This is a genomic window from Flavobacterium sp. WG21 (genome assembly GCF_000335775.1).
Classification (GTDB): Bacteria; Bacteroidota; Bacteroidia; order Flavobacteriales; family Flavobacteriaceae; genus Flavobacterium; species Flavobacterium tructae.
In genome coordinates, this window is record NZ_AMYW01000032.1 from 1 (window position 1) to 57671 (window position 57671).

The window sequence follows — 57671 nt, forward strand, 5'->3', positions numbered from 1 at the left end:
TTTTATGTTTAAAGTAAAAGTAAAAGAATAAATAAGATTAGAAAAAATAATAGTATTCTGAATTTCTTTTGTTGTTCTGCTTTACGCAAATACCCCTCTTTTTCTAAATCCCAAGCGAATATAATTTCTATAAGTGTTTCTCCTAAATTAAATATAAAGTCAAAAATGCTATAACTTTCTTTGGAAATTTTTAATGCCTCAAGATTTTCCTTTTTCTTTTCTATATATTTAGCCTGATCTATTAATTTAAAATTGACTTTTCGGTTGTAGAGTTCGTCAATTGCCAATTTGTATGCCTGAGGATTCCACTTTTTTGGAGCTCCTGCTATCGCCAGTAATTTTTTCGTTGTTCTGGTTTTAATAGGTGGCTTAAAATCGTCTGTCATGTAAATCTAAAATTATTAATGTGCAGCGAGCCAGTCTTTACCCATTCCAAGTTCAACTTCTAAAGGAACTGCCATCGTAAAGGCGTTTTCCATTTCGTGTTTGATCATAGGCTGAATTTTTTCGAGTTCGTCATTGTGAACATCAAACACAAGCTCATCATGCACCTGAAGCAGCATTTTAGATTTCCAGTTTTCGTCTTTTAGTTTTTTATGAATGTTGATCATCGCGATTTTGATCACATCGGCAGCACTTCCCTGGATGGGTGCATTTACAGCATTTCGTTCAGCGGCACTTCTAACCACTGCATTTGCCGAGTTGATGTCTTTCAAATAACGACGACGGCCTAAAATGGTCTGCACATATCCTTTTTCGCGCGCAAATTCAATTTGTTCAGAAATATAAGATTTCAGTCTTGGATATGTTTTGTAGTACGCTTCGATCAAAGCGGCACTTTCACTGCGGGATAAAGAAGTCTGATTGCTCAGTCCAAAAGCAGAAACCCCATAGATAATTCCAAAGTTAACCGTTTTGGCATTGCTTCTTTGTTCGCGGGAAACTTCATCCAAAGGCACATCAAAAACTTTGGCGGCGGTTGCTTTGTGAATGTCTTCTCCGTTTTTAAAAGCGGCAATCATATTTTCTTCTCCGCTTAAAGCGGCAATAATTCTTAATTCTATCTGCGAGTAATCGGCAGAGATTAAAGTATAGTTTTCATCGCGTGCGACAAAAGCTTTACGAATCTGACGCCCTCTTTCGGTACGAATCGGGATGTTTTGTAAATTCGGATTGTTAGAACTCAAACGTCCTGTTGCGGCAACAGTCTGCATATAATCGGTATGAACACGCTGTGTCTTTTTGTCCACCTGTTCCGGTAAAGCCAGAATGTAAGTGCTTTGTAATTTCACCATTTGACGCCAATCCAGAATTTCTTTTACGATTGGATTGTCGTTGGCTAAATAAGTTAAAACTTCCTCGCCGGTTGCATACTGACCGGTTTTGGTTTTCTTCTGCTTTGCTCCGCCAATTTTAAGTTTGTCAAACAAAATGTCGCCCAGCTGTTTAGGAGAAGCCAGGTTGAATTTCTCTCCTGCAGTTTCGTATATCTTTTGTTCTAATGATTTGATTTCAACATCCATTTCTTTTGACATCGCCTTTAAGAATTCAACATCCAGACGAATTCCTTCCGTTTCCATGGCCGCTAAAACGCTTACTAGCGGAATCTCAATTTCGTCAAATAATTTCTTCGTTTCGGTTTTGTCTAATTCTGTAGTGAAAATTTCTTTCAGCTGTAAAGTGATATCAGCATCTTCGGCGGCATATTCCTTAATGTCTTCAAGGGCTACATCGCGCATTGAAATTTGATTTTTCCCTTTTTTGCCAATCAATTCCTCAATTGGTTTAGGAGCATATTTCAAATAAGTTTCCGATAAGATATCCATATTATGACGCATATCCGGATTGATCAGGTAGTGCGCAATCATGGTATCAAAAAGTTTTCCTTTTACAGTTATGTCATAATTAGAAAGAATTTTTAAATCGTATTTTAAATTCTGACCTATTTTCTCAATGTTTTCATTCTCAAAGAAAGGTCTGAATTTTTCAATTAAAACCTGAGCTTCTTCCTGACTTTCCGGAAACGGAACATAAAAAGCTTTTCCTTTTTCGTAAGAGAATGCAATACCAACCAATTCGGCGTGCAAAGCGTCTAAACCGGTAGTTTCGGTATCAAAACAAACAGCAGTCTGGTTCTGCAGGTTCTGTAAAAGTAATTTTATTCCCAGATCACCCTGAATCGCCTGATAGGAGTGAGGGGTATTTTCTAAAGTATTGTAAAAAGAAGTTCGGGTTGCTTCTGTATGTTCTTCGGTAGAGCCTCCTCCAAAGAGATCAAACTGATCTTCGTTTTTAGGCTGTGGTTTTTTATACAATTTAGCGTCAGAAACCGGAACTGAAGTTGTTTCATTCTCGCCTCCTGTTTTAAACAAATTATCGAATTGTTCCGCCATTCGTCTGAATTCCAATTCCTGGAAGATAGCTTCGGTTTTTTCAATATCAGGACGTGTTAATTCATAATCGTTTTCATCAAAAGTTACCGGGCAGTCTAATAAAATGGTAGCCAGTTTTTTAGATAACAATCCTTTCTCTTTATTGGCCTCAATATTCTCCTTCATTTTTCCTTTCAGCTTGTCTGTATTCGCTAATAGGTTTTCCATTGTTCCAAATTCCTTAAGAAGCTTTTTGGCAGTTACCTCGCCAACTCCCGGAAGTCCCGGAATATTATCGGCAGCGTCACCCATCATACCAAGAAAATCGATCACCTGTTCCGGACGTTCGATTTCGAATTTGGCTAAAACTTCAGGAACTCCCCAAATCTCAATCCCATTCCCCATACGGGCAGGCTTGTACATGAAGATATTCTCAGAAACCAATTGGGCAAAATCCTTATCGGGAGTTACCATAAAAACTTTATAATTCTGTTTTTCTGCTTGTTTGGCGATAGTTCCAATTAAATCATCGGCTTCAAAACCTGACTCTTCAATAATCGGAATGTGCATGGCTTTTAATAATTCACATATATAAGGAACTGCAATTTTTATGGCTTCCGGTGTTACATCACGATTGGCTTTGTATTCCGGGAATAATTCGTTTCGCAAGTCACTTCCACCTTTATCAAAAGCTACCGCCAGATGATCCGGTTTTTCACGTTTGATAACATCCAAAAGCGAATTCATGAATCCCATGATCGCCGATGTATCCATTCCTTTAGAGTTAATCCTTGGATTTTTTATGAAGGCGTAATAGCCACGAAATATTAAAGCGTAAGCATCAAGTAGAAAAAGGCGTTTTTGTGACGACATAAGTACAATTTATCAATTCAATTTTCAAAGTTACGAATATCACTATAATATTAGGGAAGAAAATGCTTTGTTATTTGTTTTTCAGAAATACCGGAAGATTTGATAACTATTTTGTGAAAACTTTGAAAAATTACAAACCAAAAGATTTTTTTTGCCGTAAGTAAATAAAAAACAATGCGTTATGAGAGAAAATTTATTTACACCGAGATCACTTTTTTTGATGGGATTAATGTCATTTTTAGGGGCATGTTCTAATGATGACGACAGAACTCCAATTCCTCAGCCAGAACCAGAACCAATGCCTAGTACTGCCCCTCCGGTAGACTTCACCGCATTAAGCAATGATAACAAAGTTTTCTACTTTAATGCCAAAGATTTAAAAACTCCTGTTCGTTCTTATTCGATAACAGGATTACAATCAGGCGAGAGTATCATTAGTATTGACTACAGACCTGCTACAGGCCAATTATACGGATTAGGCTCTACCAGCAGATTATATACCATAAATGAAAGTTCGGGATTGGCGACACCTTTAGGAACAGCATCTTTCTCTCCGGCAATTGAAGGAACATCGTCTTCTATAGATTTTAACCCCACAGTTGACAGGGTGCGCCTAGTGTCTAATAACGGAAAAAATCTGAGATTGCATCCCGAACTCGGAACTGTAGCTGCAACCGACGGAAATATTAATGGGGTAGCGAATGCTCAGGTAGGAGCGATTGCTTATACCAATAGTCTTTCAGGAAGTACGACGACACAGCTTTTCGATATTGATTATGCTACGGATAAATTGTACCTGCAAAATCCCCCAAATGATGGAGCTCTTCAGGAAGTAGGGAGCTTAAAAGTTGATTTTTCGGGAGTTGGAGGTTTTGACATACAGCCCGATTCGAATTTGGGAATAGCGGTAAACAATAAAAATAGCCAATCAAGATTGTATACAATTAATTTAACGAATGGAGAAGCGACCTGGGTCGGGGTTTTTACACAACAAATTGTTGAAGTAGCCTTTAAAACAAAACTTATCGCTTTCGCAACATCCGAAACAAACATTTTGTATCGATTTAATCCGGTTACAGGAACTTCAAATTCAGTTGCTCTTATGGGGATGAATTCAAGTGAGCAGGTAGTTGGTTTGGATTTCAGGCCAGCAAACGGAGCGCTTTATGCCCTGACCAATCAAAGTAGACTTTTAACGATTAATTCTTCAAACGGACAAGTCACCGCTGTTGGTGCTGGATTGTCGCCAACATTGTCCGGACAAAATTTTGGTTTTGATTTTAATCCCACGGTTGACAGAATACGTGTAGTAAGCAATACAGGACAAAATCTCCGACTGCATCCGGACACGGGGGTTGTTGCTGCTACAGATCTAAGTCTTAACCCAGGGACACCATCTGTTACAGCTGCCGCTTACACGAATAATTTTGCACAAGCTTCGACTACACAGTTATTTGTTATCGATTCCGGTACTAATAGTTTATATCTGCAAAATCCTCCAAACAACGGAACTTTAGTATTAGTAGGTAGTCTTGGAGTGACAGCCACAGGAATGAATGGTTTTGACATAGGAGGTAACAGTAATGAAGCCTTTGCAGTATTAACAGTTAGTGGTGTGCAGTCTGTTTATAAGATTAACCTAACTACCGGTACAGCAACAAAAACAGTTGATTTTTCTCCGGCAGTTACTTCGATGACTTTAGGATTGGGCTTTTAAAAAAGACAGAATTAAATAAACATGCGATAAAGCGACAGGATATTCCGGTCGCTTTTTTTATAAATTAAAGTTAAAATTTTAATAGGGCATGATTTCTTCATTTTGTCTTCATATTACGAGGGTAAATTTGATCTGTAAAATAAAAGGTATTAATATAAAAATGTAGAAATCATGAGAAATTTATTGATGTTATTAGTAGCAGTTTTAGGAACCAGTGTTATGGTACATGCATTTCCGGCTAAAAATATTAAAACGACTCCGGTCAAAGAAGTAAAAGCAACCAAACATCCTAAACACAAAGCGGATAAAAAAGTAAAATCAGCAAAAACAGAAGCTCCAAAAGCAAAAAAATAAAACTATAAAAGCAAAAAAAAGATAAATCAATTTAAATTAAAAGTTATGAAAAATCTAGTAATGTTACTCGTGGCAGTTTTAGGAACAAGTGTAATGGTTAGCGCACAAACAGCTCCGGCACAGACAGCTCCTGCAAAAGAAGTGAAAGCAACTAAACATCACAAAAACAAAGCCGATAAAAAAATGAAATCGCAAAAAAGCGAAGCTCCGAAAGCAGAAACAACTAAAATGAAGTAGGGAAAATTGTTTTCGTTTTGCTTTCAAAAATTGTACAGTGAGCAAAACAGAAGTAATGATTATGAGAATGCGGTTGAAGAGAGCCGGTAAAGAAATTTACTGGCTTTTTTTTATTCGTTAATTTTTTTAATAATGCGCAACAATACTTTTTATAATTGCTTAAATTTAGTTGCGTTTAAAAGTTGAATTATGAATATTTTGATTGTTGAAGATACGAAAGAACTTGCGGCAGAAGTTTATGATTTTCTGTGTAATGCAGGCTACATCTGTAAAATAGTTCACAACTGCAGTGATGCTCTTGAGGAGGTAAACAGTAATGATTATGATGCTATGCTGCTGGACCTTGGTCTGCCTGACGGAGATGGATTTGAAGTACTGAAAACAGTTCGCAAAACGAAATCGAAAATGGCCGTTATTGTACTTACAGCCCGTGGAGAACTGGATGACAGGGTAAATGGCTTGCATCTGGGGGCCGATGATTATCTGACCAAACCGTTTGCTCTCACAGAGCTTAGTGCACGATTGTTTGCGGTTATTCGCAGGATGCACGGTTTTACTTTGAATAATTTAAGCATTCATGGTTTTTTATTGCAACTTCAGGATTATAAGGTGAGTTATAATGAAACGCCCATTAATCTGACCAAAAAGGAATTTGATATTTTTCAGTATTTAGTCCTTAATAAAAACAGAGTAATTACGAGACTGCAATTGACAGAACATATTTGGGGAGACATTCTGGAAGTCAATTCCGACTCTAATTTTATTGATGTCCATGTTAGAAATCTTCGAAAAAAATTAGACAAGCATACAGAAATTGATTGGTTTGAAACCGTTAGAAATGTAGGATATCGTATAAACGAATAAATAATACAGGTTGTGAAGATAAAACATCAATTGGCTATTTTTAATGCGCTGACAAGACTGTTGGTTATTTTTATTTTATGGCTGATGCTGCCTATTTTGGTAGAAAATGTGGTGTACAGACATATCAATAACGGGCTGCTCGAAAAGAAGCAGAAGTTTATTGAACATCTGAATCAGAATGAAATCGATGACTTTATTGAAAATTCAGGTGATTCGACCGAAACCTATTCACAGTTTTCAACTCTTCACAGCGAGTTTTTGGTGCTCTCAAAATCTTCTCTAAAACACGATCAGAAAAAACCTGTTTTTAGTAATGACTACCGAATTATTGAAGGAGAAGAAAACGAATACAGAATCTTGCAGTATCATTTTACCTTCGGAAATCAGGGATACCAGCTCGAAATTGGAAGCAATTTGGGAGAAGTAAAAGACCTTACTTTTATCATTCGATTTTTTATTATTATCGTTTTTGTGGTGATATTATTGATTACTTTTTTGGCAGATACTTTTTATATCGAATACTTATTAAAGCCTTTTTATAAAATTATTGATACCAAGATAAGGCGGGTCAATGAACCTGAAGCTTTTGATCATACTCCAATCAAAGTCAGGTCTCATGATTTTAGAGAACTCGATTCTGTTTTAAACCAAATGATGGATCGTATTGCGGAGCTTTTTAAAAAGGAGAAACAGTTCATATCAAATGTTTCCCACGAGCTGTTAACGCCAATTGCATTGCTCAAAAGTAAATTTGAGAACTTATTGCAAAATGAATCTTTAGATGATAATGCCATTGATAAAATTGCAGGAGCATTGAAAACATTGGATATGCTCAAAAAAATCATTAATAATTTATTGTTGATTTCCAGAATAGAAAACAATCAATATGAAGCCAACGAGAATATAAATTTTCATGAAATGGTTACCGATTTGCAGGAAGACTTACAGGATCGTATCGACGACAGAGAAATTCAGTTTTGGAATAAGATGAACCATCATTATGCTTTTACAGGAAACAAAACGCTGATTCATATTCTTATTTATAATTTGGTTATCAATGCCATAAAATACAATAAACCTCAGGGCAGCATAAGTGTTGCGGATGGTTTTCAGGACTATAACTATTTTATTTCTATTGCCGATTCCGGTGTTGGGATGAATGATTTTCAAATAGAACAGATATTCAACAGATTTGCCAGACTTAGTTCAGATCAGGAAGGGCAGGGGTTAGGGCTTGCTATTGCAGAGAGTATTGCTTCTTTTCATCATATTGAAATTAAGGTCACGTCTGAGATTGATAAAGGAACCACCTTTACATTATTGTTTCCCGGAGAGCAAAAACATAATTAAAAGTTAATTTTTTCAGACAGGCCTAATCTTCATTTTATCTTCATTTTGTGAGAATATCTTTGGGGTATAATAAATGAAGATAATAATAATCATAAAAACTAAAATCATGAGAAAATTAGTAATGTTAGCAGTAGCTGTTTTAGGAACAGTTGCTATGGTGAACGCTCAAACAACTCCAGCAAAATCAGCCCCTGTAAAAGAAGCAAAAGCCCCTAAAAAAGAGAAAAAAGCAGATAAAAAAGCGAAAAAAGAAGCAGCCGCTAAACCGGAAGCAGCAAAAACACAAAAATAAAAAGGTATAGTTTACTTCGGTAAACACATGTTGTGGATTTTAAAAGGTTTTAAAAATTTGGTAGAAAAAAAGCTGATAGAGTAATCTGTCAGCTTTTTGTCATTAACAGCGTTAAATTTTTGATAATAAAAAGCCATAAGATTTTCATTCTTTGTTACTTTGCTTAAAACTAAAAATAATGATCCTTAAGTTTCTAATTCTTTGTGCTCTTCTATTGTTTATTGAGTACTATTCTTACCAGGCGTTTCGGGCCTTAATCAAGTTAAGATGGGTTTTGATTAGTTATCAGGTTATAAGTTTACTAATTCTAATTTTTATCATTTATTCTTTTTCGCAAATTGATCGGTCTGTTGGACAAACGAAACAATTTATGTTTACAACAGGATTAATGCTATTGGTTTATGTGCCAAAAATTGTTCTTACGCTTTTTATGTTTGGTGAGGATATTTTTAGAATAGGAGTAAGCATCGTCAATTATTTCGTGTATAATGTTCCAAAAAAGGAAATGATGCCCGAGAGGAGAAAATTTATCAGTCAGATTGCCTTAGGATTAGCAGCAGTTCCTTTTCTTTCCTTGATTTATGGAATATTTGAAGGGAAATACAATTTTAAGGTAATCAAGCAAACTGTCTTTTTTCCGGATCTTCCGGATGCTTTTGATGGTTTTAAAATTACTCAGATATCAGACGTTCACAGCGGAAGTTTTGACAATCCGGATAAAATAAACTATGCTATTGATCTGATTAATGCTCAGGAAGCCGATTTGATTTTGTTTACAGGAGATATTGTCAATACACATGCTAAAGAAATGCATCCGTGGCTGGAGACTTTTAAGAGAATAAAAAACTATAAATACGGGAAGTTTTCTGTTTTAGGCAACCATGACTATGGCGAATATGTAACCTGGCCTTCCGAAAAGGATAAAAAGGAAAATTTTGAAGAAATTAAAAGCCTTTATGGGCAAATTGGATTCGAGCTTCTGTTAAACGAGCACCGATACATTCAAAAAGGAGAAGACAAAATTGCACTGATTGGTGTAGAAAACTGGGGGAAGAATTTTGCGAAGTACGGAGATATAGATAAAGCCTCTCAGAATGTGTCTCAGGGCGATTTTAAAGTGGTCATGAGCCATGATCCGACACACTGGGAATACGTAATTAAAGATCATCCGAAAAATTTTCATTTAACCTTGTCAGGTCACACACATGGCATGCAATTTGGGATAGAAATTCCGGGTTATTTTAAATGGAGTCTGGCTCAGTATATTTATAAACAATGGGCAGGCTTATATGAAAATGTAAGTCGTTATGTTTATGTAAATCGTGGATTTGGTTTTCACGCATATCCGGGGCGTGTAGGGATTATGCCCGAAATAACCGTGATTGAACTAAAAAAGGGGAACAATGTGGCTTAATTCGTTAAAAATGCTACATTTGTATATAATTACCTCTTTTTAAAAGATTAAAAAAGAATTAAATTTTTGGTTTTATGTCAAAATTTGGAGAACTTATAAATGCTCAAGTTCCAGTGTTGATTGATTTTTACACCGATTGGAACGAATCATCTGTATCAATGCATCCTGTAATTAAGGATGTTGCGGCTGCACTTGGCGATAAAGCCAAGGTGATCAAAATTGATGTAGATAAAAATCAGGAATTAGCAGAAGCACTGCGTATTAAGGGACTTCCTACTTTAATGATTTATAAAGAAGGACAGATGATTTGGAGACAATCCGGCGAACTGGATGCGAATACAATTATAGGAATTGTTCAGGAACGATTTAATTTATAGAATACTACTTCTTAAGGATATTATTTAGTGAATAATATCAAATGTATACCCATTTTCTTTTAAAAAGTGTAAGGTTTTAGGCAAGGCAAATTTTAAATTTGGCGAGGCTTTTATGCTGTCGTGAAATACAATAACGCTTCCTGATTTTACATTTTTTGTTACGTTTTCAAGACATTTCTCAGGTGTGATGCTCTGGTCGAAATCAGCGCTTAAAACGTCCCACATGATGATTTTATATCCTAATTTTCGAAGGATTTTAGACTGCGCTTTTTTGATCTTTCCGTAAGGCGGACGAAAGATAAGGTTGCATGTTTTTTCCTCTTCCAGAACAGCGGCACAATTTTGTACATTTTTAATATAATCATCGGTATGGCTTTTCCAGCCATTAACGTGGTTCATGGTATGGTTGCCAATAGAATGTCCTTCTTTGATTAGTTTTTCAAACAAAGAAAGGTTAGCTTTTATGTTTTTCCCAATACAGAAGAAAGTGGCTTTTGCATCAAACTTTTTCAATTCAGACAGGACCCAGTCTGTAATCTCGGGAGTTGGGCCATCATCAAAGGTGAGGTATATTTTCTTTTCGTTGTTTGGAATGTCCCAACAATATTTAGAAAACACCTTTTTGATGAATGAATTTGTTTTTACCCAATAAAAGCTCATTTTGTTTTGGTTTACAGATATGTAAAATTAAAAAATGCAGCGCTACTAATCAAGCGGCGCTGCATTTTTTTAATTGCTATGTTTTTCGTATCTTATTATTCTTTTTCTCTTCCAAAACGTTCGAAAACATTTACATAAGTATTAAACGTTACTTTGTGCTTTTCGTAGAAAGTAAGATCGTTGTTTTCTTTCATCACTTGTAATAGACTTCTGTAACGTTCGATGTCAGTAATGATGTCAATCGCTAAGTCAGTTTGATCACCAGGAGTCAGAGTGGCATAATAGTTTAGTTCTTCTTTGTATTTCTGAACCAGTTTATTAAGCAAATCATGTGCTTTGGCAGTTTCTCCCACTTTGTAATATCCTCCTGCAAAAGGTTCTACTAAAGAGTAATAACCGAATTTGTCTACCGGCATTTTTGTTATTGCCAGTTCGATCACTTTTTTGGCTTTATCAGTTTTACCTTCGGCAATTAACTGATCCATTAAACGGGATAAATTCGTACGGTATGTGATACTGTTTCTTCTGGTTTCAGGATCGTGATAAATATTACCATTGCTATTGCCCCAGTCCCATTTCATTACAATATCGTACGATTTATCAGCATCCATTTGTCCCATATCCATAGGTCCTCCGTCTTTTGAAGGAACATTTTTAATAGGGACTAATTTGTAAACCATTCCGTCCAATTGCAAATAGTTTTTCAACCATAAGTAATCTTCATCGTCAAAAGCTCCTCCGCTAAAATAAATAGGTCTTTTCCAGTTATTGTTGGCTAGAATGTCAAGCATCATTAAGCGATTTTTGTATAAAGCACTTCCTTTGATGTCGATATCCATATAAGGAACAATAGAGTCGTTGTATTTCGGATTAACTACTTTATTTTTGATAATCACATTTTTGTCAATAGGAACTCTGATTTTGTTCGTAGGATAGAAATGGATTGTTTGTCCGTTTTGTAAGCCTACAGTTGATTTAGGATTTTTAATAAAATCAATAAAATCTTTAATGTTCCAGCGTGTTTCAATTTTAGGGATGTGAGCCACATAATCCAATTTGTCCCCCACATATTCATCATGGGTGAAGGATATTGGTAACGGATCAGATTCGTAAGCTTTCGCTTTCATTTGATCAATGTACCAATCGGTCATGAATAAGCTGGTGTTTACGATTTTAACATCAGTTCTGATGCCTTCAATTTCCTGAGCATACCAAAGCGGGAAGGTGTCATTGTCTCCAATGGTAAATAAAATAGCATCTTTATCGCACGAATTTAGGTATGCTTTTGCCATTGCCACTGCAGTATATCTTCCGGACCTGTCATGATCGTCCCAGTTTTGAGAAGCCATTAAAACAGGTGCGGCCAATAAACTTGCAGCAATAATAACCGGACCGGCAATTTTAGGAGCGATATATTTTTGGATGCTTTCGTAAAGTGAATAAACACCAAAACCAATCCAGATGGCAAACACATAAAATGATCCTACTAATGCATAATCTCTTTCACGAGGCTCAAAAGGTCTTTCGTTCAAGTATATTTTTAAAGCAATTCCGGTAAATAAGAATAGAGCCAATAATACATAAAAACTTTTTAAGTCCTTGTTGGCATGGTACATTAATCCGATAAGTCCAAGAATAAATGGCAGGAAGTAATAAACATTTCTTCCTTTGTTGTTGGTAACATCAGAAGGTAAATTGTCTTGTGAACCAAGGTGTAAAGAGTCAAGGGCTTTGATTCCGCTAATCCAGTTTCCGTCAATATTATCGTATTTTCCCTGAACGTCACTCTGGCGTCCAACGAAGTTCCACATTAAATATCTCCAGTACATATATCCGAATTGATATTCAAACATGAAACAGAAATTGTCTACAGCAGATGGTTTTTCGATAATCAGGTAATCACCATAGCTTTTTAAGAATTTCACATAACCTTCGTTATCAATTTGTTTTTGCGCGTAAGCTTTTCTGAATTCTGAAATTGTTTTTTCAACTTCATTTCGCAATTGAGCTGTAGCTTTGTTGTATTCTTCTTCAGTTAACTGACTGGCGTCAATTCCGTATTTTCCTAAATCCTGCTCGTAGTCATAATTAGGGTTTATTCTGAAGTTAGGCGGAGTTGTAAAGTTGATATAGTTCTGAATGTGCCCCATTTCGGTACTCCACATTCTTGGAAGAATCGTTTTTTGGTTATCGTCAGAGTTTTGCTGAGCGTTTTTGAAATTATTGGTAATGATGTATTTACCTGTTTTGTAATCTCTTTCGTAGTTAGGGGCTTTGTCTGAATAAGGATTTTTTGCATCAAGACCTGCGAAATACTCCGTGTACTGAGGTCCGTAAAAAAGAGGATTTACTCCATATTGTTCACGATTGTAGTACGCCAGTACTTCCGCGGCATCCGAAGGTTTGTTTTCGTTGATTACGGTGTTGGCATTGGCACGTACAGGCAGCATGATCCAGGTAGAGAATCCAATAAATATAAAAAGAACACAAAGAATAATAGTGTTGTAAAAAATCAATCCTTTTTGTTTGGTATATTTTAATCCAAAATAGAAGAAGGCAATTAGAAGCAGTGTTACGAAAATCGTTCCCGAGTTAAATGGTAATCCAAAGCTGTTTACCATAAAAACTTCAGTGTCAGCAAAGGCTTCCATTGTTAAAGGTAAAAGCAATTTGAAGATAAAGAGAAGAACACCAATTACAACAACATTGGCAATAAGAAAATTTTTGATGGTAACTTTTTCGTAATGTTTAAAGTAGTACAGAAAACCAATAGAAGGAATGGTTAACAAAGCCATAAAGTGAACTCCAAATGATAGTCCGATAACAAGAGAAATGATCAATAACCATTTGTTTCCTTTTGGTTTGTCCATGTCCTGTTCCCAGCGTAAACCAAGCCAGAAAAGCAAGGCGATTAAAAGAGAGGCCATGGCGTAAACTTCTGCCTCAACAGCATTAAACCAAAAACTGTCTGAGAAAGTGTAGGCAAGAGCTCCAACAAAAGAACTTCCTAAAATAACAATTGAATTGTTTTGGTCGATTTCGGCAAAACGTGCTATAATTTTTTTCAAAATCATAGAAGAAGACCAAAACATAAATAGAATGGTAAAGGCACTTGAAAAAACCGACATCATATTAACCATTACCGCTACATGTTGTGCATCTGTCGCAAACATCGCGAAAAAAGCCCCCATCATTTGAAATAAAGGAGCTCCGGGAGGGTGTCCTACTTCCAGTTTAGCGGCTGTAGCTATATATTCTCCACAGTCCCAAAAACTCATCGTAGGTTCAACAGTTAATGTATAAGTAATTAAAGCGATTGCAAATGCAAACCAACCAATAATAGTATTCCATTTATTGAAATTGAATTGTGCCATATTTAGGTGTTAAAATTTCGTATTTTTTATATCCTACAAAGAAAATGTTTTTTTGTTTAAAGAAACGAGCATTAACAAAAAAATCTATAAAAGTATTTGGTTGTATTAAGGTGTTGTTTGTGAAATACTTGTGGATTTGCTGGCGATTTTGAAGAGAAAAAAACAGTAAAAAATGATTTTTTTTGCTCAAAAAGTTTGCACAAACTAAATAAAGCTCTAAATTTGCACTCGCTTAACAGCGCTGCTGGTCTATGGTGTAATGGTAACACAACTGTTTTTGGTGCAGTCTTTCTAGGTTCGAGTCCTAGTAGACCAACATAAGAAGTCTCTCAATCGAGAGGCTTTTTTTATGCGCTGATGTTTCGGTTAGTATAAGATTTTGTTGGGGATTTAATAGATTTTAAGTTTTTTTGTGTTGACGAGATAGTGGTTGGTTAAGTGTGTTTAGGTTTAAAAATAGAAAATTTAGTACATACTGATTGTTGTTTGTAAGTTTTTTTGTGTATATTTGATGGTAGAATAAGTTTTTTGTTATAGCTAATTAATAATTCTAAAAAATTAAAATTATGAAAACTATTAAAGAAATGAATTTTACAGAGTTGGATTCTACTCAAATGAAACAAGTAAAAGGCGGAGGCCTTTTGAGTGATGCTTTAGCCTTGCTGAATGAGGGTAAGACAATATGGGAGGTAGCACGAATTCTAGGTGTAACTGTTCAGCAATTACTTGCCGTACTTGTCTAGTTTTGTGAAAAAAAAAGAAACGTTGTTGAATTTTTAAGTTCAAAAATGTTTGAAAATAAAAAGAGAAAGTTTTGCGTTGTGAAACTTTCTCTTTTTTTGTTTTTATGGTGTTTTAAAGTGGGTGTTTGTTGTTTTGTTAATAGTGTTTCAGGTGTTATATGTGCTTCTCAGAACAAGGAGTAATGTGGTTGAAGTTTCTGAAATTCCATTTGTGATTTTCTTGATTTTCGGTCTTTATGAATGGGTGTTGTTCAAATGCGGTATCTGCTGAGAAAAAAAATACTGGAGTGTGTGAAAAAAAAATCAAAAAATTTGTGCTTCGTTTTTTTTGGAATTAATAACTGGTTTTGTGAGGTTTGTGTGGTGTTTTAGGGTTGGGAAAACGGTTTGAGGGTAGGAAGGCTGGGGGGTTACGATTTATTAATTCTGAAATATTGATATTTTTGTTGAGAAAAAGTTTGTGTAAACTAAAAAAAGGTTTAAATTTGCACTCGCTTAACAGCACTGCTGGTCTATGGTGTAATGGTAACACAACTGTTTTTGGTGCAGTCTTTCTAGGTTCGAGTCCTAGTAGACCAACATAGAAAGCCTCTCAATCGAGAGGCTTTTTTTTATGCGTTTTATTTTTTTTTAAATTTTAAAGGTAAGTACCGGTCTGATGGCATGATTTACAAGTCCTTCGCTGATACTGCCGTTGAAAAAATGAGCAAAGCCAGTTCTTCCGTGTGTGCACATTCCTATAATATCGGCATTGATGCTGTTGGAGAAGTTGATGATTCCTTTTTCGATGTTGGTGTCATTGTAAATATGAGCAGAGTAATGGGTCGGGTTAAATTCGGTTACAAAGGCATCTATTGTTTTTTGTAATTCATGAGTTGGTTTGAAGCTGTTAGGGGTGCAGATAGTGACCAGGTGTATTTTTGAGTCAAAAGCCTTCGTGAATTTCAGGAATTTTTTGAAGGGTTCTTTGGCTTCTTCTGAGAAGTCTGAGGCGAAAACAATAGTAGAGGCATTGAAATTTGTAGTGTCTTTTTTGATTACTAAAACCGGGATTTCAGAATTTCGAACTACTTTTTCGGTATTTGACCCTATTAATAGTTCTTCTATGCCGGATGATCCGTGTGATCCCATTACGATTAAATCGATTTCATATTCTTTACTTACCTGAGTAATGCCATGAATGGGTTTGTCTATTTTTACAATTTCCGTAATCGGAATTCCGTCCAGATAAGGTCTTGATGAAACCTGATCCAGCATTTCGTTGGCTTTTTTCATGAAAAGCATTGTTTCGGGGATGCTTGCGCCTCCTAGAACAGCATCGTTCATTTGGCTGGGTAATTCGAGCATGTGTAAAATGATTATCTCAGAATTGTTTTTCTTTGCAATTTGAGAGGCGACTTTTAAAGCGTCCTCTGCATGTTCTGAGAAATCGGTAGGTACTAGGATTCGTTTCATGGTGTTTTAGGGCTTGAATAGTTAAAAAATCGATAGTTTTGATGCTATTATAAAGATAAGAAATATTTTTAGGTTAATCTATTTATTTTGATTTATAAAAAAAACACTATATTTGCACCGTTATTTATTAAAATCTAAATAATGAGGGGACTAAGTGTCCCCTCTTTTTATAAAATTATGACATTTAAAGAAAAAGTAAACGGATTAATTACAGAAGCTCTTCTGGAGAAGCCATCGATCTTTTTGATTGATCTGGCTGTGTCAGACTCTTTTAAGATTAGTGTTGGTTTAGATGGTGATAATGGAGTGGCGCTGCAGGATTGTATTGACATTAGTCGTGCAATCGAGAATAATCTGGATCGTGAAGAGCAGGATTTTTCGCTTGAAGTAGCATCTGTTGGAGTAGGGTCGCCTTTGAAAATGACAAGACAATACATTAAAAATATTGGTAGAACGTTGATTGTTACTACAAATACTGAAAAAATTGAGGCAGAATTGGTGGAAGCTAACGATGTTTTTATAATTTTGTCTTGGAAAGCAAGAGAACCGAAAAAAGTAGGAAAAGGAAAAGAAACAGTTCAAAAAGAGCAACAAATACCTTATACAGAAATTAAAGAGGCAATTGTTACAGTAACATTTTAATTAAAGAATTCGCATGGAAAATTTAGCATTAATCGATTCATTCTCAGAGTTTAAAGATAATAAACTTATTGATCGTGTAACGCTTATGGCAATTTTAGAGGACGTGTTTAGAAATGCATTAAAGAAAAAATACGGTTCTGATGATAACTTTGACATCATTATAAATCCTGATAAAGGAGATATGGAGATCTGGAGAAGAAGAGTAATTGTTGCTGATGAAGATCTGGATTTTGAAAACGAAGAGATTACTTTGACAGAAGCAAGAATGATTGAAGCTGATTTTGAAATCGGTGAAGAGGTTTCTGAAGAGGTAAAATTGATTGATTTAGGAAGAAGAGCTATTTTGGCTTTGCGTCAAAACTTAATATCTAAAATTCACGAACACGATAATACAAATCTTTACAAACAATTTAAAGATATTATCGGTGATATTTATACTGCCGAAGTGCACCACGTACGTCCAAGAGTTGTAATTTTGGTCGATGATGAAGGAAATGAAATTGTACTTCCAAAAGAAAAACAAATTCCGTCTGACTTTTTCCGTAAAGGAGATAATGTACGTGGAATTATTGAAAGCGTTGAATTAAAAGGAAACAAACCTCAAATCATTATGTCCAGAACTTCTGAGAAGTTTTTAGAGAAATTGTTTGAGCAGGAAATTCCTGAGGTATTCGACGGTTTGATTACAGTTAAAAATGTAGTGCGTATTCCTGGAGAAAAAGCAAAAGTAGCGGTAGATTCTTATGATGATAGAATTGATCCTGTTGGAGCTTGTGTAGGGATGAAAGGATCTCGTATTCACGGAATCGTTCGTGAGTTAGGAAACGAGAATATCGATGTAATTAATTATACAAACAATATTCAATTGTTTATTACAAGAGCTTTAAGCCCTGCGAAAGTTTCGTCTATTAAAATTGACGAAGAAAACAAAAGAGCTGAAGTTTTCTTGAAATTAGAAGAAGTTTCTAAAGCAATTGGTAGAGGAGGTCACAATATTAAATTAGCAGGTCAGTTAACAGGTTACGAATTAGATGTTATTCGTGAAGGAGATGTTGCAGGAGCAACGGCAGATGAGGATGATGTTGAATTAACAGAATTCTCAGATGAAATCGAGGGCTGGGTAATTGAAGAATTTGCTAAAATTGGTTTGGATACAGCAAAAAGTATTCTGAAGCAAGAAGTAGAAGATTTAGTAAGAAGAACAGATTTAGAAGAGGAAACTATTCTTGATGTTATGAAAATACTAAAAGAAGAGTTTGACAGTTAGTTGTCTGCTCTAACAACACAACGAAAAAGGTAATAATAAAAAGGTTATATGTCTGAAGAGAGAGTAATAAGAATAAACAAGGTTTTAAGGGAATTAAATATTTCGTTAGAAAGAGCTGTTGATTATCTAAAAGATAAGGGTATTGCTATTGATGCAAATCCAAATGCGAAAATTTCTGATAGCGAATTTAATATCCTACAAAGCCAATTTGCGGGCGATAAGGGGAATAAGGAAGCTTCTAAAGAGGTAGGAGAAGAGAAAAGAAAAGAGAAAGAAGCATTACGTGTTGAACGTGAGAAAGAAATTGAGGACAAACGCAGACAAGACGAAGAGCGCCAAAAACAACAGGAGGTTATAAAAGCGAGAGCAGTTGTAACAGGGCCTGTTCAAGTAGGTAAAATTGATTTAAACCCGAAGAAACCTGCAATTGTTTCTACTACTACTGAGGAACCGGCTAAAACCGAAGAGCCAAAAGCAGTTGTTACTCCAACTCAACCAGAAAAACCTGTTCAAAAAGAAATTGTACAGCCAGAGCCGGTAGTTGCTCCTGTAGTTTCTGAAGAGAAAAAGGTAGAAAAACCTATTATTACAGAGAAGAAAGAAGTAAAAGTAGAGTCTCCAAAAGTAGCGCAGGAACCGGTTGTTTCAACTGATCCTAACACTGCTGAGGAAATAATTACTACACAATATCAAAAATTATCTGGAACTACTCTTACCGGGCAGACAATTGACTTGTCTCAATTCAATAAGCCTAAGAAAAAGAAAGAAGATCCAAAGATAACTCCTAATAAACCAGGAGCTCCGGGAGCCGGAAATAACGCTAATAAAAATAAGCGTAAAAGAATCGCTCCTAAACCGGGAACTCCGGGGGCGCCAAAACCTGCAACAGGTAATGCGCCGGGAACTCCAAACCCTAATAAAATTACACCAAATACTGGTGGAGGAGGTTTTAATGCGAACAGAAGTGCGAGACCAGGTTTTGTTAAAGGAAACCGTCCTGCAATTGTAGCAAAAGTGGAGCCGACTGAAGAGGAAGTAAAAAACCAAATTAGAGAGACTCTTGAAAAACTTCAGGGTAAAGGTGGAAAATCTAAAGCGGCTAAATATAGAAGAGATAAAAGAGAAACGCACCGTCAGAAATCAGATGATGAGCAAAGAGCACTTGACGAAGGAAGTAAAACAATTAAAGTTACAGAGTTCGTTACGGTAGGTGAAATTGCAATCATGATGGATGTGCCGATTACAAAAGTAATTGGAACGTGTATGTCTCTTGGTATCATGGTTACCATGAACCAACGTCTGGATGCTGAAACTTTAACAATTGTAGCGGATGAGTTTGGTTACGAAGTAGAGTTTATCACGGTTGATATCGAAGAAGCTATTGAGGTAGTTGAAGATAAAGAAGAAGACTTAGTGGTGAGAGCGCCAATTGTTACAGTAATGGGTCACGTTGATCACGGTAAAACCTCTTTATTGGATTATATCCGTAAAGAAAATGTTATTGCCGGAGAGTCTGGAGGTATTACACAGCACATCGGAGCTTACGGAGTAACTTTAGATAACGGTCAGAAAATAGCATTCTTAGATACTCCGGGTCACGAGGCGTTTACCGCGATGCGTGCACGTGGAGCTCAGGTTACCGATATTGCTATCATTGTAATTGCGGCGGATGATGATATCATGCCACAAACCAAAGAGGCGATCTCTCACGCACAAGCTGCGGGTGTTCCAATTATTTTCGCAATCAATAAAGTGGATAAGCCAAATGCTAATCCGGATAAGATTAAAGAAAGACTGGCAGGTATGAATTTACTTGTTGAAGATTGGGGTGGAAAAATTCAATCACACGATATCTCTGCTAAAACAGGATTAGGAGTGAAAGAATTGTTAGAGAAAGTTTTATTGGAAGCTGAAATCTTAGATTTAAAATCAAATCCAAATAAAGCAGCACAGGGAACTGTTGTTGAGGCGTTCTTAGATAAAGGAAAAGGATATGTTTCTACCATTTTAGTTCAACACGGAACTTTAAAAATTGGAGATTATATGTTGGCAGGTAAGCATCATGGTAAAATTAAAGCTATGCATGACGAACGCGGACATATTGTTAAAGAAGCAGGGCCTTCAACTCCGGTATCTGTTTTAGGTCTTGACGGAGCTGCAACTGCCGGTGATAAGTTTAACGTTTTTGAAGACGAAAAAGAAGCGAAACAAATTGCATCTAAACGTTCTCAATTAATGCGTGAACAATCAGTACGTACACAGCGTCATATTACATTGGATGAGATTGGACGTCGTATCGCTCTTGGTCAGTTTAAAGAATTGAACGTAATCCTTAAGGGAGACGTTGATGGATCTGTTGAAGCATTATCAGATTCGTTCTCTAAATTGTCTACAGAAGAAATTCAAATTAATATCATTCATAAAGGTGTTGGAGCAATTACTGAAACTGACGTTATGTTGGCTTCTGCATCTGATGCGATCATTATCGGATTTAATGTTCGTCCTGCAGGAAATGCGAGACAGCTTGCTGATAAAGAAGAAATCGATATCCGTTACTATTCTATTATCTATGCTGCAATCGATGACTTAAAAGATGCAATGGAAGGAATGTTAGCTCCTGAGATGAAAGAAGAAATTTTAGGAACTGCTGAAATTCGTGAGATTTTCAAAATTTCTAAAGTAGGTTCAATCGCTGGTTGTATGGTGATGGATGGTAAGATTATGAGATCTTCTAAAATTAGAGTAATCAGAGATGGAGTAGTGGTGCACACAGGTGAACTTGTGGCATTGAAACGTTTCAAAGATGATGTTAAAGAAGTTACTAAAGGGTACGATTGTGGTATTCAGATCAAAGGTTACAATGATATCGAAGAAAGAGATGTTATTGAGGCTTACCACGAAGTAGCAATCAAAAAGAAATTGAAATAATAGTCAATATTGATATTCAAAAGTCCCAACGAGAGTTGGGACTTTTTTTGTGAGAATATATAAACGAAGTTTATGGTGTTTAAAAAAATGAGGTGTGATTAATATTTTCGTTTATTTCAATTTTAATGCTATTTTTGATTAAAAATATTTAATTATGAGAAAATTTATATATGCAATCGTTCTTTTTGCGAGTTTTTCTTCAGTGTCTTTTTCACAGGAAGCAGTTGAAAAGAGTGCTCCTCCGGCAGGAAATGCTGTAGTGGGAGATCATTACGGTGCCGATGTTTCGAAAATTTCAGAAAGCAAAGCGATCACGGTTGAGAAGTTGAAAAGCGACTTAAAAACGACTAATAAGGCTGAAAATATATCGGTGAAAGGAATCGTGACCGATGTTTGTCCGAAGAAAGGATGTTGGGTTACTGTTAAAACTGAAGATGGATCTTCTTTCTTTGTGAAAATGAAGGACTATGCTTTTTTTGTGCCAACAGCATTAAAAGGTAAGAATGTTGTTTTGGAAGGTACGGCCGAGAAGAAAATCACCTCTGTCGATGAGTTGAAACATTATGCTAAAGATGCTAAAAAATCAAAAGCTGAAATTGATGCGATCAACAAGCCGAAAGAAGAAATTCGATTTATGGCAGATGGAATTAAGGTGGTGAATTAAATGCATTTTTGATTTACTGCTCAATATTTATGTTTTAGAGTCCTGGCTTTTGCCGGGACTTTTTTGTTGGAGTAAAAAAGAGTTTGTTTTGTTTGGGTGATTGGAAGAAAAGGGTGTTTGTGGAAGTAGAGAGTCGGACTGAATAGGGACAAGGTTGTTTGTTGTTTGAAAGAATAAGTTGCTTAATAATTGTTTCAGGTCTGGGGATGTTTTTTTGAGTCCGAGTAATATTTTGTTTCAGTTTGTAAAATGAAACAAGGGTATAGGGGGGGTAAATTGCGAAATATGGATAATTGATGGAAGGTTATTTGTGTGATGAGGGTGTGTTCAATCGTTTAATGTTGTTGACTCGTCTGTTTGTATCGGTATCTCGAGTTTTTAGATTCGATTTGGAGTATACTAGAAAGTGTTAAAGTGGAATGATTGGATTTGCTTTCTGAGAGCTTTAAGTGATGGAGGATTATCTTTTCCGCATGGGGTGAGATGATTTGAATTCGTCATGCGTATGCATATTGATGTTGGTGAGAGTCTTGTCTGTATGGTGTAATCTTAGGTTTTGGCTAGCTACTGATAAGGGGGGGGTAATGTTTGGAAAGAAAGATAAGAGGATGTGGAAGATTGTATTTTGTGATCAGAATAAGTTATGAAAAAAGGGCTGCTTCGTTTTGGAGCTGCCCTTTTTTTGATTGTTCTGTTTTAATGAAGAGTTTACTTTCCTGGCTTTAATAGAAAAACATTTTTGTGTCTCTTTTTGATGTCTGCCAGGTTTCTTTCTGCTTCTATTCTGGTCTTGAAATTTCCAACAATTACCTTGTAGTTTGGAGTGTTGAAAATTATGGTTCCATCGATGTTGCTGTATTCTCTTTTGAAATCCGATAACGTTTTCTTTGCTTCTTCGCTTTTGCCGCTGAAGATTTGAATTTTATAGGTGTCGTTTGTACTTATTGATGTGTTAATTTTGCGTTTGTCATTCAATAATTGCTCAAATTTTGGATCTTGATTTAGTGTTAAATTTTGATCCTGAGCTTGAATGTTGTAAGCTAAAGTGATCATTGTTAGCGTGAAGAAAACTCTTTTGGATGGGGTTAAAATTCTCATAATGTGGTGGTTTTTGAACAAAAATAGTATTTAAAATTTGTATGCGAAAATTTGATATTATTTAGAATTGATATAAATTGATATTTAAGACTATTTTAAGGTTTTGAGAATAACACATAAGTCGTATTTTTGTGCAAGTTTTAAAAGAAGGTATTAGTTTTTTGTTGATTTACTACAGAAAAAATCATACCAAAAATTAGTAGATAATTATTATACTATATGAAAAAGGTGGGTAACCATAATTCGATCTCAAGAAAATTGCTGCTTAGCTTATCGCTAACGCTGCTTTTCTCCCTAACTTCATTTGCTCAAGATCCAGCTGCTCCTGCGGCGACTGAAGCTGCTGCCGCTCCGGCTGCAACTGCTGGTGGTGATCCGGTAAAAGGGAAAGAACTTTTTAATGCAAATTGCGCTGCATGTCACAAATTAGATGCCAAATCAACGGGTCCTGCTTTAAGGGGAGTTGCTGGAAAGCATGATATTGCTTGGATCTACAAATGGGTTCACAACAGTTCTGACATGATTAAGTCAGGTGATCCTGTAGCAGTAAAACTTTTTGAAGAAAACAACAAGTCAGTAATGACTTCTTTTCCTCAATTATCAACAGGAGATATTGATAATATTATCGCGTATACTTCTGAAGTAAAAGCTGAGCCAGCTGTTGCTGCTGGTGGGGCTGCAACTCCTCCGGGAACTAATGTTGACGGTGGTGGTATTTCAAACAATATTATTTTAGGTGCACTTGCACTTGTAATGGCTATATTGGTTGTGATGTTGTTCATGGTGAACAAAGTATTGACTAAAGTAGCTAGTAATAACGGAATTGTAGTTGCTCCTAAAGAAGCTACGACTCCTATCTGGAAAGCGTTCGCTAGAAACCAGTTCTTGGTATTAGTTACTGCAATATTCTTGCTATTGGCAAGTGGATATTTTGTGTACGGATATTTAATGCAAGTTGGTGTGGATCAAAATTATGAGCCAATTCAGCCAATTCATTATTCTCATAAAATTCACGCTGGTGATAACGAAATCAATTGTAAATATTGTCACTCTGCTGCTCGTGTAAGTAAGACTGCTGGTATTCCATCTTTGAATGTTTGTATGAACTGTCATAAAAACATCTCTGAAGTTGCTGAAACTACTGCTACTCCTGAGTACAGCAAAGCATTTTACGACGCTCAGATCCAAAAATTATATGATGCAGTTGGTTGGGATAAGGCAAAACAAGCTTATACCGGAAAAACGCAGCCAGTAAAATGGGTTCGTATTCACAACTTACCTGATTTTGTTTACTTCAACCACTCTCAACACGTTACTGTTGGAGGTATCGAATGTCAAACTTGTCACGGTCCTGTGGAAGAATTTGAAATCATGAAGCAATACTCTAAATTAACAATGGGATGGTGTGTTGATTGCCATAGAAAAACTGATGTTAAGATGGAAGGAAATGCATACTATGATAAAATTCATGCTGAACTTTCTAAAAAATACGGTGTAGAGAAATTAACTGCAGCGCAAATGGGAGGTTTAGAATGCGGTAAATGCCACTATTAATCGAATTATTAAGATTTTAATATTTATATACAATGTCATCAAACAAAAAATACTGGAAAAGTGTTGAAGAACTAGAAAATAGTTCTATTGTTGAGGCGCTTAGAAATAACGAGTTTGTTGAAGAGATTCCTACAGATGAATTCTTAGGGAATGCAGATGCTTTAGCTTCATCTGGAACTTCACGTCGTGACTTTTTAAAGTACGTAGGATTTAGTACTGCGGCAGTTACACTTGCTGCATGTGAAGGTCCTGTGCACAAGTCTATCCCTTATGTTTTACAACCAGAGCAAATCATTCCTGGTGTTGCAGATTATTATGCAACTACTGTATTTGATGGTTTTGATTTTGCTAATCTTTTGGTAAAAACTCGTGAGGGTCGTCCAATTAAAATTGAAAACAATGCAATCGCTGGTGCTAAATTTGCAGCCAATGCGAGAATTCACGCATCTATCTTAGGATTGTATGATAGCGCTCGTTTAAAAGAGCCAAAAGTAGATGGTAAACAAACTTCTTGGTCAGCTGTTGATTTAAAAATTAAATCGAGTTTAGCTGAAGCAAAAGCTAAAAACCAACAGGTTGTATTATTAACAAATACACTTGCAAGTCCATCTACTGAAAAATTAATCGCTGAATTTATTGCTAAAAATCCAAATGCTAAGCATGTTGTTTATGATGCAGTTTCTTCATCTGAGGCTTTAGATGCTTTTCAGGCTGTTTATGGTCAAAGAGCTTTAGTTGATTACGATTTTTCAAAATCTAATTTAATTGTATCTGTTGGTGCTGATTTCTTAGGAGACTGGCAAGGTGGTGGGTACGATAGTGGATATGCAAAAGGACGTATTCCGCAAAACGGAAAAATGTCTCGTCACTTCCAATTCGAATCAAATATGACATTATCCGGAGCAGCTGCTGATAAGCGTGTTCCTATGACTACTGCTGTTCAAAAACAGGCTTTAGTTCAAATATATAACATTATTGCAGGTGCTTCTGTTCCTGTTACTTTAGATGCTGCTTATAAAGCTGAAGTAGTGAAAGCTGCTCAGCAATTAAAAGCTGCCGGATCTAAAGGGGTTCTGGTTTCCGGAATCGAAGATAAAAACGCTCAGTTATTAGTTTTAGCTATCAACCAAATTTTGGCGAGTGAAGCTTATACTACTGCAGGAGCAAGACAAATTAGAAAAGGATCTAATGCTGTTGTTTCTCAATTAATTAAAGATCTGAATGCTGGAAGTGTTCATACTTTAATTATGAGTGGAGTTAATCCTGCTTACACTTTAGCTGATTCAGCTGCTTTTGTTTCAGGATTGAAAAAAGTTAAAACATCTGTTGCTTTTTCATTAAAAGAAGATGAAACTGCTTCAATTGTTACTGTTGCTGCTCCGGCTCCTCATTATTTAGAGTCTTGGGGAGATTTAGAAATAACAAGCGGAACTTATAGCTTAACGCAACCAACGATTCGCCCTATTTTTAATACCAAACAATTTCAGGATGTTTTATTGTCATTAAATGGTGCCGCAGGTACTTTTTATGATTATTTAAAAGCTAATTCTTCAGCATTTACTGCAGGATCTTCTTGGAACAAAGTATTACATGATGGTGTTGCGGTAGTTGGATCTTCTGCATTATCTGGAGGTGCTGTTGATGCAGCTACTGCTGCAAATGCACTTGCAAAATCTAAAGCTGCTGGTGATTTCGAATTGGTATTATATACTAAAACTGGATTAGGAGATGGACAACATGCTAATAACCCTTGGTTACAAGAGTTCCCGGATCCAATTACCAGAGTTTCATGGGATAACTATGTTACTGTTTCTAATGCTGATGCTAAAAAATTAGGATTGTCAAATGAAATCGTTGCTAACGGTGGTTTGAACGGAAGTTATGCTACTATTACTACTGCTGACGGAGCTAAATTAGAAAATGTACCGGTAATTGTTCAGCCAGGACAAGCTGTTGGTACAGTTGGTTTAGCAGTTGGTTACGGTCGTAAGGCAGCGTTAAAAGAAGAAATGCAGGTAGGTTTAAATGCTTACGCTTTATATAAAAATTTCAATAGTGTTCAGTCTGTTTCTATTGCGAAAGCAAATGGAGAGCATGAGTTTGCTTGTGTTCAGGGACAAAAAACATTAATGGGTAGAGGAGATATTATTAAAGAAACTACCCTTGATGTATTCAACAAAGAAAATGCTGAACATTGGAATCCACAACCAATGGTATCTTTAGATCACCAGGAAGTTAAAGCTACAACAGTAGATTTATGGGAATCATTTGATCGTTCTACAGGACATCACTTTAACCTTTCTATCGACTTAAATGCTTGTACAGGATGTGGAGCTTGTGTTATTGCTTGTCATGCTGAGAACAACGTTCCTGTTGTTGGTAAAGCAGAGGTAAGAAGAAGCCGTGATATGCACTGGTTACGTATCGACAGATACTATTCTTCTGAAAGCACTTTTGAAGGTGATAACGAAAGAAAAGAAGGAATTGCAGGTTTATCAAGTTCATTATCTACATTTAATGAAATGGAAAAGCCAGGAGACAATCCACAGGTTGCATTCCAACCAGTAATGTGTCAACACTGTAACCACGCTCCTTGTGAAACAGTTTGTCCGGTTGCAGCAACATCTCACGGTCGTCAAGGTCAAAACCACATGGCATACAACAGATGTGTTGGTACTCGTTACTGTGCAAACAACTGTCCATACAAAGTACGTCGTTTCAACTGGTTCTTGTACAACAAAAACAGTGAATTCGACTATCACATGAATGATGATTTAGGTCGTATGGTATTAAACCCAGACGTAAACGTTCGTTCTCGTGGAGTTATGGAAAAATGTTCATTCTGTATTCAAAGTACACAAGCTGTTATTCTTCAGGCAAAACGTGAAGGAAGAGTTGTAGCAAAAGATGAATTCAACAATGCTTGCGCTTGTTCTGCAGCTTGTTCTTCTGGAGCTATGGTGTTTGGAGATGTAAATGATAAAGAAAGCGAAGTTGCTAAGTTAGCAGAAAGCGAAAGAATGTATCATTTATTAGAGCATGTTGGTACAAAACCGAACGTTTTCTATCATGTAAAAGTTAGAAATACTTAGTAAAATTATTAATTAGAAACAATATAAAGGATTATGTCGTCTCACTACGAAGCACCCATTAGAAAACCTTTAGTTATAGGTGATAAATCTTATCACGATGTAACAGTAGATGTAGCTGCACCTGTTGAGGGGCCTGCAAACAAACAATGGTGGATTGTATTTTCAATCGCATTAATAGCCTTCCTTTGGGGATTAGGTTGTATAATTTACACTGTATCTACAGGTATCGGAACATGGGGATTAAATAAAACAGTTGGTTGGGCTTGGGATATCACGAACTTCGTTTGGTGGGTTGGTATTGGTCACGCCGGAACATTAATTTCTGCGGTATTATTACTTTTCCGTCAACGTTGGAGAATGGCTATTAACCGTTCTGCTGAAGCGATGACTATCTTCTCAGTAGTTCAGGCAGGTTTATTTCCAATTATTCACATGGGTCGTCCATGGTTGGCTTACTGGGTTTTACCTATTCCAAATCAATTTGGATCTTTATGGGTAAACTTTAACTCGCCATTACTTTGGGACGTATTTGCAATTTCAACGTATCTTTCGGTATCATTAGTTTTCTGGTGGACTGGTTTATTGCCTGACTTTGCAATGCTACGTGATAGAGCAATAACACCTTTCAATAAAAGAGTATATTCTATCCTAAGTTTTGGATGGAGCGGTAGAGCAAAAGACTGGCAGCGTTTTGAAGAAGTATCTTTAGTACTTGCAGGTTTAGCTACTCCACTTGTACTTTCTGTACACACCATTGTATCGATGGACTTTGCTACTTCTGTAATACCAGGATGGCATACCACGATTTTCCCTCCTTACTTCGTTGCAGGAGCGGTATTCTCTGGATTTGCAATGGTTAACACCTTGTTGATCGTTATGAGAAAAGTTTCTAACCTTGAAGCTTACATTACACTACAACATATCGAGTTGATGAACATCATTATCATGATCACGGGTTCTATCGTTGGTGTTGCTTACATCACGGAGTTATTCGTAGCTTGGTATTCAGGTGTAGAGTATGAGCAATATGCGTTCTTAAACAGAGCTACCGGACCTTACTGGTGGGCATATTGGTCGATGATGACTTGTAACGTTTTCTCTCCACAGTTCATGTGGTTCAAAAAACTAAGAACAAGTATCATGTTCTCCTTCATTATTTCGATTGTAGTAAACATCGGAATGTGGTTTGAAAGATTCGTAATTATTGTTACTTCTTTACATAGAGATTACCTTCCATCTTCTTGGACAATGTTCTCACCAACATTCGTTGATATTGGAATTTTCATCGGAACAATTGGTTTCTTCTTCGTATTGTTTTTATTATACTCCAGAACATTCCCTGTAATTGCTCAGGCGGAGGTGAAAACAATTTTGAAAGGAACAGGAGATAATTATATTAGAGAAAGAGCAGCAAATAAAGATTCACACCATGAGTAATAAAGTAATATACGCCATTTATAATGACGATGATATTTTGATGGATGCAGTAAAGAAAACCAGAGCTGCTCATCATCATATTGAAGAGGTTTTTACTCCATTCCCAGTTCACGGATTGGATAAAGCTATGGGCTTAGCACCAACAAGATTAGCAATTTGTGCATTTTTATACGGATGTGTTGGTATTTCTGTTGCAACATTCATGATGAGTTATATCATGATTCATGACTGGCCTCAGGATATTGGTGGAAAACCAAGTTTTAGTTTCATTCAGAATATGCCTTCTTTTGTGCCAATTATGTTTGAGATGACTGTATTTTTTGCTGCCCACTTAATGGTGATCACTTTTTACATGAGAAGTAGATTGTGGCCATTCAAACAAGCTGAAAATCCTGATGTAAGAACAACAGACGACCATTTCTTAATGGAAGTTGCTGTAAATGATAACGAAGCAGAATTAGTTTCTTTTTTCGAAGGAACAGGAGCTGTTGAAGTTAAAGTAATCGAAAAGAATTAATTGTAGCTATGAAAAGGATATATAAAATAACACTTTTAGTTGGTATAACTATTTTAGTTTCATCTTGCCACAATAATTCGGCACCAAACTATCAGTATTTCCCAAATATGTATGAATCTGTTGCTTACGAGCCATATACAGAAGCAAAAATATTTAAAGGAGGAAAAGAAGGACAGCTTCCTGTAGAAGGAACTATCAATAGAGGTTTTGAACCTTATGAGTATGAGAATTCAACTGCTGGTTATGAATTAGCGAAAGCAAATTTAAAATCACCTTTGACTGAAGCTGAAAAAAGTTCTGAAAAAGGAAAAGAACTTTTCGAAATTTACTGTATCAGCTGCCATGGTGCAACTGGAAACGGTAAAGGTAAATTGGTTGAAAGAGAAAAATTTCTTGGAGTACCTAGCTATAAAGACAGAGTTATCACTGAAGGAAGTATCTTTCACGTTGAGACTTATGGTTTAAATGCAATGGGTTCACATGCAAATCAATTAAGTGCCCACGAACGTTGGTTAGTTGCTGACTATGTTCTAAAACTAAAAAGCCAATTATAATTGTTGAACAAACTGATCGTAATAGATATGTATACATTTTCAAGTAAATTAAAAACTTTTTCTATCGTCCTAATGGTTCTTGGCCTATTAGGGATTGGGTATGGTTTTTTAAATGCACCTAAAGATATTCAAGAAGTTGAAAAAATACTAGCTGCAGATGCTCATGGTTCTCATGGAGCTGCACATGGTGAAGCTGCAGAGGCTTCTCATGAAACTGCAGGTCATGAAGCTACAGAAGCTTCACATGAAGGTGCTGCACATGCAGAAGCTCCGGCAGCTTCTCATGATACAGCAGAAGCTTCACATGATTCACTTAAAGGTGCAGCGCACGCAGAAACTCCAGCAGTTTCTCATGAAGCTGCAAAAGTTTCACATGATTCACACGAAGGTGGTGAGCATGCGAAAGTTGATGCCGCAGGTGAACATGAAAAACATTTAGAACACGTATTACACCAATTGCAAAACAAGCCTTGGTCAGCATTATATGTTGCCTCTATTTTCTTCTTGTTGCTTTCTATGGGAGTATTAGCTTTTTATGCTATTCAACAAGTGGCTCAGGCAGGATGGTCTCCGGTTTTATTCAGAGTAATGCAGGGAATCACAGCTTACTTACCAGCTGGTTCTGTAATATTCTTTATTATTCTGGTACTTTGCGGATTGCATTTTAATCACATATTTGTATGGTTAGGAGAAGGAGTTACAGATCCAAAACATGCAAACTACGATGCAATCATTGCTGGAAAATCAGGTTATTTAAACTTTCCTTTCTGGATCGTTAGAGCAGCAATCTTTTTATTAGGATGGAACATTTACCGTCACTATTCCAGAAAGAATTGTTTAGCTCAAGACGAAGCTAATGATGATCTTTACTACAAAAAGAACTTCAAAATCTCTGCGGGATTCTTAGTATTCTTTATTGTTTCTGAGTCTATCATGGCGTGGGATTGGATTATGTCATTTGACCCACACTGGTTCAGTACTTTATTTGCGTGGTATGTTTTTGCTTCTTTCTTTGTAAGCGGTATTACTACAATAGCATTGGTTACTATTTACTTAAAATCTAAAGGATATTTAGAATATGTAAATACAAGTCACATTCACGATTTAGCTAAATTTATGTTTGGTATCAGTGTATTCTGGACATACTTATGGTTCTCACAATTCATGTTGATCTGGTACGCAAACATTCCGGAAGAGGTTACTTATTTCGTAACTAGAATTCAATTATACAACTTGCCATTTTTTGGAGCTGTAGTTATGAACTTTTTGTTCCCATTATTAATATTGATCAATACAGACTTCAAACGTCTTAACTGGGTTATTGTAATGGCTGGTGTAGTGATCTTGTTAGGACACTATGTTGATTTCTTTAATATGATTATGCCTGCTACAGTTGGAGATAAATGGTTTATTGGAGTTTCTGAAATTGCATCTATTCTTTTCTTCTTAGGTTTATTTATTTTTGTTGTATTTACTGCATTAACTAAAGCTCCTTTGTTAGCAAAAAGAAATCCTTTCATTGAAGAAAGTAAACATTTTCATTATTAATATTTAAAGAAGTAAACAGATGACAAGTTTGTTGGTAATTATAGTTTTAGTTTTATTAGCAGTTGCATTGTGGCAATTGACCAAGATATTCGATCTTACGCAAGTGGGATCCGCTTCTTCGGACGATTCGCAAGTGGCATCCGATAATGATAATAATGTTCAGGGGTATATCATGTTTGGCTTCTTAGCTTTCATTTATATCTTTACGATTTACGGTTTATTGAAATGGGGTAATTTAGCACTTCATACACCGGCTTCAGAGCACGGGCTTTTAGTAGATAACTTAATGAACATTACATGGGTATTAATATTCACAGTTCAGGTTATTACACAAGGATTATTATACTGGTTCTCTTTTAAAAACAGAGGACATAAAGATAAAAAAGCTTTATTCTTTGCTGATAGTAATAAATTAGAAGCAATTTGGAGTATTATTCCATCTGTAGTTTTAGCTTGTTTAATCCTTTACGGATTGTACGCTTGGAACAACATTATGTTTGTTGATAAAGACGAAGACGTAATAGAAATTGAATTATACGCTCAACAATTTAAATGGACAGCAAGATATGCGGGTCAGGACAATGTTTTAGGAAAAGCAAACGTTCGTTTAATTGAAGGTGTAAATACTTTAGGAGTAGACATGTCTGATCCTAATGCTCAGGATGATATCGTAGTTAGTGAATTGCATATTCCAAAAGGTAAAAAAGTACATTTCAAAATGCGTTCTCAAGACGTATTACACTCAGCTTACATGCCTCACTTTAGAGCACAGATGAACTGCGTTCCTGGAATGGTTACTGAATTTGCTTTTATTCCAACTTACACAACTTCTGAATACAGAGAGTTACCGTTTATGGTGGAGAAAGTTGCACACATCAACAAACTTAGAGCTGAAAAAAGCGTTGAGTTAGTGGCTAAAGGTGGAACAGCTTTAGATCCTTATACATTTGACTATTTATTATTATGTAATAAAATTTGTGGAGCTTCTCACTACAACATGCAAATGAAAGTAGTTGTTGACACTCCGGAAGATTATAAAAAATGGTTAAGCGAAAAAACTACATTAGCTCAGGATATTAAAGCTGCCGCTGCTGCAGATGCTGAAAAGAAGGCTGGTGAAGAAGCAAAAGCGAGCACAGATAGCACTGCTAAAGATACTGTGAAAGCAGTTATCGATACAGTTAAGGCAGTTGTAGCTAAAGTGGCTATGAGATAATATTTATTAAGAAAATTTAAAGTACACATATATGTCAGCAGAAGCGCACGGTCACGATCACGGACACGATCACGAGCACGAACATCATCATAAAGACACGTTCATTACTAAATATATCTTTAGTATTGATCACAAAATGATTGCTAAGCAATACTTACTTACAGGTATTGTAATGGGAGTAATTGGTATTGCAATGTCGTTGCTTTTCAGAATGCAATTGGCTTGGCCAGAAGAGTCTTTTAAAATTTTTAATGTTTTATTAGGAGATAAATTTGCACCTGATGGTGTAATGGCAAATGATATTTATCTGGCTTTGGTTACCATTCACGGTACCATCATGGTATTCTTTGTACTGACGGCCGGTTTGAGCGGAACCTTTAGTAACTTATTGATTCCACTTCAAATTGGAGCGCGAGATATGGCTTCCGGATTTATGAATATGATTTCATACTGGTTGTTCTTCTTATCTGCTGTAGTGATGTTATGTTCCTTATTTGTTGAAGCTGGACCAGCATCTGCAGGTTGGACAATTTACCCACCATTAAGTGCTTTACCACAAGCAATCCCTGGTTCTGGAACAGGTATGACTTTATGGTTAGTTTCAATGGCGATCTTTATCGCATCTTCTTTAATGGGATCTTTGAACTACATTGTAACGGTTATCAACCTTAGAACAAAAGGAATGTCTATGACAAGACTTCCATTGACAATCTGGACATTTTTCGTAACAGCTATCATTGGTGTTATTTCGTTCCCTGTATTATTGTCAGCTGCTTTATTATTGATCTTTGACAGAAGTTTTGGTACTTCATTCTTCTTATCTGATATCTATATTGCCGGAGAGGTTTTACACTACCAAGGTGGTTCTCCTGTATTGTTCGAACACTTATTCTGGTTTTTAGGACACCCTGAGGTTTACATCGTAATCTTACCAGCGATGGGACTTGTGTCTGAAATTATGGCTACAAACTCTCGTAAACCAATCTTTGGTTACAGAGCGATGATTATGTCAGTTCTTGCAATTGCATTCTTATCTACAATTGTTTGGGGTCACCATATGTTTATTTCAGGTATGAATCCTTTCTTAGGATCTGTATTTACTTTCACAACTTTATTGATTGCAATTCCATCTGCTGTAAAAGCGTTCAACTGGATCACAACTTTATGGAAAGGTAACTTACAATTCAATCCTGCAATGTTATTCTCTATCGGAATGGTTTCTACTTTCATCACTGGAGGTTTAACAGGAATCATTTTAGGAGACAGTACTTTGGATATTAACGTTCACGATACTTACTTCGTAATTGCTCACTTTCACTTAGTAATGGGTATCTCTGCACTTTACGGAATGTTTGCTGGTATTTACCACTGGTTCCCTAAAATGTACGGAAGAATGTTAAATAAAAACTTAGGTTACATTCACTTTTGGGTAACAGCAGTTTGTGCTTATGGAGTATTCTTCCCAATGCACTTTATCGGATTAGCTGGTTTACCAAGACGTTATTATACAAACACAAACTTCCCATTATTTGATGATTTACAAAATGTGAATGTTTTAATTACAACATTCGCTCTTGTAGGAGGTGCGTTCCAATTAGTATTCTTATACAACTTCTTCGTTAGTATTTTCTATGGTAAGAAAGCGGTTCAGAATCCATGGAAATCAACAACATTAGAGTGGACTACTCCTGTAGAACATATCCACGGTAACTGGCCAGGTGAAATTCCTCACGTATACCGTTGGCCGTATGACTACAGTAACCCGAATCACGATGTAGATTTTGTACCGCAAAATGTACCGATGAAAGAAGGTGAAGAAGTTTTACACCACTAAAAATACTTTAAAAGACTGTCTGTAAAGACAGTCTTTTTTGTTTTTATAAACCGCGCGTTTAGAATGTGAATCGATTATTTCATTTGCGTAGGAAAAGATTTGAATCCAAATTTCAATTGTGACAGGAGTACTATTGAAATTTGGATTTGCTTTGAAGGAGCTATGGCAAAAGCATCGTACGCAGCACTAGGAATGATGATGGCAATTATGGGTTATGCCCTGAAAGGGCAAAAGCGTGATCGCAAAGAAAAGCACCCGGCATATCTTGTGCGAGATTCTTTAAGAATGTTATTTTTTTTAATGGGATTTGTTGGAGTTTAAAATTGCTTTTGCCCTTTCAGGGTAATTCTACACCTTAATCAAATTTATAGGGCTTCGCACTATGCTCGTAGTTTTTAGGCTTTCATCCTTTTTCTCCCCAACTTTTGTTCTTGATCCGAAAAGTTAATTGGCTGTAGTCATAATTACCCTTAGTTTAATATGGTTTGTAAAAGTGAGAAAAATAGCCAACTAAATAATTGACAAATAGATAATTATTGTATATTTATATAGAAACAGGTTTCATTTTTCATAAGTAAATTATTCGCTGATAATATGAAGACACAAGTGATTTCCAATACAATTTTTAGTTTTTTTAAAGACAGAAAGGGAGTCTCTTATTTACGTGAGAATGATAAAATTATCAGGCAGTTTGTATTTACTATTTTTTTTATTGGAATCGGAATCTGGTTTATCAAACACGAACGTTCGGAATTAGTAGAAGTTAATACTGTAATTACCAATGCTAGCTTTTTTTGGGTTTCGTGCGGAATAGCTCTTGCTTTCTTATATGTAACACTTCAGGCGTTAATGTATTTTGCCTCTTTTAAAGCTGTTCAAAGCGGTATATCTTTTAAACAGGCCATTGTTTTATTTCTCAAACGAAATTTTGTAAGCGTTTTTTTACCAGCGGGTGGAATTTCTTCTTTAGCTTTTTTTACAAAATCCATCGAAAAGAGCGGTGTAAAACAAACTCAAATTCATTTTGCTTCTGTAGTTTATGGTTTTGTCGGGATACTCTCGGTTATTATTGTAGCAATACCGGCGTTAATTTACTCTTTATTTGAGGGAACTGCGGGATCTGGTGAAGGATATGCCTTGGGAGCGGTTGTGATCTTAGCTTTGTTTGTTTTTCTGATTTATGATTCGATATTAAAAAAAGGGTCTCTGTACCGTCTCATTATAAAACTTCTTCCTTCAGCAGTTGTCTTCTTGGATGATTTGCAGCAAAACAGAATTTTAAAAAAGAAATTTTTGCAGGTTGTTTTTTATTCTGTACTCATCGAGTTTGCTGGAATAGCTCATTTGTATATTGCGATGATTGCTTTGGGATTTGAACCGTCGTTGCCTGCGGCTGTAATAGGGTACATTGTTTCGGTTATTTTTTTAATCGTTTCTCCTTTTTTGAGAGGGTTAGGGGCTATAGAAATCTCAATGAGTTTTATATTAATACAATTCGGGTTTGATAATGTTAGTGCTATAGCTATCACTTTTTTGTATCGTTTCTTCGAATTTTGGATTCCATTAGTTGCAGGGGCATTCCTCTTTTTGTTTAATGCGAATACCTTATTGATGCGGGTGGTGCCTTCGTTTTTACTTTTTGTTTTGGGATTAATAAACATAGTGTCCGTATTAACCCCGGCGATTTCAGAACGATTGCACATTCTGAGAAACATCATTCCCGTCTCGGCTATTAAAGCATCAAATGATTTTGTGATAACCGCAGGTTTATTCATGTTGGTAAATGCGACATTTATGCTCAAAGGTTTGCGAAATGCGTGGTGGTCCGCCATTTTCTTAAGTGGTATTTCTGTGATTGGACACCTCACAAAGGCTATTGATTATGAAGAAGCAGTAATCGCTCTGATTGTTTTTATCAGTTTGATTATTACCAGAAAAGAATATTATATCAAGAGCAATGCGCACCTGCAGAGTATCGGATTAAAAACAGTTTTAATCACTATGGCAGCTGTTTTAATATACAGCATTCTGGGATTCTACTTTTTGGATAAGAAACATTTTGGCATCGATTTTCATTGGCAGCAATCTATTAGATATGGCTTTCAGAATTACTTTTTGGTGGGGAGCTCTGATTTGGTTCCTCTTGACAGATTTGCTAGGCGCTTTTTACTTTCCATCAACATTAGTGGTTTTTTATCCATAGGCTTTTTGATCTTTGCCTTAATCCGTCCCTACACCATAAAAAAAGAAGCAATAGAAGATGATTTTTTATCTGCTAAAGATCTTCTGACTCAGTATGGAACTTCTGCTTTAGACTATTTTAAAACGTATGACGATAAAAATATTTTTATAGCGAAAAGTAAAAAGTCTTTTTTAGCTTATCGTGTAGCGGATAGTTTTGCGGTGGTTTTAGAAAACCCCGTAGCAGCGTCGGAGGATGAATTTAAACAGTGCATTGTCGAGTTTGACGAGTATTGTTATGAGAATGGCTTGCGAAGTATTTATTATCGTGTTCCTGAAGAAAATTTAGCACTCTTTGCCTCATTACACAAAAAGAATCTGTTTATAGGACAGGAAGCTGTTGTGGATTTATCGGTATTTACGATGGAAGGAGGTGCCAAAAAATCATTGCGTAATGCGATAAGCAAAGTCAAAGAAAAGGGTTTTAAGACTACCATTCATACGGCACCGGTTAAGGATGGATTACTGCAAAAAGTTAAAGCGGTAAGTGATGAATGGCTTGCAGGTACCGGAAGAACTGAAATCGTTTTTTCACAAGGTAAATTTGATTGGGAAGAACTCAAACAGCAAACCATCATAACAGTTGAAAATGCTGAAGAGAAAATCGTGGCTTTTTTAAATGTGATTCCGGATTATGCTAAAGGAGAAGGAACATACGATTTGATTCGGAAAACCAATGATGCACCAAATGGGATCATCGATTTTATCCTTTTGGAACTTTTTACTTATTTGAAAACTCAGGGCTGTACGTCAGTCAATTTAGGATTAGCTGCTATGAGTGGAATTGAAGACCCGGACACCTTTCCGGAAAAGTCAATGAAGTTTGCTTATGAAAGGATTAAGTATTTTTCACATTATAAAGGATTGCGTGATTTTAAAGAAAAATTTTCTCCGGTTTGGTACAATAAATACTTAGTGTATACGCATGATTATGATTTGCTACAGGTCCCCTTAGTTTTGAATAAAGTCGTAAAATCATAATTAAGAAGATGAAGGCCGGGAAAACAGTACCATTAAATTGGGTTAGAGTGGCAGCAGTGATCTGTATAATTACCTGTATTTCTGATTTTATAGTGCTGTTTGTCTTAGGAAAGTATTATCAGGGGTATAGTCAGCTGCAGAACACCATTAGTTCTTTGGGAGCAACTATTAGTCCGGTATCCAAATTAATTTCTGCCTGGTGGATTTTAATTGGAATCGTATTTATTTTTTTTGGAATCCTTTTCAGAAAAGCCTTTGATAAAGACAGGCGATTTGTAAAACTTGCTTCTTTGTTGATTATGATGTATGGATTTGGAGAAGGGATAGGCTCCGGTTTGTTTAAAGCGGATATCATAAACGGTAAAAGGACTTTCTCATTTCTTTTACATGATATTGCAGGAGGTGTCGGAATTATTGCTGCAGTATTGTTGCCTTTAGTAATGTGTAGCGTGATTTCAAAAGAAGACAATCCCGGGTTTTACTGTTTTTCATGGATCATTTTTATCATTGGCGGTATTACTCTGTTGTGCTTTGGGATTCGTTTACCTTCTGAGGCAGGTGATTTAATTGCTTCATGCAAAGGATTATGGCAAAGGCTTTTTCTGCTGAATCTGTATGTTTATTTTATTGCAATTTCAGTCATAATGTATAATAGGAAAACTATAATTTAAGATTTCGTAATGTTAAAAAACAATCAAGATGAATAAAGTCGTAACACTTCTTCTGTCGGTTTTTATTTTTGGGACTAATGTTTATGCCGTAACAACAGATACTTTAAGGGTTGGAGCATTTGGAAAAATCATGATATACAAGCCTAAAATAGCACCAACAGCGGTTGTTTTGTTTGTGTCAGGTGATGGCGGATGGAACAGCGGTGTTGTCGATATGGCTAAAAACATTGTTGACCAGGGAGCTGTGGTTGCGGGGATTGATATTCAGCATTATTTTAAGGAAATCAAAAAAGAAAAATCCAAATGTTATTATCCTGCCGGAGACTTTGAAGAGCTTAGTCTGATGTTGCAAAAAAAGATAAAGATGAAGCAATATCTAAAGCCAATATTGGCCGGATATTCTTCGGGAGCAACCCTGATCTACGGTATGCTGGCTCAGGCTCCCGCGAATACTTTTGGCGGAGCCATTGCTTTAGGGTTTTGTCCCGATATAGAAACGGACAGGACTTTATGTGATGGTTCCGGATTAACTTCACATGTTTTGAAAGAAGGGAAAGCTTATTTTCTGGAAAAAACCGAAAAATTATCGGCTCCTTTTATCGTCTTGCAAGGAATCACCGATCAGGTTTGTAATTATGCCGACACCAAAAAATACATGGAAGGCATGAAGCAGGGAAAACTAATCACACTGCCCAAAGTGGGACATGGTTTTTCGGTTACTAAAAACTGGCTGCCACAATTTACAGCTGCCTTCAGGGAGATCTTGAACACCCCGAATTATAGTCAACAGAAATCAGAACAAAACCTTTTGCTGAAAGAACAGCACCTTGCACCTTTGCCTTTTGAAATGCCTTTAATCTTAATTCCGACAAAAAGTAAAGAGGAATCTTTGCCTGTCGCTTTTTTAATTTCAGGTGATGGAGGATGGACAAGTTTTGATCAATCTGTCGGGGAAACTTTGGCAGAGAAAGGAATTGCCGTAATAGGATTGGATTCCCAGAAATATTTTTGGAATGCAAAAACTCCTGTCGAGACTTCGAATGCAATTGCTAAAGCAGTTGAACATTATTTACAGCAATGGAATCGAAAAACATTCCTACTTGCCGGTTATTCATTTGGTGCTTCTGTAATTCCGTTTGTAGCGGGTAATTTTCCGGAATCCCTGAAAGAAAAATTAAAAGGATTGTATTTGTTGTCTCCGGATGTAAAAGCTGATTTTGAAATTCATATTGCAGACATGCTGAGTATGGAAAGTTCGAAGGACACTTTTGATGTGATTTCCGAAATAAAAAAAATCAAGTCCTACAATCCAATTTGTTTTTTTGGAGATGAAGAAGACGCCGCAACCCGCAATCGTTTCTCAGAAGCCGGAATCAAAACTATTGCTTTGCCCGGGTCACATCACTACAACAATGATTATAATAAAATAGCAGAGAGTATTCTGAAAGAGGTTAAATAACTAAAGTAGCTGCATTGTTCCGTTTTTTTTGCGTAACAAAAGTATGCGTGAAGTACCGCAGATTATGGGATTCTAATTTATTTTAAAAAAAAGTATTTTTTGAGGTAACAAATAGTATAGCACTGCATCAAAAGAGAAACTTTAAAAAATAACATTATGAAAACTAAATCAATTTTACTGATCGCATTAATGCTTCTTATTTCAAAATCTGTTTTTTCGCAAACCGCTTTTAAGGTCGACGTAAAAGGAAAAGGAGCACCTGTTTTATTATTTCCGGGTTTTGGCTGTACAGGAGAAGTATGGAACGAAACTGTAGCCGAACTTTCTAAAAATTACGAATGCCACATTTTTACTTTTGCAGGATTCGGAAATGTTCCTCCAATTGAATGTCCTTGGTTGTCCACAATAAAAAACCAGGTTGTCTCTTATGTAAAGACCAAAAAGCTAAAGAAAGCCACATTAATGGGTCATAGTTTAGGAGGAACTCTAAGTTTGTGGCTGGCAGCCGAAGAAACGAATTTGTTCAAAAAAGTAATCCTTGTGGACGCTTTACCTGCAAGTGCAGCTTTAATGATTCCGAACTACAAAGGAGAAGTCATTCCTTATGACAATCCGCAAAGCAAAATGATGCTGGGAATGGATCAAAAAGCTTTCAATGCGATGAATTCTCAGGCAACGTCTTATATGTGTCTCAACAAAGAAAAGCAAAAAACAATCAACGAATGGATGAGTGTGGCCGACAGGAAAACCTATGTGTACGGTTATATCGATATGCTTAATTTAGATTTGCGTAAAGAAATTGCCAAAATTAAAATCCCGGTAATAATTTTAGCGGCGACAAATCCCGATCTTGCTACCGTACAAAATACTTATAAAGCGCAATATGAAAATCTGCCGTCGGTTAAAATTTATTATGCAGCAAATTCGGCACATTTTGTAATGTACGATCAACCGGAGTGGTTCATGGAAAAAGTAAAATCAGAAATACGTTAAGGTGAATAAAAAAGAACAATTTAACGAGATCTATAACAAACATTATAACAAAGTGTTTCGTTTGTGCAAAGGTTATTTTTGTGGAGATATTGCATTAGCTTCTGATGCAGCTCAGGAAGTTTTCATCAAGGTTTGGGAGCATTTAGATACCTTTCGGAATGAATCAAGCATCAGTACCTGGATTTACAGGATCACAGTTAATACCTGTCTTCTTTATTTGCGAAAATCATCTGTGAGAAAAGAAATCAGAACTGATATACTGCCTAAGGTTGCTTCGGAAACCTATTCTGATGAAAAAGAAGAACAGCTTCAGCAAATGTATCAGTGCATACAAAAGCTCGAAGAAACCAATAAAATGATCATTCTGATGATCTTAGATGGTATTGAATATCGCGAGATATCAGAAGTAATCGGAATCACTGAAGAAACACTTCGGGTTAGAATTCATCGAATTAAAAAAAGTTTAACGCAATGTGTACAAAATGAAAACATTTGAAGATTTACAAAACATTTGGGATCAGCAAGCAGCATCCAATATAAAACCAGCCGCCAACGATGTTATTGAAAAGGCAGAAGCCCATACTAAAAAAATAAAACGCAATCATCTTTGGACCAGAATAATTCTGAGTCTGACGGCAATCATACTCATCGCCTATTACATTTGGGTGGGAGCCTACAAACAAACGGTATTCAGTTTCGGATTGGGAATTATGATTACCATGCTAGTGGTTCGTATCGCTCTGGAGTGGAGGAGCGCAAGAAAATTTGAGAATTTAAAAACAGACGTTCCTTTAATCGAATACAGCAAGCAGGCTCACCGGTTTTATCAATGGAGAAAAAAAATACATTACATTTTTACGCCCATAATTTACCTGACTTATATTGCCGGATTTACCTTGCTTTTGCCCGTTTTTAAAGAAAATTTCTCCAAAGGGTTTTATCTCTATATCCTTGTTAGCGGATTTGGTTTTTTACTGTTTTTTGGAGTAATGCTGGTAAGAATCATTAAGAGGGAAGTAAAGCTCTTAGACTTCTTAAAGAACATTTCCTAAAAAGAGTATCGGAATTCAAATGGCGGATAACGAAGAGATGTTCGTCATTAGTCTGGCAAAGGAATGATTTAGAACCTGAAACCTGAAACCTGAAACTTGAAACTTGAAACCTGAAACTTGGAATTTGTTATTTGAAATAGAACTGTTTTACAAACTAATTTCTTTGTCTATCTTTGTAAAATGAATGAAAACTTAGATCCCACTACAAAAGGGTACAATCCGGAAGAATTAGATCTTGAAAAAAGATTGCGTCCACTGTCATTTGATGATTTTGCAGGACAAGATCAGGTTTTAGAGAACCTAAAGATTTTCGTTGCTGCCGCTAATCAGCGTGGTGAAGCGCTTGATCACGCTCTTTTTCACGGACCTCCGGGATTGGGTAAAACTACTTTGGCGAACATTCTGGCTAATGAGCTTGAAGTGGGGATCAAAATTACTTCAGGCCCTGTTTTGGACAAACCGGGAGATTTGGCAGGTTTATTGACCAATCTTGACGAGAGAGACGTTTTATTCATTGATGAGATTCACCGTTTGAGCCCTATTGTCGAAGAGTATTTGTACTCGGCTATGGAGGATTTCAAAATCGATATTATGATTGAATCCGGACCAAATGCCAGAACGGTACAAATCAATCTGAATCCTTTTACGCTGATAGGAGCTACAACGCGTTCCGGGTTATTGACAGCTCCGATGAGAGCTCGTTTTGGAATCTCATCCCGTTTACAATACTACACTACTGAACTTTTGACCACCATTGTAGAAAGAAGTTCTTCTATACTTAAAATGCCAATTTCATTGGATGCCGCTATCGAAATAGCCGGTAGAAGCCGTGGGACACCTCGTATTGCCAATGCATTATTGAGAAGAGTTCGCGATTTTGCACAAATAAAAGGAAATGGAACCATCGACATCGAAATTGCACGTTATGCCTTAAAAGCACTAAATGTAGACGCGCATGGACTGGATGAAATGGATAATAAAATTTTACTGACCATTATTAACAAATTCAAAGGCGGCCCCGTAGGACTTTCGACTTTGGCAACTGCTGTATCAGAAAGCAGTGAAACTATTGAAGAAGTTTACGAACCCTTTTTGATTCAGGAAGGTTTTATTATGCGTACACCACGTGGACGTGAGGTTACGGATAAGGCCTACAAACATTTAGGAAAAATAAACACCAACATTCAGGGCGGATTGTTTTAATCCTGTTAAGCATGTCTGAAAATAAAAAATACAAGTACCCGAACAAGCTTTCGATCGTAAGGTTCTTTTTAGATGCCGAAGGAGTGCGCAGAAACCCTATTCCTTATCATAAAAGATATTTTGATCAGTTTGGGGATTCTTTTTCACTTCAGATAGGACGTTCGAAACACTTGATTTTATCGCGTGATAATGAGATTGCTCAGCATATTTTGCAGAAAAATCAAAGGAACTATCACAAATCTAAATTTCAGTCCGTTTATCTTTCAAAATACTTGGGAAAAGGACTTTTGACCGTTGACGGTGATTTTTGGCTGAAACAAAGGCGACTCATTCAGCCCGCGTTTCACAAACAGAAAATGAATCAGCTGGTTGAGAATATGAATGAGACAATCGTTTCAGAATTAAAGGAATTGGAGGAAGAAAAGTGCATTGATCTCTTTCCGGTTATGAGTCAGCTCGCATTTAATGTAGTGGCGAAGTCACTGTTTCACCTTTCGATTTCGGAAGAGAAATTAAATCGGATCAAATACATCATCGAAGAAGTTCAGAATTTTTTGATCAAAGAAATTCGGCTTCCCCATAAAGCATGGTGGTTTTCGGTGAGTGGTCAGGTGGCAAAACATTTGCAACTGGCTGAAGAGAACAATCGAATTATTCAGGAAATTATCGACGAGCGAACGACTTCGGGAGAGCCCGTAAACGATTTGCTTCAGCTGCTTTTAGAAACACGTTACGAAGATACCGGTGAAGGAATGTCAGTCAAACAACTGATCGATGAAATTAAAATTCTTTTTATTGCCGGACATGAAACCAGTGCCAACGCCTTAACTTTTACACTATACCTTTTGGGAAGAAATCCGGAGATACAGCAGAAAGTATTGGATGAAATTCTGGAAATCGAAGCACAAACAGAGAATGTAACAGAACAATTGCAGAAGATGACCTATTTGAATGCCGTTATCAATGAAGCGATGCGTCTGTATCCGCCAGCCTGGATTACAGACCGGCAAAATGTTGAAGACGATACTATTGGACCGTATCATTTAAAAAAAGGAACATTAATTGGAGTTTCTTTTTATGAGTTGCATCGAAATCCTAAATACTGGGAAAATCCCGAAGAGTTTATCCCGGAACGTTTTCTTGGAGAACAAAAGAAACACTCGATGCAATATTTTTATCCTTTCGGAGCCGGACCAAGAATGTGTATCGGAGCGGGATTTGCGATCTATGAAATGTGCCTTACTGTGGCTCATGTTGTAAAAAAATACGTAATTAAATCGGAGACTGATATTGTTCAATTCAATCCGTTAATTACTTTAAAACCTGTTGGAATAGAAGTTTTATTCTCTAAAAGATGACAATCAATTCTAAAGAGACCTATTCAAAATTTATAAAAGCTGAAGCCAAAAGGCTCGGTTTTCTTTCTTGCGGAATATCCAAAGCGGGATTTCTGGAAGAGGAGGCACCGCGTCTTGAAAAATGGTTAAACAACAACCATCATGGGCAGATGGGGTATATGGAGAATTATTTTGACAAACGTCTGGATCCTACTTTATTAGTAGATGATGCTAAGAGTGTAGTGTCACTTTTACTAAATTACTACCCAACAGAAACACAGACCGACGAAAGCTTTAAAATTTCGAAATATGCCTACGGTCAGGATTATCATTTTGTGATTAAAGAAAAATTAAAAGAATTTTTACACTCGATTCAGGAAAATATAGGAGAAGTATCAGGTCGTGCTTTTGTAGATTCGGCACCCGTTTTAGATCGGGCCTGGGCAGCAAAAAGCGGACTGGGCTGGATTGGTAAAAGCGGTAACCTGCTGACTCAAAAAGTAGGATCTTTTTATTTCATTGCCGAACTTATTCTGGATTTAGATTTAGAGTACGACCACGCTACAACAGATCATTGCGGATCATGTACTGCTTGTATTGATGCCTGTCCCACACAGGCAATAGTGGCTCCTCATGTAGTCGACGGCAGCAAATGCATCTCGTATTACACTATCGAACTCAAAGAAAACATACCTCATGAAATGAAGGGAAAGTTTGATGAATGGATGTTTGGCTGTGATACCTGTCAGGATGTTTGTCCGTGGAATCGATTCTCAAAGCCGCATTCCGAACCTTTATTCAATCCCAATCCAGAACTGCTTTCCTTTTCTAAAAAGGATTGGATTGAAATTACCGAAGAAACTTTTCGGTTAGTTTTTAAAAATTCCCCTATCAAAAGAACCAAATTTGATGGCTTAAAACGCAATATTCTCTTTCTTGAATAAAACTAAAAACAGGATGTAGTTTGTCTTGTTTTTTTGGTTTTTTAATGATTTTAGGAGCTCTTATTTAATTTTTTCATACAAATAAAATCCTTAAACACGTGTAATTTATTGATAATCAGTAAGTTGTGTTTTTTAATTGCTTTTATTTTGTAACTACTTAATAATCAGTGTATTTATTGACTTGATAAGCTTTTTTTTATTAAATTTGTGTTAAGCCGCCCCAACGTTTTTACTGTTATTTCTTTGTTTTTAATTCAAAAATTTAAATTTATGAAATTAAATTACTCTGATAAATTACATAAAGGACTAAATAAAACGCTTTTCTTTTTTTATTTGTACTTCCCGTTTATACTTTTTCGCAGAATTGTACTGTAAATGCAAATGCAGACAGAACAATTTGTCCGGGTGGAGCAACAGCTTTACCACCAGATCAGTTTTATTTACTGGGGACAGCCAATACGGCACCGGGGACTAATTTTATGGATGCTCCGAAATGGAGTCAGATAGGAGGGCCAGCGGTACAAATCGATGATCCGAATGCATTGCAGACCTTAATTAAGGGAGCGGTTCCCGGAAATAGTTATACTTTTAGATTAACGGCTAAATGTGGTGACGATTCTACCATATTTGATGATGTTGTAGTGACAGTTTCGCCACTTACAGCTGCAAATGCAGGGCCGGATCAAACCTATTGTCAGGGGACATATCCACTTAACGGAAACACAGTAGGAGGAACAGAAACAGGAACCTGGAGTATTGTAGGAAATAATAGTGCCGGAGTTACAATTAACAATCCAAATTCTCCCACTAGTACTATTACCGTTTCCGGAAATAGTTCCGGTTCGACTACGCTAAGATGGACCATAACAAATGCATCCTGTACTTCAACTGATGACGTAGTTATCTCAAGCTTGGGCGGAAGAATGCCTGTTACTGCAGGATCTGACATCACGCTTTCAAACTGTTATTCTGCTACTCAGACCGTTACTCTTAATGGGAGTTTTGGCGGAAATACACCGGGACAGCAGCAAGGTACCTGGACAGTTGTTTCAGGACCAAGTATTCCAACTTTTACGAATGCCAACCAAAACAATACAACCGTAACAGGCCTGCTTGAAGGCACCTATGTTTTTAGATGGACTGTTGCCGGAACCTGTGCCAATGGAGTGGATGAAGTGACGGTAGTAGTTCCGCCGCCAACAGCCGATGTTACTAATGTTAACGGTTCTACAGCTTTTTTTTGTGACGGACGAACCTCAACAATCCTTCAGGGAACAATACCCAGATACGTAAATGAAAGTGTACAGTGGACGCAAACCGGAGGCCCAACAGCAGTAATTCAAAATCCGACTTCTCCGGCCACAGCAGTGTCAGGAATGAGCACATTAGGAACCTATACTTTTTTGTACACCCTGACTAATAGCGTAACAAATTGTGTGACGACGGCTAATTATGTGGTAGTCTTAGAAGATATAATATCCATTTCAGGAGGTCCGGATCAGGTTCTGGGCTGTAATGATTCTGAGGCTATAATTCCGGTAACTTTTACAGGTAATGGACAAATGAGCTGGCAGATCGTATCAGGACCAAGTATCAATCCCATTCTGAATCCGCCTTATCCTTCATTCCCGACAGCTCCGGTGAATTTTTCAGGAAACAGTCTTACGATTAGTCAATTGACTTTTTCAGGAACTTATGTTGTTCGGTTAATTAAAGCGCCAAATCAGGGGAGTCAGTGTGAAACCGTTTATGATAATGTGACATTGGTGGTATCTGCAACTCCTACCACCTCGAGTGCGGGAACGATGCAGATAGTACCTTGTAATTCAACTTCCGGAACATTGGCGGGAAATCTGGTCGTTCGGGGGAAAGGAAAATGGTCACAGATTTCGGGCCCCAGTAGTGTGACTTTTTCTGATGTCAATAGCCCCACTACAACAGTATCTCCCTTAATTAACGGGGCATATAAATTTAGATGGACCATTTCAGGTGGAGAAGCCTGTGAAGTATCTCAAAGCACTTCTGAGGTTTTGGTATCCAGTGTTGCCCCTACAGATGCTAATGCCGGACCTGATCAAGCAGTTTGTTTTGGGGCAAAAGTTCAATTACAGGGAAATGCCATACAGAATAGCGAAAATGGTACCTGGACAGTTTCTCCTAGTGCCGGAGTAATTATTAGTGATCCGGGTGATCCAAATACCAGAGTAAGCGGATTGGCTGCCAATACAACTTATACTTTTACCTGGACTATTGCAAACGGTTGCGGTACGTCGGCAGATACAGTTGATGTTGTTACCAATGGTACAGAAGGAGCAGATGCCGATGCAGGAGCTGCTCAATGTTTTCCGACGGGTACCGGCACGATTACCTTAAACGGAAATGATCCTGCTCCCGGAACTGGTCTTTGGACTCAAACAACGGGAACACCAGTAACCATTACAAATCCAACGCAATATAATACTACGGTAACAGGATTAAGTGACGGAGATTATACTTTCAAATGGACCGTTAGTAATGTGGGCTGTGCCGATGGTGAAGATAGTGTGGGTGTAACTATAGCACCTGATATTACTGTAGCTCAGGCAGGTCCTGGTCAAAGACTATGTGCCAATAATACAACAGTAACGGGAAATGCACCAGCTTCCGGAGAAAGCGGTCTATGGGAATTGGTTAGTGGAGGAGACGGACCTGTTATTACAAATCCGACTAGTCCCACTACTACAATCACAGGACTAACTCCAGGTTCATGGGTGTTCAAATGGACCATTTCACGAGGATTCTGTGCGAGTACATCAGCTACGGTACAGCTTAATGTTGATGAAGGTCCTTCACCGGCAATCGCAGGACCTGATCAAACGGTTTGTAATCAAAATTCGGTTACTCTCGGAGCGACTCCTCCGGTGATTGGCAATGGAATATGGTCGTTAGTCAGCGGACCAAATTCGCCTGTGTTTTCAGATGCAAGAGCTGCCAATTCAACTTTATCCGGACTTATAACGGGAGAATATATTTTAGAATGGACGACTTCTACAGGAATAAATTGTCCGACAAACCAAGATCAGATGACCGTAAAAGTAACGGAAGTTGCAGCTGCGGGGTCTGATTATGCCACCTGCTTAGAGGGACCTTTATATTTAACGGGTAATCCCAACAGTACAGGAACCTGGACTTATGTTTCCGGAGGAGCAGGAGCACCAACCATTACAACAACCAGTAACAATAGCGCAGCGGTAACCAATTTAATACCGGGTGTTTACGTGTTTCGATATACTATTGCGGCACAAGGCCTTTGTCCTGAAACGTCAGATGATATTCAGGTAACGGTAAACGGTCAGATTACAACACCTCCAAATGCGGGACCTAATCAGGAATTTTGCGATGTAGGTGCAGGAGGATTTCAGCTGGCAGCTTCGACACCTGATCCCGGAACAACAGGAAAATGGACGGTATTATTCGGCCCGGGAACAGGATCTTTTGTAAATGATACCGATCCTAATACGATGTTTATAAACCCGGGTTATGGCTTTTATGTGTTTAACTGGACCGTTAGTTCAGGAACCTGCAGTGAGTCGGATCAAATTAGGATTGAGAATTCAGAACCGCCTTCACCGGCAATTGCGGGTGGTGATCAAAGTATTTGCGGATCTGTGACAGATTTAACGGCAATTCCACCACTGGCAGGAGTGGGAAAATGGGCTCAGGTTTCCGGACCAACTACAGCGGTATTTAGTTCAGATATTATGCCTACTACAACGGTTAGCAATCTGACACAAACAGGAGGGGTATATGTTTTTAGCTGGACCGTTAGCAATGGAGCGCTTTGTCCGTCTACAACAGATTCGGTTCAAATTACGGTGACTGCAGATTTAACAGTTCCTAATGCCGGACCTGATCAGACGATTTGTGAATCTGATAGTGCAACTTTAGCTGCCAATGTCATTACTGTTGGAACGGGGCAATGGTCAAAAACCAGTGGACCGGCAGGAATTTTTTCTGATGCTTCAAGTCCGACTTCTACATTTACACCAAGTGCTTCGGGAGCTTATGTTTTGAGATGGACAGCCACAAATCTGAGCTGTCAATTTTTTGATGAGATGACTTTAACGGTTAATCCTCTGCCATCCACTTCAAATGCGGGAACTCCAATTAGTATCTGTGAATTTCAAACGCTGACTCTGGCAGCAAATACACCAATAATCGGAACGGGTTTATGGACACAAGTCTCAGGGCCGGTAACAGTAGGTTTTACAGACGCCACTTCGCCAACAACAACTGTTCTGGGAACACAGGCAGGTAATTATGTTTTTAGATGGACGATTACAAGCGGAGGGTGTGCATCAAGTTCCAGTACTGTTTCAGTAACCGTAAATGCATTGCCGCCTTTAGCAAATGCAGGAGTCGATCAGACGATTTGTAATACCGGAACCGCAACCTTAAATGGAAACAATCCGGTAACGGGAACAGGTGTCTGGACTTTTGTAACAAATCCCGGAGGTACGGCAGTAATTACCAATGCCAATGCTTTTAATACTACGGTAACGAATATATCAGTAGGAACAACGCGATTAAAATGGACGATTAGTAATGGTTCTTGTAATTCTTATACAGATGAAGTCAATATAGTACGAGCTTCTGACTTAGCCCTTGCGGGATTAACAAGTGATACCACCATTTGCGAAGGAGGTACCACAACTTTTACGGCTAGTCCAACCGGAAGCATAGCACCTTATACCTATCAATGGCAAACTTCTGCCAATGGAGTAACGGGCTGGGGCAATATTTCAGGACAAACGAATGCTTCTTTTTCCACTAATAATGCTTTAACAAGCGGAGATTATTATTATAGAGTAATTGTCTCGAGTACTTGTACACAGGTTACAAGTAATGCGGCGAAACTCACCATTATTGCAGACCCTGTTGTCACCACTCAGCCAACAGGAAGTACAATTTGTTCAGGAAACACCCATACGATGACGGTCGCTGCGACAACTACCAATACAGCTGCAGGAACGATTGTTTATCAATGGCAAAGTTCAGTGAATGGAACTTCAGGCTGGACCAATGTTTCAGGAGGAAGCGGAGCCAATACCGCAACTTATACTACAGCGGCCTTAACATCGAATTTGTATTTTAGAGCACAAATTACACAATCGGGAAGCGGCTGTGAAACCTTTTCAAATCCGGCATTGGTTAATGTTGCGCGCATTACAACACAACCTGCAACTCCGGCAGCTATTTGCGTAGGCGGAATTGTAAGCATGACTATTGCTGCAACTTTAGACGGAGGAGCAGGAGCATTAAGTTATCAATGGCAAAGTAATTCAGGGGCAGGTTTTGTAAATGAAACCAATGGGACAGCAACAACCGCTAATTTTACGTCTGATGTTTTAAATGTTACCACCCAGTTCAGATGTCTGATAACTTCATCAACAACCAATTGTATACTGACTTCAAATACGGTTACAGCAACTGTAGTCGCTGATCCTGCCATATCAGTTCAGCCAACAGGCGGAATTGTCTGCTCAGGCGGAGCATTTACCTTATCAGTTACAGGAACAGGCGGAACTCCATCTTTAAATTATCAATGGTACAGCAGTTCGGATAATATAAGTTTTGCGCAAATATCCGGTGCAACTTCCAGTACTTATACCACTCCGGCATTAACACAAGATACTTATTATCGAGTGGATGTTTCGGCTAGCGGAAACGGTTGTGGTCTGGTATCTTCCAATAGTGTATTAGTGGATGTAATTCCTGATCCGGTTGTAAACCAACAGCCTGTTGGAAATACAATCTGTTCCGGTGCGACACATACCATGACAGTCGCAGCTTCGGGAGATTCTTTGGGAGGAGCTTTGATTTATCAATGGGAAAGATCGGCAAACGGTACAACAGGCTGGGCCAATACAACAGGAGGAAGCGGAGCCACAACAGCCGCTTACACCACCGGAGCATTAACTTCTACTTTTTATTACAGAGTCAGAGTGACACAAACGCCTAATGGCTGCGAAGTTTATTCGAATGCAGTACCGGTATTTGTGGCAACCATCACTACCCAGCCAGTAACTCCAGTGGCTATATGTGTAGGAGGAATTGTAAACATCAGTATTTCGGCTTCATTAAACGGAGGTACAGGATCACTTAGTTATCAATGGCAAAGTAATTCGGGTTCAGGTTTTGTGAATGAAACCAACACAACGGCAACTACGGCTAATTTTACTTCAGATATATTAAATGGAACTACACAATTCAGATGTTTGGTGACCTCATCGACGACCAATTGTATCTTAACCTCCAATACCGTTACAGCAACAGTGGTTCCGGATCCGTCCATTACCGTTCAGCCAACAGGAGCGACAATTTGTTCGGGAGGAAATCATACTTTATCGGTAACAGGAGCGAATGGAACTCCGGCCTTAACTTATCAATGGTACAGCAGTACAAACAATTCTACTTTTACAGCCATAGGTGGTGCAACGGCAGCAACTTATGCCACTCCTGCTTTAACACAAACGACTTATTATAAAGTAGATGTTTCGGCTAGCGGAAGCGGATGTAATACCATTACTTCAAACGTAGCGACCGTGACCGTTTTGTCGGCCATTACAATAGTGACACAACCGGTATTTAAAACAAACATCTGCAGCGGTTCAAATGCAACTTTAAATGTAGTAGTGGCAGGAGGTTCCGGAAATTATGCGTACCAATGGAAAAGCTCTGCTGCTTTAGCGGGTCCGTTTACTGATATTGCGGGCGCAAATTCGGCATCTTATACGACTCCAAACTTAACGGTGACTACTTTTTATCAGGTGGCCATTTCTGATCCTACCCAGGGATGTATACCAATTCTATCGAGTATTGCTTCAGTAATTATTCCAAGTATTACGACTCAGCCTGTTAATCCGAATACCGTTTGTGTGGGAGGAACAGTATTGATGTCAACAGCGGCTTCTGCTAATAATGGGTCGGCTTCGTTTACCTATCAATGGCAGCGTTCTCCTGACGGGGTTAATGGCTGGGCTAATATTACCGGAGAAATCAGAGCACAAAATCCGAATTATTTGACAGGACCACTTTCAGTTACAACTTATTATCGTTGTGTAATCACTTCGTCAAATCCAAACTGTACTCTTACTACCAATGTTGTAGTAGCAACTGTTATACCGGATCCAACGATAGCAGTACAGCCTGTGGGCGGAAACATTTGTGAAGGAGGTGTATTTACTATGACATCCAGCGCGCAAAATGGTTCCGGAAACTTTACCTATCAGTGGCAAAAATCCTTGGATGGAACAACAGGATGGGCAAACGTAACGGACGGTTCGGGAGCTAATACAACAACTTATACGACCGGTTTTGTAAATGCCGATGCGTATTACAGATTGCGCGTGACAGATTCAGGTGTTGGATGCGGAACTATAAATTCTAATCCGGCGAAAGTAGATGTTTTTGAGATTCCAATAATCAGTACACAACCAAAAGATGGGGAAGCCTGTATTAATGAGACTCATACTTTTACCGTTGTGGCAGCAGGAAATATTTCCGGAAGCCCAATATTGTATCAATGGCAAAGTGCTGCTGCTTTGGCAGGACCTTATACAGATGTAACAGCTGGAGTTGGAGGTACAACAGCTTCGTATACAACACCAGCTTACGCTACAGCAGGAAACCGATATTTCAGAGTGAACATTTCTCAGGCAGAGTCCGGTTGTCGTACCCTTTCCAATCAGGTAACTTTAAAGGTTTTTGATCTGCCTTCTGCTCCGGTTGGTTTGGTAACAGAACAACCTTCCTGTACCACTGCTACAGGGACCGTTAACATCACGAATCCGGATCTGGGAACAGGATATGAATACAGCAGTGATGGAACAACCTTTCAGGCCAGCAACGTTTTTGCAGGTTTACCTTCCGGAAGTGTAACCATTTATGTCAGACGAGTAGGGCTGAATACTTGTATCTCATCCGGAACGACCTTTACTATTTTTAACAGAATTTGTGCGGTTCCTGAAAACTTTACAGCCATCTCCGGAGACACAGGTGGAAGTACTGCACCACATTCTATATTAGACAGTGATACCATAAACGGAGTTATCTTGAATCCTTCATCGGTTAATGTGACCATAAACTCTATTTCGAGTTACTTGACGTATGATTTTAATCCGCTATCCAGAACCATTTCTGTGGCACCGGGAACACCAGCGGGAGATTATACCTTAACTTATACGATCTGTGAAATTGTAAACCCGGGAAATCCGTCAGATCCTTCAAATTTTAAAAATTGTTCTACAGCAACAGAGGTAATTAGCGTAACCACTGCCGGAATTGATGCCAAAATCGATATTGTTAAGTATCTCGTAAACGGATATACGGGAGCTAACAATGTAATCAATGCCCTGACCAATGACAGATTGGCGAGTGCACAGGCAACATTATCTAATGTGACACTTTCTGTAGTAAATCCGGCCTTGCCGATTGACCCTTTAGTTACAACAGTTCCGTATCTGGATATTACCACCGGAAATGTAAATGTTCCGCCGGGAACTGTAAAAGGGCTATATGAAATCGAATATAAGATTTGCGAAATTGGAGCACCTACAAATTGTGATACCGCATTTATTTTAGTTCCCGTTGGAAATGCATTAATTGTAGCAAATGATGATAAAGTAGAAAATATAAATGGCTATTTAGGGCAAATGAACGCCGCAAACGCTTTAACCAATGATAGTTTAAACGGAGTTCCAATTACAGCAGCAAATTTTGATGAAATAACAATAACACAAAATATAGCCGCTACACCTTTGTATCCTGGTGCCAATGTGCCTGTCTTTAGTTCTGCTACTGGAAGTATTAGCATTCCTGCAGGAACTCCGGCCAATACTTATTTTATCACGTATACCATTTGCGAAAAATTAAACCCAACCAATTGTGCAAACGCTAGTATTGCAGTGGTCGTAAAAGCTGCTCCGCTAATTGTAAATGACGATCAGGTAAATAATATAAACGGTTACGAAGGCGGGGTAGATGTGATTAATGTTTATACCAATGCAGCAGGCGCTGATACTTTTGACGGGCAAGTCATTAATATCAATTTGGCCAATTTATTAACCCCATCCATTTTAACCCCTGCACAGCCTAAAGTTCCAGGAGCTCCCGTTCCGGAATTGGATGTTTCGACAGGTTTTGTGACTGTTCCACCGGGAACTCCGGCCGGGCAATATCAAATAAAGTATCAGATCTGCGAAGACCTTAATCCGGGTAATTGCGATGATGCGACTGTAATTATTAATGTAGTTGTACCAATTATTGAGGCTATTGACGATACGGTTTTAAATGTAAATGGTTATGAAGGAGCAGATGATATCATCAATATTTATGATAACGACTTACTGAACGGAGGCATGCTGGACCTTCCGGATATTACGACAACCGTTATATCAACTCCAGCGGCTATAAATGGAGGTCCGGTTCCGACACTTGACAGCGTTACCGGTTTAGTAGACGTTCCTCCGGGGACACCGGCAGGAGAATATAAATTTGTATATAAAATCTGTGAGAATCTAAATCCGACGAATTGTGATCAGGCCGTGGTTACCATCATGGTTGTTCCGGCACCAATTGATGCTGTAGATGATGCTAATTTTGCACCAATTAATGGGTTTGTTGGAGATCCGAATGCGTTAAATGCTTTAAACAACGATACCTTAAATGGTTTGGCTGTAATTCCTTCGGAAGTAACGATTACTAATATTATACCTGCTACACCTATTAACGGAGGTTTGGTTCCGGTACTAAATGTGATAACAGGAAACGTAAGTGTACCACCGGGAACTGCAGCAGGAATTTACCTGATAGGGTATCAGCTGAATGAAAAGCTGAACTTGTCTAATAATGATTTTGCTTTTATAACTGTTGAGGTTTCGGCTCCGTTAATTGTAGCCAATGATGATACAATTGCTAATATAAACGGATATGTAACGACTAATAATGCAATTGATGTTTTATTGAATGACACCCTTAACGGAACTGCTGCTAACATCTCGAAAGTTAATATTACCGTTGATGCTGCCGCAACACCAATAAACGGAGGCCCGGTTCCGGTATTAGAACCGCTAACCGGATTTGTAAGTATTCCGGCTGGAACTCCGGCAGGCGATTATGAAATTAAATACCATATTTGCGAGAAAATAAATCCGCTGAATTGTGATAATGCTTCCGTATTTATCAATGTAGTGGGACCACAAATTGATGCAGTGAATGATTCCGCAGCCAATATTAATGGATTTACAGGAGCAACGAATGTAGTGAATGCTTTATCAAATGATACTCTAAACGGAGCGGCCGTTATTCCTTCTCAGGTAACCATCAGTAATGTAGTTCCGGCAACACCAATTAATGGCGGAGCGGTACCAGTTCTAAATCCTTCAAACGGAAATGTAAATGTACCAACAGGAACCGCAGCAGGAACTTACACCATTCAATATCGTTTGAGTGAGAACTTAAATCCAGCTAATTTTGATACCGCAACTATAACTATTGTGGTTATAGCGCCAACGATCATCGCTAATGCAGATAACGCAGGTACGATTAATGGGTATACAGGCGGAACGAACATCATAAATGCCATTACAAATGATAGACTGAACGGTTCGGATATTCAATTGGTTAACATTAATATTACATCTGTAAGTACCACCACTCCGGCGGGATATGTTTCCGGTAACCCGGTTCCGGTATTGAATACTGCGACAGGAAATGTCGATGTACCGGCAGGAACTTCAGCAGGAATTTACGTTATTCATTATCGTATTTGCGAAAAACTAAATCCGTCAAATTGCAGTGAGGCAGATATAACCGTAAATGTTATTGCCCCAATTATTGATGCTAATAATGATTTTGCCAATACTATTAACGGCTATGTTGGTGCAAACAATGTAGTAAATGTTCTAACCAATGATAGCCTTAACGGAGTAACAGCACAAGCCACCCTGGTTAATATCAGTGTTTTGAGTACTACGCCACCGCCAACATCAACAAACGGAATTGTTCCGGTATTGAATACCGCTACAGGAAATGTCGATGTACCGCCAGGAACCTCTGCAGGGACTTATTTCATTCAATATCAAATTTGCGAAAAACTAAATCCGACGAATTGTGATCAGGCAACGATTATCATAATTGTAAACGCCCCTCCGATAGTTGCGGAAGATGATACCATCACAAACGCAAACGGCTTGTCAGGAATAAATAATGTACTGAATGCTTTTACAAACAATGATACGTACAACGGAGTTCTTCTAACAGATGTGAGTTTAATTAACCCAACAATAATCAGTGGGGCAACTTCTATAAATGGTGGACTGGTTCCTGTTTTAGATCTGGCGACTGGTTTTGTTAGCATTCCGGCAGGTACACCGGTAGGAACTTATCAGATTAGATATAGAATCTGCGACAAATTAAACCCAACGAATTGCGACGATGCCATTATTACTATTGTAGTAGCTGTTCCGACAATTGTTGCGAATGATGATGCCGCTGACAATATTAATGGATTAACCGGAGCAAGTAATGTTTTAAATGCGTACGCCAACGATACTCTAAACGGAACAACAATTCTGCAGACCAATATTAATAGTACGCTTATTACCGCAGCAAACTCCATAAACGGAGCAGCAGTTCCTGTTTTAAATATTCTTACTGGTGCTGTAGATGTTCCTGCGGGTACAGCTGCGGGAGTATATTCTATTGTATATAAAATTTGTGATAAATTAAATCCGTCAAATTGTGATGAAGCAGTTATCAAAATAACGGTAGCACAACCTTCTATTCAATTGCTTAAACAAGGTGTTTTCGTTGATTCCAATGGTGATGGGTATGCACAGCCGGGAGAGCAAATTCGTTATTCCTTCGTTATTACCAATACCGGGACTCTGGATTTAACCAATGTGGTGGTAACCGATCCAAAGGCAAACATTACAGGCACACCAATCGCAGTATTGGGAGTGGGGCAATCCAATACAACAAGTTATAAAGGAACTTATGTGTTGACTCAGGCAGATATTAATCTGGGCTATGTCGAAAATCAGGCTTTGGTTACAGCACAGCCGACCAGTGGATCAGCCATTCAGGATTTGTCAGACAGTAACGATCTTACCTTAATTGGACCTAATGATCCTACAATTACTCCGGTGCCGCAACATAAAGAACTAACTTTAATAAAAGGCGGGAAATTAACCGGAAATGGAGGAGTAGGTTCAATCATCAATTACAGTTTTACAGTTAAGAATACCGGAAATGTAGTACTCACCAATTTGGTTGTAACAGATCCGATGTTAACAGCGACAACCATTGCTGTTTCTC

The 57671-nt window shown here is 37.6% G+C and carries 38 protein-coding genes and 2 tRNA genes (1 of these 40 running past the window's edge); 34 read left to right on the plus strand and 6 right to left on the minus strand.

Annotation, left to right across the window (positions count from 1 at the left end; genetic code table 11):
- Window positions 1-8 precede the first annotated feature (8 nt).
- Together C245_RS0118630 and polA are read right to left on the minus strand one after the other, a co-directional pair.
- Window positions 9-386: a hypothetical protein gene (locus C245_RS0118630; RefSeq protein ID WP_017498129.1), complete on the minus strand. Its 378-nt coding sequence runs from the start codon at window positions 384-386 to the stop codon at window positions 9-11.
- A gap of 15 nt (window positions 387-401) precedes the next feature.
- A complete protein-coding gene (polA, locus tag C245_RS0118635) occupies window positions 402-3245 on the minus strand; it encodes a DNA polymerase I (protein WP_017498130.1) in 2844 nt (947 codons plus the stop codon).
- Between the two features lie 181 nt (window positions 3246-3426).
- Between polA and C245_RS0118640 the strand changes: the two genes are divergently transcribed.
- The 8 genes from C245_RS0118640 to C245_RS0118680 all read left to right on the plus strand — a co-directional run bounded on the left by C245_RS0118640 (window position 3427) and on the right by C245_RS0118680 (window position 9850).
- Entirely contained in the window at window positions 3427-4962 is a 1536-nt protein-coding gene (locus C245_RS0118640; protein ID WP_017498131.1) for a DUF4394 domain-containing protein, read from the plus strand.
- Between the two features lie 171 nt (window positions 4963-5133).
- Window positions 5134-5316 (plus strand): hypothetical protein, encoded by a 183-nt coding sequence (locus C245_RS0118645; RefSeq protein ID WP_017498132.1) that lies wholly within the window; start codon window positions 5134-5136, stop codon window positions 5314-5316.
- A 45-nt stretch (window positions 5317-5361) separates the two neighbouring features.
- On the plus strand, window positions 5362-5553 hold the full coding sequence (locus tag C245_RS0118650) for a hypothetical protein (protein ID WP_026110151.1): 192 nt from the start codon (window positions 5362-5364) through the stop codon (window positions 5551-5553).
- A 189-nt stretch (window positions 5554-5742) separates the two neighbouring features.
- Window positions 5743-6417 (plus strand): response regulator transcription factor, encoded by a 675-nt coding sequence (locus C245_RS0118655; RefSeq protein WP_017498134.1) that lies wholly within the window; start codon window positions 5743-5745, stop codon window positions 6415-6417.
- A 12-nt stretch (window positions 6418-6429) separates the two neighbouring features.
- Complete coding sequence (locus C245_RS0118660) at window positions 6430-7767, plus strand: cell wall metabolism sensor histidine kinase WalK (protein WP_232424386.1); 1338 nt, start codon at window positions 6430-6432, stop codon at window positions 7765-7767.
- Window positions 7768-7873: 106 nt separating this feature from the next.
- Window positions 7874-8059 (plus strand): hypothetical protein, encoded by a 186-nt coding sequence (locus tag C245_RS0118665; RefSeq protein WP_026110152.1) that lies wholly within the window; start codon window positions 7874-7876, stop codon window positions 8057-8059.
- A 178-nt stretch (window positions 8060-8237) separates the two neighbouring features.
- A complete protein-coding gene (locus C245_RS0118675; RefSeq protein WP_026110153.1) occupies window positions 8238-9473 on the plus strand; it encodes a metallophosphoesterase in 1236 nt (411 codons plus the stop codon).
- Window positions 9474-9547: 74 nt separating this feature from the next.
- Entirely contained in the window at window positions 9548-9850 is a 303-nt protein-coding gene (locus C245_RS0118680; protein ID WP_017498139.1) for a co-chaperone YbbN, read from the plus strand.
- A gap of 24 nt (window positions 9851-9874) precedes the next feature.
- Here C245_RS0118680 and C245_RS0118685 read toward each other — a convergent pair whose 3' ends face one another.
- Window positions 9875-10510 carry a polysaccharide deacetylase family protein gene (locus C245_RS0118685; protein WP_017498140.1) on the minus strand — a complete coding sequence of 212 codons (636 nt, stop codon included), beginning with the start codon at window positions 10508-10510 and terminating at the stop codon, window positions 9875-9877.
- Between the two features lie 95 nt (window positions 10511-10605).
- Window positions 10606-13884, minus strand: coding sequence for a DUF2723 domain-containing protein (locus C245_RS0118690; RefSeq protein WP_017498141.1), 3279 nt, complete (start codon window positions 13882-13884; stop codon window positions 10606-10608).
- A 245-nt stretch (window positions 13885-14129) separates the two neighbouring features.
- Here C245_RS0118690 and C245_RS0118700 point away from each other — a divergent pair.
- The 3 genes from C245_RS0118700 (at window position 14130) to C245_RS0118715 (ending at window position 15206) form a co-directional block, all read left to right on the plus strand.
- Window positions 14130-14200 (plus strand) — tRNA-Gln (locus C245_RS0118700).
- A gap of 250 nt (window positions 14201-14450) precedes the next feature.
- Window positions 14451-14627: a hypothetical protein gene (locus C245_RS24290; protein ID WP_017498143.1), complete on the plus strand. Its 177-nt coding sequence runs from the start codon at window positions 14451-14453 to the stop codon at window positions 14625-14627.
- A 508-nt stretch (window positions 14628-15135) separates the two neighbouring features.
- Window positions 15136-15206: transfer RNA gene (locus tag C245_RS0118715), tRNA-Gln, on the plus strand.
- 51 nt (window positions 15207-15257) lie between these two features.
- Here C245_RS0118715 and C245_RS0118720 read toward each other — a convergent pair.
- Window positions 15258-16082: a universal stress protein gene (locus C245_RS0118720; protein WP_017498145.1), complete on the minus strand. Its 825-nt coding sequence runs from the start codon at window positions 16080-16082 to the stop codon at window positions 15258-15260.
- A 177-nt stretch (window positions 16083-16259) separates the two neighbouring features.
- Between C245_RS0118720 and rimP the strand changes: the two genes are divergently transcribed.
- From rimP to C245_RS0118740, 4 genes are all read left to right on the plus strand, one after another.
- Complete coding sequence (rimP, locus tag C245_RS0118725; RefSeq protein ID WP_017498146.1) at window positions 16260-16724, plus strand: ribosome assembly cofactor RimP; 465 nt, start codon at window positions 16260-16262, stop codon at window positions 16722-16724.
- Between the two features lie 13 nt (window positions 16725-16737).
- Window positions 16738-17991 carry a transcription termination factor NusA gene (gene nusA / locus C245_RS0118730; protein WP_017498147.1) on the plus strand — a complete coding sequence of 418 codons (1254 nt, stop codon included), beginning with the start codon at window positions 16738-16740 and terminating at the stop codon, window positions 17989-17991.
- Between the two features lie 48 nt (window positions 17992-18039).
- Complete coding sequence (infB, locus tag C245_RS0118735; protein WP_017498148.1) at window positions 18040-20919, plus strand: translation initiation factor IF-2; 2880 nt, start codon at window positions 18040-18042, stop codon at window positions 20917-20919.
- A gap of 154 nt (window positions 20920-21073) precedes the next feature.
- Window positions 21074-21583 (plus strand): DUF4920 domain-containing protein, encoded by a 510-nt coding sequence (locus tag C245_RS0118740; protein WP_017498149.1) that lies wholly within the window; start codon window positions 21074-21076, stop codon window positions 21581-21583.
- Window positions 21584-22291: 708 nt separating this feature from the next.
- On the opposite strand, the gene C245_RS0118750 is transcribed toward C245_RS0118740, so the two are convergent.
- On the minus strand, window positions 22292-22681 hold the full coding sequence (locus tag C245_RS0118750) for an SPOR domain-containing protein (protein ID WP_026110154.1): 390 nt from the start codon (window positions 22679-22681) through the stop codon (window positions 22292-22294).
- A 219-nt stretch (window positions 22682-22900) separates the two neighbouring features.
- Here C245_RS0118750 and C245_RS0118755 point away from each other — a divergent pair, with 219 nt between their 5' ends.
- From C245_RS0118755 to C245_RS0118845, 19 genes are all read left to right on the plus strand, one after another.
- On the plus strand, window positions 22901-24235 hold the full coding sequence (locus C245_RS0118755; protein ID WP_017498152.1) for a c-type cytochrome: 1335 nt from the start codon (window positions 22901-22903) through the stop codon (window positions 24233-24235).
- Between the two features lie 32 nt (window positions 24236-24267).
- Window positions 24268-27327, plus strand: coding sequence for a TAT-variant-translocated molybdopterin oxidoreductase (locus C245_RS0118760; protein WP_017498153.1), 3060 nt, complete (start codon window positions 24268-24270; stop codon window positions 27325-27327).
- Between the two features lie 33 nt (window positions 27328-27360).
- A complete protein-coding gene (gene nrfD / locus C245_RS0118765) occupies window positions 27361-28764 on the plus strand; it encodes an NrfD/PsrC family molybdoenzyme membrane anchor subunit (RefSeq protein WP_017498154.1) in 1404 nt (467 codons plus the stop codon).
- Window positions 28757-29281: a DUF3341 domain-containing protein gene (locus C245_RS0118770; RefSeq protein WP_017498155.1), complete on the plus strand. Its 525-nt coding sequence runs from the start codon at window positions 28757-28759 to the stop codon at window positions 29279-29281. Before nrfD ends, C245_RS0118770 begins: the two co-directional genes overlap by 8 nt.
- Before the next feature lie 8 nt (window positions 29282-29289).
- Complete coding sequence (locus C245_RS0118775) at window positions 29290-29835, plus strand: cytochrome c (RefSeq protein ID WP_026110155.1); 546 nt, start codon at window positions 29290-29292, stop codon at window positions 29833-29835.
- 27 nt (window positions 29836-29862) lie between these two features.
- Window positions 29863-31383: a hypothetical protein gene (locus C245_RS0118780; RefSeq protein WP_026110156.1), complete on the plus strand. Its 1521-nt coding sequence runs from the start codon at window positions 29863-29865 to the stop codon at window positions 31381-31383.
- A 19-nt stretch (window positions 31384-31402) separates the two neighbouring features.
- A complete protein-coding gene (locus C245_RS0118785) occupies window positions 31403-32599 on the plus strand; it encodes a cytochrome c oxidase subunit II (RefSeq protein ID WP_017498158.1) in 1197 nt (398 codons plus the stop codon).
- 31 nt (window positions 32600-32630) lie between these two features.
- A complete protein-coding gene (locus tag C245_RS0118790; protein ID WP_017498159.1) occupies window positions 32631-34433 on the plus strand; it encodes a cbb3-type cytochrome c oxidase subunit I in 1803 nt (600 codons plus the stop codon).
- 99 nt (window positions 34434-34532) lie between these two features.
- Window positions 34533-34754 carry a hypothetical protein gene (locus C245_RS0118795; protein WP_017498160.1) on the plus strand — a complete coding sequence of 74 codons (222 nt, stop codon included), beginning with the start codon at window positions 34533-34535 and terminating at the stop codon, window positions 34752-34754.
- A gap of 273 nt (window positions 34755-35027) precedes the next feature.
- The gene (gene mprF, locus C245_RS0118800; protein ID WP_017498161.1) at window positions 35028-37655 is read left to right on the plus strand and encodes a bifunctional lysylphosphatidylglycerol flippase/synthetase MprF; all 2628 of its coding nucleotides are present in this window, start codon (window positions 35028-35030) and stop codon (window positions 37653-37655) included.
- An 8-nt stretch (window positions 37656-37663) separates the two neighbouring features.
- On the plus strand, window positions 37664-38326 hold the full coding sequence (locus C245_RS0118805) for a DUF998 domain-containing protein (protein WP_017498162.1): 663 nt from the start codon (window positions 37664-37666) through the stop codon (window positions 38324-38326).
- Window positions 38327-38354: 28 nt separating this feature from the next.
- The gene (locus tag C245_RS0118810; protein ID WP_017498163.1) at window positions 38355-39785 is read left to right on the plus strand and encodes an AcvB/VirJ family lysyl-phosphatidylglycerol hydrolase; all 1431 of its coding nucleotides are present in this window, start codon (window positions 38355-38357) and stop codon (window positions 39783-39785) included.
- 156 nt (window positions 39786-39941) lie between these two features.
- Window positions 39942-40778 carry an alpha/beta fold hydrolase gene (locus tag C245_RS0118815; RefSeq protein ID WP_017498164.1) on the plus strand — a complete coding sequence of 279 codons (837 nt, stop codon included), beginning with the start codon at window positions 39942-39944 and terminating at the stop codon, window positions 40776-40778.
- A gap of 1 nt (window position 40779) precedes the next feature.
- A complete protein-coding gene (locus C245_RS0118820; protein WP_017498165.1) occupies window positions 40780-41274 on the plus strand; it encodes an RNA polymerase sigma factor in 495 nt (164 codons plus the stop codon).
- Window positions 41261-41830, plus strand: a complete 570-nt coding sequence (locus C245_RS0118825; RefSeq protein WP_017498166.1) for a hypothetical protein — start codon at window positions 41261-41263, stop codon at window positions 41828-41830. Before C245_RS0118820 ends, C245_RS0118825 begins: the two co-directional genes overlap by 14 nt.
- A gap of 180 nt (window positions 41831-42010) precedes the next feature.
- The gene (gene ruvB / locus C245_RS0118830; protein WP_017498167.1) at window positions 42011-43033 is read left to right on the plus strand and encodes a Holliday junction branch migration DNA helicase RuvB; all 1023 of its coding nucleotides are present in this window, start codon (window positions 42011-42013) and stop codon (window positions 43031-43033) included.
- Between the two features lie 11 nt (window positions 43034-43044).
- Entirely contained in the window at window positions 43045-44391 is a 1347-nt protein-coding gene (locus C245_RS0118835) for a cytochrome P450 (protein ID WP_017498168.1), read from the plus strand.
- On the plus strand, window positions 44388-45314 hold the full coding sequence (queG, locus tag C245_RS0118840) for a tRNA epoxyqueuosine(34) reductase QueG (RefSeq protein WP_017498169.1): 927 nt from the start codon (window positions 44388-44390) through the stop codon (window positions 45312-45314). The genes C245_RS0118835 and queG overlap by 4 nt, the downstream gene beginning before the upstream one ends.
- Window positions 45315-45793: 479 nt before the next feature.
- A protein-coding gene (locus C245_RS0118845; RefSeq protein ID WP_017498170.1) for a gliding motility-associated C-terminal domain-containing protein crosses the window boundary here: on the plus strand, window positions 45794-57671 show its 5' portion. The gene runs 884 nt beyond the window's last position; the window shows 11878 of its 12762 coding nt (coding positions 1-11878); it begins with the start codon at window positions 45794-45796; its stop codon lies off the right edge, out of view.

What these genes read in the sequence shown, in the direction of transcription:
- C245_RS0118630 (WP_017498129.1), bottom strand. Translation starts at nt 386, where the DNA reads ATGACAGACGATTTTAAGCCACCTATTAAAACCAGAACAACGAAAAAA.
- polA (WP_017498130.1), bottom strand. Translation starts at nt 3,245, where the DNA reads ATGTCGTCACAAAAACGCCTTTTTCTACTTGATGCTTACGCTTTAATA.
- C245_RS0118640 (WP_017498131.1), top strand. Translation starts at nt 3,427, where the DNA reads ATGAGAGAAAATTTATTTACACCGAGATCACTTTTTTTGATGGGATTA.
- C245_RS0118645 (WP_017498132.1), top strand. Translation starts at nt 5,134, where the DNA reads ATGAGAAATTTATTGATGTTATTAGTAGCAGTTTTAGGAACCAGTGTT.
- C245_RS0118650 (WP_026110151.1), top strand. Translation starts at nt 5,362, where the DNA reads ATGAAAAATCTAGTAATGTTACTCGTGGCAGTTTTAGGAACAAGTGTA.
- C245_RS0118655 (WP_017498134.1), top strand. Translation starts at nt 5,743, where the DNA reads ATGAATATTTTGATTGTTGAAGATACGAAAGAACTTGCGGCAGAAGTT.
- C245_RS0118665 (WP_026110152.1), top strand. Translation starts at nt 7,874, where the DNA reads ATGAGAAAATTAGTAATGTTAGCAGTAGCTGTTTTAGGAACAGTTGCT.
- C245_RS0118675 (WP_026110153.1), top strand. Translation starts at nt 8,238, where the DNA reads ATGATCCTTAAGTTTCTAATTCTTTGTGCTCTTCTATTGTTTATTGAG.
- C245_RS0118680 (WP_017498139.1), top strand. Translation starts at nt 9,548, where the DNA reads ATGTCAAAATTTGGAGAACTTATAAATGCTCAAGTTCCAGTGTTGATT.
- C245_RS0118685 (WP_017498140.1), bottom strand. Translation starts at nt 10,510, where the DNA reads ATGAGCTTTTATTGGGTAAAAACAAATTCATTCATCAAAAAGGTGTTT.
- C245_RS0118690 (WP_017498141.1), bottom strand. Translation starts at nt 13,884, where the DNA reads ATGGCACAATTCAATTTCAATAAATGGAATACTATTATTGGTTGGTTT.
- C245_RS24290 (WP_017498143.1), top strand. Translation starts at nt 14,451, where the DNA reads ATGAAAACTATTAAAGAAATGAATTTTACAGAGTTGGATTCTACTCAA.
- C245_RS0118720 (WP_017498145.1), bottom strand. Translation starts at nt 16,082, where the DNA reads ATGAAACGAATCCTAGTACCTACCGATTTCTCAGAACATGCAGAGGAC.
- rimP (WP_017498146.1), top strand. Translation starts at nt 16,260, where the DNA reads ATGACATTTAAAGAAAAAGTAAACGGATTAATTACAGAAGCTCTTCTG.
- nusA (WP_017498147.1), top strand. Translation starts at nt 16,738, where the DNA reads ATGGAAAATTTAGCATTAATCGATTCATTCTCAGAGTTTAAAGATAAT.
- infB (WP_017498148.1), top strand. Translation starts at nt 18,040, where the DNA reads ATGTCTGAAGAGAGAGTAATAAGAATAAACAAGGTTTTAAGGGAATTA.
- C245_RS0118740 (WP_017498149.1), top strand. Translation starts at nt 21,074, where the DNA reads ATGAGAAAATTTATATATGCAATCGTTCTTTTTGCGAGTTTTTCTTCA.
- C245_RS0118750 (WP_026110154.1), bottom strand. Translation starts at nt 22,681, where the DNA reads ATGAGAATTTTAACCCCATCCAAAAGAGTTTTCTTCACGCTAACAATG.
- C245_RS0118755 (WP_017498152.1), top strand. Translation starts at nt 22,901, where the DNA reads ATGAAAAAGGTGGGTAACCATAATTCGATCTCAAGAAAATTGCTGCTT.
- C245_RS0118760 (WP_017498153.1), top strand. Translation starts at nt 24,268, where the DNA reads ATGTCATCAAACAAAAAATACTGGAAAAGTGTTGAAGAACTAGAAAAT.
- nrfD (WP_017498154.1), top strand. Translation starts at nt 27,361, where the DNA reads ATGTCGTCTCACTACGAAGCACCCATTAGAAAACCTTTAGTTATAGGT.
- C245_RS0118770 (WP_017498155.1), top strand. Translation starts at nt 28,757, where the DNA reads ATGAGTAATAAAGTAATATACGCCATTTATAATGACGATGATATTTTG.
- C245_RS0118775 (WP_026110155.1), top strand. Translation starts at nt 29,290, where the DNA reads ATGAAAAGGATATATAAAATAACACTTTTAGTTGGTATAACTATTTTA.
- C245_RS0118780 (WP_026110156.1), top strand. Translation starts at nt 29,863, where the DNA reads ATGTATACATTTTCAAGTAAATTAAAAACTTTTTCTATCGTCCTAATG.
- C245_RS0118785 (WP_017498158.1), top strand. Translation starts at nt 31,403, where the DNA reads ATGACAAGTTTGTTGGTAATTATAGTTTTAGTTTTATTAGCAGTTGCA.
- C245_RS0118790 (WP_017498159.1), top strand. Translation starts at nt 32,631, where the DNA reads ATGTCAGCAGAAGCGCACGGTCACGATCACGGACACGATCACGAGCAC.
- mprF (WP_017498161.1), top strand. Translation starts at nt 35,028, where the DNA reads ATGAAGACACAAGTGATTTCCAATACAATTTTTAGTTTTTTTAAAGAC.
- C245_RS0118805 (WP_017498162.1), top strand. Translation starts at nt 37,664, where the DNA reads ATGAAGGCCGGGAAAACAGTACCATTAAATTGGGTTAGAGTGGCAGCA.
- C245_RS0118810 (WP_017498163.1), top strand. Translation starts at nt 38,355, where the DNA reads ATGAATAAAGTCGTAACACTTCTTCTGTCGGTTTTTATTTTTGGGACT.
- C245_RS0118815 (WP_017498164.1), top strand. Translation starts at nt 39,942, where the DNA reads ATGAAAACTAAATCAATTTTACTGATCGCATTAATGCTTCTTATTTCA.
- C245_RS0118825 (WP_017498166.1), top strand. Translation starts at nt 41,261, where the DNA reads ATGAAAACATTTGAAGATTTACAAAACATTTGGGATCAGCAAGCAGCA.
- ruvB (WP_017498167.1), top strand. Translation starts at nt 42,011, where the DNA reads ATGAATGAAAACTTAGATCCCACTACAAAAGGGTACAATCCGGAAGAA.
- C245_RS0118835 (WP_017498168.1), top strand. Translation starts at nt 43,045, where the DNA reads ATGTCTGAAAATAAAAAATACAAGTACCCGAACAAGCTTTCGATCGTA.
- queG (WP_017498169.1), top strand. Translation starts at nt 44,388, where the DNA reads ATGACAATCAATTCTAAAGAGACCTATTCAAAATTTATAAAAGCTGAA.